The following is a 55864-nucleotide window of genomic DNA, read 5'->3' as shown; positions in this document are numbered from 1 at the left end:
GACGGATACCGGGGACTACTTGTTCCAGTCTCGTGACACCCGGTTGCATGCCCTCTACCCGCCCCTTTGTCGACCCCGTGACAGGAGAACTAAACACGGCCCTGATTCTCTCCGAAGCCGTTCCGCTTGCGAAGCTCATCGGCGTGTTCGTCGCCGGGAGCCTCGTTCCCTACACCATCGTGTTCTTCGGTTCGGAAAGCTCCGTACTGGGTGCGTTGCTAGCCCTCATCGGTGATTTTATCCTCGCAGTCGGAGCCGGAATCGTCCTGCTGTATGTCGTCGCTCGCGGTATCCAGCTGTCGAGCGAGTAGGTCCCGTCGGACCCCTTTTCACCGCGGCGCTCCCAGCCACAGGTATGAGCGACGCCACGGACCCGACAGCCCGAAACCGACTCGACGAGGCGGAGAGTCCGTATCTCCGCCAGCACGCAGACAACCCTGTCAACTGGCAGCCATGGGACGAAACAGCCCTAGAGGCCGCAAAGGAGCGAGACGTCCCCATCTTCCTCTCGATTGGCTACGCGGCGTGTCACTGGTGTCACGTCATGGAGGAGGAGAGCTTCGAGAACGAGGCAATCGCCGAGCAGCTCAACGAGCACTTCGTCCCGATCAAGGTCGACCGCGAGGAGCGCCCGGACCTCGATTCGGTGTACATGAGCATCTGTCAGCAGGTGACCGGCGGCGGTGGCTGGCCGCTGTCGGCCTGGCTCACACCGGATGGCGAGCCGTTCTACGTCGGGACGTACTTCCCGCCCGAAGAGAAGCGCGGCCAGCCGGGCTTTGGCGACCTGCTCCAGCGTCTCGCGGACTCGTGGTCGGACCCCGAGCAGCGCGAAGAGATGGAAAATCGCGCCCAGCAGTGGACCGAGGCCATCGAGAGCGACCTCGAAGCGACGCCGGCCGACCCCGAGGACCCCGCCGAAGACATCATCCAGACCGCCGGAACCATTGCCCACCGCGGCGCGGACCGTCAGGACGGCGGCTGGGGCTCCGGCGGCCCGAAATTCCCCCAGAATGGGCGGTTGCACGCATTGCTTCGGGCTCACGCAGATGGTGGGCAAGAGGACTACCTGAACGTCGTCGAGGAGACGCTGGACGTGATGGCCGACCGGGGGCTGTACGACCACGTCGGCGGCGGCTTCCACCGCTACGCGACGGACCAACAATGGGCCGTCCCGCACTTCGAGAAGATGCTCTACGACAACGCCGAGATTCCCCGTGCCTTCCTCGCCGGCTATCAGGCCATCGGCTCGGAGCGCTACGCGTCGGTCGTCCGGGAGACGTTCGAGTTCGTCCAGCGCGAACTCCAACACCCCGACGGGGGCTTTTTCAGCACGCTGGACGCTGAAAGCGCGCCACATAGCGAGTCGCGGAGCGACTCGGAACAATCGAGCGGGGAAAGCCCGCGAGACGAGCCCGGGGGTGAGACAGAAGAAGGTCTGTTCTACGTCTGGACGCCCGAACAGGTCCACGACGCCGTCGACGACGAAACCGACGCCGAGGTCTTCTGTGACTACTACGGCGTCACCGAGCGGGGCAACTTCGAGGGCGCGACGGTACTCGCCGTCCGAAAGCCAGTAGCAGTACTGGCAGAGGAGTACGAGCAAAGCGAAGACGAGATCACGGCGAGCCTCCAGCGCGCCCTGAATCAGACGTTCGAGGCCAGAAAGGACCGTCCACGTCCAGCCCGCGACGAGAAAGTGCTGGCCGGCTGGAACGGGCTGATGATTCGGACGCTCGCTGAAGGGGCAATCGTCCTCGACGAGCAGTATGCTGACGTTGCCGCCGACGCCCTCTCGTTCGTCCGGGAGCACCTGTGGGACGAAGACGAGCGCCGCCTCAACCGCCGGTACAAGGACGGCGACGTGGCCATCGACGGCTATCTGGAAGACTACGCGTTTCTCGGCCGCGGTGCGCTGACGCTGTTCGAGGCGACCGGCGACGTCGAGCATCTCGCGTTTGCGATGGACCTCGGACAGGCTATCACAGAGGCGTTCTGGGACGACGAGCAGGGGACCCTGTTTTTCACCCCGACCGGCGGCGAATCGCTGGTCGCGCGGCCACAGGAACTGACCGACCAGTCGACGCCGTCCAGCACCGGCGTCGCCGTCGACCTCCTGCTGTCGCTGTCTCATTTCAGCGACAACGACCGCTTCGAAAGCGTAGCCGAGCGGGTCCTCCGGACCCACGCCGACCGCGTCTCCTCGAACCCGCTCCAGCACGCCTCGCTAACGCTGGCGACGGACACTTACGAGCAGGGCGCGCTGGAACTGACGCTGGTCGGCGACCAGTCAGCATATCCGGGCGAGTGGGCGGAAACCCTCGCCGAACACTACATTCCGCGCCGTTTGCTGGCCCACCGACCAGCCGACGACAGCGAGTTCGAGCAGTGGCTCGACGCGCTGGGACTTGACGAGTCGCCGCCGATCTGGGCTGGCCGCGAACAAGTCGACGGCGAACCGACGGTGTACGCCTGCCGGAACTTCGCCTGTTCGCCGCCGAAACACGACCTCGAAACGGCGTTGGACTGGGGCGCAGAAACTGACGACTTGGCGTAAGGGTTACCCCATCGCGGCTTCGATCTTGTCGGCAAGATACACCGCAATAGGGACCGGCTCTTCCTCGACAAAACGGGCGATCTCCTCGCCGTCGTGTTCGACGACGACGGTCGGAATCAGTTCGATGTCGTACGCCTCGACCTGTGGGCCGGTCTTCGAGCCGTCGTCTTCCTTCTCGACTGGGAGGTGGTGGATTTGCTCGGCAGGAACTCCGGCGGCTTTCAGGGCCGCCCCGAAGTCGGGAAGCTGGGCCCGACAGTCCTTACACCAGTCGCCCCCCCAGATCTTATACTCGAACTCGTCGGCGTAGCGTGTGAGAACGTCGACAGTGTCGGCGTAGGCGTCTTCGACCCACACCGGATTCGGCTCCATGGTTTCGAGCGTCTGACTCATAGCTGGCTGTATGTCGTCAGGGGGCTTGAAATCCCCGGCCGTGAATTTACCGTTTCAGACCGCCATCGGCAGGTACATCGGTGTTTCAGCCGAGACAAGGGGACAGACGCGCTATCGGTCGACTGGAACGGTCGTCCGAATGTCCTGCGACGAGCGGCCGATCTCGACGGTGTACGTTCCGGTGTCGACCGTCCACCCGGAGTCGGAGGCGTACCGCGAGAACGCCAGATCGTCCAGCGTCAGTTCCACCGTCTGCCGTTCGCCGGCGGCTAGCTGCACAGCCTCGAACCCAGCGAGTTCGCGCTCCGGGCGGTCGCCTCCTTCGACGGACGGCGGTCGGACGTAGGCCTGAACGACCTCTCTACCCGGCCTGTCGGCGACGTTCTCGACGGGGACTGTGACCGTCTGCTCGGCCGTGGCTTCGGCATCGCCGTACTCGAACGTCGCATACGAATGGCCATGGCCGAACGGGTAGGTCGGGTCCGCGTCTCCGTCGTCGAAGTGCCGATAGCCGACAAAGACGCCCTCGTCGTAGTGGGCTTCGTCGTCGACGCCGGGGTAGCGGCGTTCGTCCCCTGCGGTCGGGTACTCGCTTTCCGGTGCGAACGTCACTGGCAGCCGGCCGCTTGGGTCGCAATCACCGTAGAGGACGGCCGCCGCTGCATCGCCGTCAGCCTGTCCGGGATACCACTGTTCGAGGACCGCGGCTACGTCCTCCCGCCACGGGAGTTCCACGGGGCCGCCAGACCTGACGACGACCACAGTGTTCTCGTTGGCGGCGGCGACGGCCGAGACGAGTTCGTCCTGCTGGCCCGGGAGCGCCAGTGAGTCGCGGTCCCGTGCCTCCGTCGTCGCGTCGCGGACGAACACGACGGCAACGTCGGCGGATTCGGCGGCCGTGACGGCATCGTCGAGTGACGGCTCCCGTTCGGCGGTGTCCGCGGCCGCCTTGTCGGCGTCCTCGTCCTCGCCGACAAACGGCAGCAGGTCAAACAGCGAGACGGACTCGATCTGTGGGACGCCAAACGCCGTCGTGACTGCGCCCTCGGCGCGAGATTCGACCCCTGCAATCGGGGTAACCGAGTGAACCGGCGTCGTCTCGGAGGAGCCCCCACCGCCGAGTTTCGGCTCGTCGATGTTCGGCCCAATAACGGCCACGTCCGCGCCGTCGTCGAGTGGCAGGACACCGTCGTTGTCGAGCAACACGGTCCCGCGGGCCGCCACGTCAGCGGCAATCTCCCGGTGCCGCTGGCTGTCGAGTTCACCCGCCTGACCGTCGCTGTTACCGCCTTCGGCGGCAGTCCGGCCGCCGTCAAGTCGCCCGAAGCGGTCCATCTGTCCGAGAATCCGCCGGGCCATGTCGTCCAGTCGGCCGGCTGGAACATCGCCATTGTCGATGGCCTCTGCGAGCGGATCACCGAACAGGCCCGCGTGCGTCGCGTCCGGGATGCCGTCCGGCCACTCGACGGTGTCGCCATCGGCGGTCTCGTCGGCAGCGGTGTCCTCGGCTCCGGGGGCTGCCACGCCGGGCATCTCCAGGTCCATGCCTGCGTTGGCCGCACCGACGGTACTTTCCAGTCCGTACCAGTCCGAGACGACGTAGCCGTCAAACCCCCACTCACCTTTGAGCACGTCGCCGATGAGGGGCTCGTGGTCGCTCATGTGCGTGCCGTTGACCCGGTTGTACGCCGTCATTACCGACCCGACGCCGGCGTCGACGGCCGCGCGGAACGGCGGGAGATACAGTTCCCGGAGCGTCCGCTCGTCTACTTCAGCGCTGACGGTCGTGCGATGGGTCTCCTGATTGTTGGCGACGAAGTGTTTCACCGTCGCAACAACCTCCTCGGACTGAATGCCGTCGACGAGACTGGCCCCGATGGCCCCGGCGTGGACCGGGTCTTCGGAGAGATATTCGAAGTTGCGACCACAGTGCGGAGCCCGGATGATGTTCACACCGGGCGCGAGCAGCGCGTCCTGTCCGAGCGCTGTCGCTTCACGCCCCATCGCCGCTCCCTGCCGCTGGGCCAGGTCAGTGTCGAACGTCGCCGCCGTCGCAATTGACGCGGGAAAGGCGGTCGCATGGTGACCCTCTGCTCGGATGCCAAGCGGCCCGTCGACGAGACGAAACGGCGGAATCCCGGCCTCGTCGACGCCAGAGATGTATCCCGTTGCTGTGCCCTTCGGGTCAGTTGCGCCACGAACGAGCGCGAGTTTCTGCGTGCGGGACAGTTTTGCGAGTAACGCATCGATGTGGTCGGCGTCGGTCATACCGAAGTTCACGGCCGGGCGGGCCTTAGAGTGTCGACTGGCTACGACGCCATCTCGGACGGTTGGGCTGACTCCGCACTCAGCCCGGAGACGACGAGTTTCGCGCCGCCTGACCGGCTTTCTGTCATCTCGACGTCCCAGCCGTGGGACTCGATGACGTGCTGGACGATGGCCAGTCCGAGGCCGGTCCCTGACTCGGAGCTGGTGACGCCGTGCGTGAATATCTCCTCTCGTTTCTCGGGTGGGACACCGGGACCGTTGTCGCTGATTGTGAACCCCTCGGGAGTGGCGTCGACGCGTATCGTCACTCCTGCGTCATCCCGGCCCACATTGTCGTCGGCCCCGGGCCGACCGCCTGTGGAGCCATGCTCCACGCTGTTCCGAACCACGTTCTCGAACAGTTGCAGGAGCTGGTCGCGGTCGCCGATAATCTCTCTGTCGCCGTCAATCTGCAGCGTCGCCTCGCCGGTGTCGACGTGACCCCAAGCCGCCTTCGCCAGCGCCGAAAGGCGTATCTCGACCCGGTCGGTCGTCTTTTCGTCGCGGGCAAAGGCAAGCACTTCGTCGATGAGGTTGCTCATTCGTTCGTGGGCTTTCTCGACGCGGTCGAACTCCTCGGGGTCGTTACGTTCCCGCGCCAGCGCCAGCCGGCCGGAAGCCACGTTCAGCGGGTTCCGCAGATCATGTGAGAGGACGGCGGCGAACTGGTCAAGCTGCTGGTTCCGGCGTTCGAGTTCTCGCTCCCGCTGCTTTTGCTCGGTGATTTCGTGGACGAGAAAGACGCGCCCGACCAGCGTATCGCGGGAGTCGTACAGCGGCGTGAGCTGGATGTCGAAAAACCGGGCGGTCCGCTCGATGACGGCCTGTGTTTCCTCGGTGTCGTCGTTGAGACCGCGGTACTTTTCGAGCAGGTCAGGCGACGTTTCGAGCGCGGCCGTGACGGACTGGCCGACGAGAGTGTCGTCTCCGAGCAGTTGACGGCCGGTGTCGTTGGCTTCGAGTATCCTGTCGTTCGTGTCGACGACGAATACAGCGCTGTTGAGCGACTCGACGACTTCCCGGTGGGCGACCGGCGAGATGTCCAGCAGTCGTCCCCTGAAAAACGCCCACGAGAGAGTGACCCCGGTTCCCGCCAGCAGCACCGGTGTGAGTTCGATGCTGGTGTCACCGAAGATGCTGAGGACGCTCCCGAACCACGGGAGGGCGATGGCCAGCAGAACGGCGTACACCTGCTTTGCGTAGAGGTCGCCGGAGTCGAGCGCGTAGTGAACGATGAGTGCACTCGAAACGGCGATAAGGGCATACGCGTACACGAGATGGCCCCAGAACACCGGCCCGCCGGCGATTTCCCAGCCGTATATGCCCGTTCCCGTCGGACCTGACACGGTGTATATTAGCCCGTCGGGGCCGGCAAGCAACGCGGTGAAGAACACGATGGGCTCGACGCTCAGAAGTGCGTAGGTCCACCGATTGAGATACCGGTCGCGGTTGGTGTATGCCAGAGAGAACACGAACAGACCGGCTATCGCAGGCATTACACCGACGTACAGGCCATATGCGAAGAGAAGGGCCATGTCGGTCCCGCGTGTCAAGACGCCGACCGCGACACAGAGGTCCCATATCGAGAGCCCAGCCAGCAGCACCGCGAGCGCGGTCCCGCCGGTGTAGTCGCGCCGCCCCCACGCGTACACCGACAGCGTCCCAAGGACAACGGCCACAACGAGCAGAAAAAAGGCGTACGCAACGAGCAGCGTGACCATTACTGAACAATCCGGTTCAGCGAGTAAATGGGTTCCGCCCAGTTCGAGGGATTTACCCACTCGCTCGGCATACCGGCGGGTATGCCTGTCGACAAGCAGGAGTTCGACGAGATACTGTCGTTCGAACTCCACGAACCCGCCGATATTCTCGACGCTGACAAACTGTACACCATCCCGGAAATCGCCCGTCTCCTGCAGGGACTTCCGGCGGATGCCGAACTCAACGAAGCCAACGAGTCGGTGTTCATCGACTGGGCGATCCCGTGGATGATATACAACCAGGACGGCCTCGTGATCGCCGACCCGCAGGACGACGATGTCGTCGGGCTGTACGGTCTTGCCGAGTCATGAAGCTCCTCGTCGCCGGCAGCGACCGCGTCGACGCGGGCAAGACCACGTTCAGCGTCGGCCTGCTTTCCCGGACCAGCGCACAGGGGTTCAAGCCCAGAGCGGGCAACAACTACTGGTTCGACCACGATGACTACGAGCGAGCGACGACTGACGGGCGGCTGTACGGCAAAGACGCCAAGCGCCTCGCGGCCGCGTCACCGGGCGATGTCGCCCCGGAAGAGATCAATCCGATTCACCGCCTGTGGCATCCCTCGCCGGGGGCCAAGACGGGCCTGCTCGGGAAGGAGAACCAGCAGTTCGTCGTCGACCGGGTCGGCCGGCCGAGTGCCGAAACGGGCGTCGAATACGTCGTCAACGGTACCATCGACCTGCTGGAGTCTGTTTCCGACCGGCTCCCGCTTGCTAACGCGCCACGGGTCACCTCGGTGGCCGACTTCAACGACCTGATGCGGGTAATGCACGTCGAGGCGCTGGATTCGCTCGCCACGGATATCGAAGCGACGGACCGGGCGGTCGTCGAGTCCTACGGCGACGTGGCCCGGCCGCTGTCGGGCATCGAACCGGACGCCGTCGCCGTCGTCGAACCGGGCCGAGCGCGCATCTACGACGGCGACCGGTACGCCAAGGCCTGTCAGATTGCCACCGGCGGCCCCGGCGACGGCCAGCTGGAGGAGCGGGTGCCAAACGTCGTCGACCTCATCGAGCAAGTCGCCGCGGTACGCCTGCCCGCGCTCGACAGTGAACAACGGAGCGACCCGGCGGCCGTTGCCGATGCGTACGACCACGCATACGACGCGCTGCTGGCCTGTGCGTTCGACTGAAAACTGTTCGGTTGGCTGTGCCCTCAGAACTTCGCGGCCTGCAGCGCCAGTTCGATATCCTGATACGGTGCGTCGGTGACACTCGGCCCGTGACCGGTATGCATCTCCCGTAAGCCTTCGTCGACAATCGACAGCACCCGCTCGATGCTGTCGACGAGCAGGTCCCGGTCCCCTTCGTCGAGGTCGGTCCGGCCGAAACTCCCGTTGGCGAACACAAGGTCGCCGGCGAACAGGACACCAGCCTCGTCCGAGTAGAAGCAGAGATGGTCGTTCTTGTGGCCGGGCGTGTGCAGCGCCCGGTAGGCGTGGTCGCCGAGCCGTATCGTTTCATCGTCGGCGATAGCGTGCTCGATGCCGTCCTGCTCAGTGTCGTAGCCGTACACCGGCACGTCGAAGGCCTCGACAACGCTGTCGAGGTTCTCGACGTGGTCGTAGTGGGTGTGGGTGACGGCGACAGCGTCGATATCGTCGACGTGTTCTTCGACTGCCGCCACCACGTCGAACTCGTTGCCGACGTCGACCAGAACGGTTCGGTCCCCAGGGACGAGGAACACGTTGCTCGTGAAGGCCTGCTGTCCACGGGCGAGATTTCGAATCATTACCCGCCTATTGACCGTCGTCCCGGATGTGGGTATCGTTCTGTCACCGACCGAGACGCGCTGCACGCCCGCACCCACAGGGCTATGTATATGGATATGCAAACGAGGGATAGTAGAACATTATGTCAGATTCGGACCTACCTGTGGTGCTTATCGTCGAAGACGAACCAGATGTTGCCGAGACGTACAAACTGTGGCTGCAACAGGAGTACGAGGTCCGCATGGCACAGAACGGTGACGAGGGCCTGGAGCAACTGGACGCGGATGTCGACGTGGTGCTGCTCGACCGGATGATGCCGGGGCTGTCCGGCGACGAAGTACTGGAGCGCATCCGTGAGCGTAACCTTGGCTGTCGGGTGGCGATGGTCACCGCCGTCGAGCCGGACTTCGATATTCTGGAGATGGGCTTTGATGCATATCTCTCGAAGCCGATTCGGAGCGAACAGCTCCATGAAACGGTCGACAATCTGCTGGACCGCTCCGAGTACGACTCTCTGCTACAGGAGTACTACGCACTCGTCGAGAAGCAGGCGACGCTGGAAGCGACGAAGTCGAGCGCGGAACTGGCGGAGAGCGACCAGTACGACGAACTGACCCAGAGAGTCACAGAGATGCGAGACGACCTCTCGGACACACTCGGTGGCATCGAAGACGACTCCGATTTCATCGCAACGCTTCGCGGACTGAGCGACGATGAAGACAACTGAGCGACAAACAATGTATGATCTCACATCAGTACTAGAGTTCGATGCGCTCAGTGAGGTCCGGCCGGGGTCCAGCATCCTGATCTCCGGCCCGGCAATGAGCGGGAAAGACCGACTCGCATACGATATTCTGGCCGACGGGCTACGCGAGGGGGACGGCGCGGTGGTCGTGACGACCGGCGACGGCGCGGGCAGCGTCGTCGAGGAGTTCCGGTCGCTCGTGCCCGACCTCGACGACTCCCAGCTCGGTGTCATCGACTGCCGTGGCGAGGGTGGCACGGACGAGGACGCAATCGGGAACGCCCACGTCCATCACGTCTCTTCGCCCGGCGACCTCACCGGCATCGGTATCGGCATCACGAAGGCGCTGGAGGGGCTCCACAACGCCGGCAACGAACAGGGCCGGCTGGCCCTCGTGTCGCTGTCGACGATGCTGACCTACACGGACAAGAAGACCGTGTTCAAGTTCTGTCACGTGCTGTCCTCGCGGCTGGACTCCGCGGGCTACATCGGCGTGTTCACCATCGACTCAGGAGCCCACGACGACCAGACCCTGCAGGTCATCAAGCAGGCCTTCGACGGGATGATCGACGTGCGCGACGCCGAGGGCGGCGGTCGCGAGGCCCGCGTGCTCGGCCTCGCCGGCGAGCCGACAGACTGGCAGGATATCTGAGCGCGCAGCCATCCACAGGTGGTCCAGACGCCTTGCCGGTCCGGGAAGGAAGTATTTTGCCGCTCCGGGCCACCCACCCGATATGGACGTAAAGCTGCTCGAAGCCACAGACGACCCCGAGGATCTTATCTGCAAAGCAGCACGCAACGACTACAGTGACACCTCCGTCGGTAGCCAGTCGTTCGAGGCGACGATGGCCGAGGTCGACGGGGACACCCTCGACGATAAAAAGGAGACGCTCATCGGGCATCTGCTCGACCACGGCCACTTTGGCCCCTTCGAACACGCGCAGGCGACCTTCGCCGTCGAAGGCGTCTCGCGCTCCTGTATGGCCCAGATCACGCGCCACCGACACGTCTCCTTCGACGTCCAGTCGATGCGGTACGTCTCCTTCGACGACGTGAATCCCGAGGCCGTCCGCGAGGGCGAGTTAGTCGTGACACCGCCGTCCGCAACAGACCCGGACTGGATCGGCCGGAATCAGCAGAAGGCCAGCCTCTCAGACGAGGAGTTCGAGAAACGAAGCGAGGTATTCAAAGACACCATCGAGCAGGCGGTCGAATCGTATCAGGAACTGCTCGACCTCGGGATGCCGCCGGAAGACGCCCGGTTCGTGCTGCCAATCGGGACCAAGGTGAACATCGTGATGTCGATGAACGCCCGGATGCTGATGCACGTCGCGGATATGCGAGCGGCGGCGGACGCACAGTGGGAGATCCGAGAGATGACCGAGGAGATGCTTGACCTGGCGGCCGACTGGTGTCCCAAGACCTTCGAGTACTACGAGCAGGAAATGAAGGGACGCAAGAACCGGCTCGCGCCCTGACAGCTCCGGCGCTACTCGAGCGGTTCCGGATGGCTGTCGCCGGCCGTTCGCACCGACGGTTGTTGAATCGACCCTAATACTCACAACGGCAATAGCAAGACACAAATCCTTTTCTTGCGTAACCGGACGGATTCCAGAGTATCAAAAGACGAAACGAGTACGACACATTCATTACCACACATCCTAGATGAACAATCGTGTCTTACGAGGTTGAACGTCCCACCCGTCGGTCGGGAACTGCGTCTGATGTGATGTGTGCTGTCGACGATGTCGACGGCCAGCAGCGGTTCGTCATCGCCGATATTGCTCACGATGACACCTGGATTTCGATGGTAGCGGACGAAACCTGCACACTTACGGCCTGGCGATAACGGACGACCACCGGCTGAAAAGTTTTTGTTGGCTGCTCTGTGACGTTGGAGTATGGAATACGACGATATGCTCAACCGGGCGATGGAAGAAACGCCCGAGATCGACGGCACAAGTGAACGGTTCGAGGTCCCGGACCCGGATGTCCGACAGGAGGGGAACGTCACCGTCTACGAGAACTTCCAGTCGACGTGTTCCCGGCTCGGACGCAAGGACGACCACGTGATGAAGTTCCTCCAGAACGACCTGGGAACGAGCGGCCACATCGACGAGAGCGGCCGGGCGCGGTTGACCGGCGATTTCGACGCCGACCGTATCGAGGCGTCTATCGACGAGTACGTCGACGAGTTCGTGCTCTGCTCGGAGTGTGGGCTGCCGGACACGCAACTGGAACGGGAACAGGGCGCGCTGTTGCTCCGCTGTGAGGCGTGTGGCGCACGCTCGGCGACGAGCGAGTAGTTACTGCAGCCCTTTCAGCGTCTGCAAGTCGTTTTCCGTGCGGGTGAAAACAGCGAGCCGGTGGCTCGCGTGACAGTTCGGGCAGTGGAACGTCGTGTCGTGTCGCGGCAGATCCGTCGGCGTCGACTCCCAGTCTTTCTTACACTCAGGACAGAGCAATCGCACGTACGCTTCCTCCATGTATGTTACTCACACACATACCCAGTGATAAAAAGCCTTGTCGTCTCCCCAGTAGTCTGCCTTCACCCGAGCATCAGGCCGGAAGGTCCTCGGCTTCGAGGAGTTCTTTGTACCGATTTCGGATCGTCACTTCGGAGATGTCGGCCACGTCGCTGACCTGACTCTGTGTGACCTTCTCGTTGGTCAGCAGGGCGGCGGCGTAGACAGCCGCGGCGGCGATGCCGACCGGTGATTTACCGGAAAGCATCCCGGACTGACGGGCGCCTTCGACGAGGTCACGGGCTTGTCGCTGCGTCTCCTCGCTGAGTTCCAGATCGGAGATGAATCGCGGGAGGTAGTGCTCCGGGTCCGCCGGCTGGACTTCGAGGCTGAGTTCCCGGACGATGTACCGGTAGGTCCGTGTGAGCTCCATCTTCTCGACGCGGGAGACGCGGGCCATCTCGTCGAGCGACCGGGGGTTCCCGGCCATGCGAGCGGCCGCGTACAGTGCGGAGGTCGCGACGCCCTCGATGGACCGGCCCGGGAGCAGGTCGTCACCGAGCGCGCGGCGGTAGATGACGCTGGCCGTCTCGCGGACGTTCTGGGGAAGCCCCAGTGCGGAGGCCATCCGGTCGATTTCGCCCAGCGCCTGCTTGAGATTACGCTCCTTGGAATCGCGGGTGCGGAACCGCTCGTTCCAGGTCCGGAGCCGCTGCATCTTCTGGCGCTGCTCACTGGAGAGTGAGCGGCCATAGGCGTCCTTGTTCTGCCAGCCAATGTTCGTTGAGAGGCCCTTGTCGTGCATCATGTTCGTCGTCGGCGCGCCGACGCGGGACTTCCGGTCCTTCTCTGCGGAGTTGAACGCCCGCCATTCCGGCCCCCGGTCAATCTCGTCCTCTTCGACGACCAGTCCACAGTCCTCACAGACTGTTTCGCCGTGTTCGGTGTCCGTAACGACGTTGCCACTACATTCGGGACAGGTCTCTACAGCTTCCTGTTCCGTCGATTCGGTTATTTTTTCCTCTCGTTCTCGTGTGTTTGTCCGCGTTGTTGATTCACTCATGATTGGGAGTCCTGTTCTGCCGGGTGCAGAAATCTTAAGACCGTTTGGGGAATTGTCTTACCCTATAGTTAGTCCGAAAAGTATATAAATCTTTCGCCGACTTTTCGAGGGAATCGGCAGACAGCGCCATGATAGAGAATGGCACGCCTAATTGCTTTCGTATATATGTCTGGCGGTTGTCGCCGCCTGCCGCCCACGGCGCACGCTCGGTGCGGGCCGCGTGTTGTCGTCGATTCTCCGATGGACTGCCGGCCCCCACCGCGGGACTGCTGCCCCGTGAAGCGAGACGACGGACCGGCCCCGGAGTCGTCAAAACAACGGGAGTCGGAGTGTGGTTCCGCACACCGTGGAGGGGTGATGTGGTATAAAAAACGATGTTACCAGTTGACACACTTTGGCTACAGCTACGTACCAGATACAAACACAGCAACGGCGGTACCTTCCGGAGAGCCGTCCCGACGACCCCTCAGTCGAGGGTGATCCACGTCAGAAACACCAGCCCGGCGAGTTCCAGTAGGGCGACGAACGTCATCGCGCGACCGGCAACAGGGGCGGCGCTTCGCAACAACACGGCGACCTGTGGGTCGAGGACGTAGTAGTAGACGGACAGGCAGTTCTCGGCGAGCAACAGGAGCCCGAAGACAGTCAGTCCGAGCGCGTGTTTCGAGTTCACTTCCAAGTAGTTCCGGATCCAGACCGACAGCAACACGAGCAAGACGACGACGTTGAGCGCGGATGCGACGCTCGCGGCGGTCATCCAGACTGCCATCTGTACCCCCCTGTGTCGTGTAGTGAAAGTCCGTATTCAGCCATTGTCACTCTATCTCCGCGATGATTTCCTCGATGGTGTCCCAGTACTGTTCGGTCCGGTCGGTCAGCGTGTAGACGGAGCCGTAGTCGCCGCCGGTGTTGTCGACGACCCCGTTGTCCATCAACACGTCGAGGTGATGACGGACCGTCTTGTAGTCGAGGTCGAGGTCCTCCGCTAACTGGTTAGCGTTCCGAGGCCGCTGCTCAAGGGCTTCGAGGATACGAGCTCTGTTCGGCCCCCCGCGGGTCCCGGAGAGAACGTACCAGAGGACACCCTCCATCACTGTCCCACACTCTCCGTGTGTAGGTATATCCACTGGCCGACCGAACGGACGTTGCCTACGAGCGTAGCCGGGGTGACTAGGCGTCAACGGTCGCCGTCGGGGACCCGGACCGTCCTGCCCCAGTCGGGGACAGTCGTCGCAGGGCGGCAGTTCCGGCCGTCGCGCACGCGCCCAAAATGTATCAGTGATCCTGCCTACGGCAGCAACACACCGTTGATGGCGTGGATGAAGCCGTTCGAGGCCTCGATGTTCGTCGCCTCGGTGATGATGTCCGCCTGGTCACCGTTGAGGTTCGTGCCGTCTACGTCGATTGTCGCCCCGTTGAGTGTCGGGAGCTTTGACGAGGCGGTGACGGAGGCGGCGTTGCGTCGCCCGGGAATCACATGGTACAGCAGTATCTGTGCGAGGTCGTCTCTGGCGAGAAGGTCCTCTTTCGAGATACCGAGGTCGTCCAGTAACTGTTTGAACGCCTCGTTCGTCGGCGCAACTACTGTCAATTGCCTGTTGCCGCCGAGCGCCCCGACGAGCTCTGCCTCGGCCAGCGCGTCGACCAAGATGCTAAATCGGTCGTCATTCGAGGCCACGTCGGCGATCGTCTCGCCCTCACTCGGCGGCTTGGCGCTGGCGGCACCGACGCCACCGACCGCGACTGCTGTTCCGGCACCGATACTCCGCAGGACACTGCGTCTGGTCTCTTTTATGGAAACCCAGCATATTCGGAGGACTGTTGACACTTAACCGATTGCCGAACTGAGACCCAAATTAGGCCATAGTTTCAGACAGTGAACAGGTGGCCCTCAGTCGGCACGTCGAAGAGTCCGATGCGTGCGCCCGCGTCCAGCCACGCGTGCCCGTACGAAAACGACGCCAGCGCGTTCACGAGGTCGTCGTCGTCTCGAAAGTGACGCCCATCTTCAAGATACGACGACGCCATCTCCTCACAGTCCAGAGCGGCGTCGTGCATCGGTGTCCCCTCAGGCGGCGCGACTGATGCCGCATCGAGTGCCTCCGCAAGCAGTCCCTCATACCGGTCGGTCTTCTCTTCGAGATCGGCGGCCATACCCTCAACGAGCGGTGGCAGCGGCCTAAGCATGTCGTCACGGTTCGAGTTCGGCACACGACAACACAAGCTAAATACGGCCCGGTAGTCTAACTTGGCTAATGACAGAATCGGTCGAACACCGACGACTCATCGTCGCTGGCACGGGCGCAGCGGGACTGACAGCGGCCATCTACGCCGCCAGAAGCAACAACGACCCACTCGTTTTAGAAGGCGATGAACCGGGTGGACAGCTCACGCTGACCAGCGAAGTCGAGAACTTCCCCGGCTTCCCGGAGGGCCTCTCCGGACCGGACCTCATCAACAACATGAAAGAGCAGGCCCAGCGCTTCGGCGCTGAACTCGAACACGGTATCGTCGCCGACATCGATGACAGCGAGCGGCCGTTCCGCGTGGAACTGTCGAACGGCGACGTCTACACCTGCGACGCATTTATCGCCGCCTCCGGAGCCAGCGCCCGGACGCTAGGCGTCCCCGGCGAGGACGAACTGATGGGCTATGGTGTCTCGACGTGTGCGACCTGCGACGGCGCGTTCTTCCGCGGCGAGGACATGCTCGTCGTCGGCGGCGGCGACGCGGCCATGGAGGAGGCCCACTTCCTCACGAAGTTCGCCGACACCGTCTACATCGCACACCGCCGCGAGGAGTTCCGCGCCGAGGACTACTGGATTGACCGCGTCCAGCAGAAGGTCGACGAGGGCGAAATCGAGATTATGCGGAACACCGAACTGCTGGAGATGCATGGCTCGCCCGAAGACGGGGTCGACCACGTCACGCTTGCGCGGAACGACGAGGGCTATCCCAGCGAGAAGCTCGACGAAGACGGGACCGAGACCTTCGACTTCGACGTGGGGGCTGTCTTCATAGCTATCGGCCACACGCCCAACACCGACTATCTGGAAGACACCGGTGTTGAACTGGACGACACTGGCTACATCGTCGCGAAGGGCGGCAAAGGCGGCGGGCAGACCGCCACCGATGTCGACGGTATCTTCGGCGCCGGCGACGTTGTCGACTACCACTACCAGCAGGCCGTCACCGCCGCTGGGATGGGCTGTAAAGCCGCTATTGATGCCGACGAGTACCTCGAATCAGCGGCCGAGGCTGCCGCCGAGGCGGAGTCCGAAGCCGCTGCGGAAGCCGACGACTAAGGCACTGCCTTCTCCGTTCCCACATCCACAGACCCTTTAGGATAGCCCCCGGAGTCAATGGCATGGCAACCGACACTGTCACGCTGACTATCGAAGACGGCGAGGAGACCGACGAACTCACAGTCCCGAGCGAACTCGTGGATATCCTTCGGGAGTCACCGGACGAGACGGACCCGCAGGTCGTCGGCGACATCGCGATGTTCGGCATGACCCAGCGGATTCACAGCGCTGTCCACCACGCTCAGGGCGAACCGGACGAGCAGATTGTCGCGCTTGAAGAGGAGACAAGCGAGCTGTTCGAGGAGCGCTTCGGGCAGTCATTCGCAGAGCTGACCGGCCACGACCACTAATTCTGCCGGCCCAGTTCTCAGAACTGCCAGTGGAGGACGACGCCGTCGTCGACCCGGTCGACGCCGGCCAGCTCCGGCTCCGGGAAGTCCTCGATGAAGCCGTCGCCGTCGGCCAGCGTCGGCGCGTCCCGGCCGCCGATGATTTTCGGGCCGACATAGACGAACAGTTCGTCGACCAGCGCCTCCTCTAGCAGGCCAAAGATGAGTTCGCCGCCGCCTTCGACCATGAGCTGGTCGACACCGTCGCCCTCCAACTTTGCGAGCGTCGTCGTGAGGTCGACCTGGTCCTGACCGGCAGCGATGACGTACGCGCCGGCGTCTTCCATTTCCTCGACGAAGTCCGGCGGCGCGGCCTCGCTGACGAGGAGGTAGGTCTGGGCGCGGCCGTCCAACACGGTGGCGTCCGGCGGCGTCCGGATACGGGAGTCGGCGACGACGCGGGCGGGGTTTTCCGGGTCACCGCGGTCGACCCGGGCGGCGCGGCGGTCGGCGTCGTCGACGGTCAGCGAGGGGTCGTCGGCGAGAATCGTGCCGACGCCGACCATCACGGCGTCGCTGTCGGCCCGGAGCTGGTCGACCCGGTCGAAATCGTCCGGTCCGGAGATAGCGATCTGTTCGCGGCGGCGGGAGGAGAGCTTCCCGTCGACACTCATCGCGGCGTTGACGACGACGTGCATACTCGTTCGTGCCGGCGATACGTCAAACGACTTTTGGGTTACGCTCGGGTGGCGGTCGTCTCGGGGCGCTTCGAGAGCTTCCGCACGTCGAGTTTCTTTACCGTGCCGTCGGCGGTTTGCAGCTTCAGCACCGTCTTTTGCAGCACCAGTTCGTCGACATCGAGCGTCGTTTCAGTACTCCAGCCCCGAAGCCGGACCATCCCTTCTTCGTCGATTTCGAGGAACGTGCGAGGCTTGCGCTGAGAGCCCATCGTCCACTCCTCGTCGCCAACGGAGAGTTCCTGCCCGCCGCTTTTCGACCAGCGGAACACGCAAGCGAACTGGTCGCGAGGTTCGTCACCGCGGTCGTGGTCGACACGGGTCCACTGCTCGAAGTCGACCCCGAAATGGGCGGCCCACAGTTCCAGATACTCGAAATCGAACTTCTTCGTGCCGTCGTTGTTCCGACCGCTCCGCCAGATGACGTGGGCCTCCGAGGGCTTCGACCCGAATATACTGCCCATTGTCAGGCCTCCGGATGGCCACGTTCGTTATCATCTCCGATATCTTTCTGCCCGGTTAGTTGAGCATGGCCAAAAATGTAACTAACGGCCGTTTGAAACGCACTAACTCGGTCAGAGGACATATATTGAGAGAGCACAGTATCATAAATAAGAATTTTGGGCGATTTCGAACAGGTGTTGACAGCTGTGTCCGTGACGACTGGCCGAAAACGCTTTTGAGTGCTCCCACCGAATCGTCGGTCGATGTCTCTCGAAGACCATGCCGAGGAGCTCGCCTCCGACCTCGGTGTTGACAAAGAGGAGGTCACACGCGACCTGGAAAACCTCGTGAACTACTCCGTCCCGATGGACGAGGCCAAGCAGAGCCTCAGGCGGAAATACGGCGATGGCAGCTCCGGCAGCGACGGCACGCCGTCGAGCAAGGCCATCAGCGAGGTTTCGACCGACGACTCGAACGTGACAGTCACCGCCGTGGTGCTCACGTCCGGCCGCCGGTCTATCCAGTACAACGGGGAACAGCACGTCATCCGCGAGGGTGAACTCGCCGACGAGACGGGGAAGATATCATACACCGCCTGGGACGGGTTCTCGGGCGACCTCCAGCCCGGCCAGACGGTCCGGCTGGGCAACGCCGGCGTCCGCGAGTGGGACGGCAAGCCGGAGCTCAATCTGGGCGACAGCACCGACCCCGAAGTCGTCGACGAAACGCTCGACATCGACTACGATGTCGGCGGCCGCGCCGCGCTACAGGACCTCGCGCCCGGCGACCGCGGCATCACCGTCGAGGTGCAGGTACTGGAGTGCGAGCAGAAGGTCATCGACGGCCGCGACGGCGAGACGACGATTCTCAGCGGTGTCGTCGGCGACGAGAGCGGCCGGCTCCCTTTCACCGACTGGGAACCCCACGAGGAAATCGAGGAGGGCGCGTCCGTGCGCCTCGAAGAGACGTTCGTCCGGGAGTTCCGCGGCGCACCATCGGTGAACGTCTCCGAGTTCTCAGCGGTGACCGCACTGGACCAGACGGTCGAGGTCGCTGAAGACGCACCACGACTGTCGATCCACGAGGCCGTCGAGAGCGGCGGCCTGTTCGACGTGGAACTGGCCGGCAACGTCATCCAGGTGCGGGACGGCTCCGGGCTCATCGAGCGCTGTCCGGAGTGTGGCCGCGTCATCCAGAACGGCCAATGTCGCTCCCACGGCGCTGTCGAGGGCGAGGACGACCTGCGGACGAAGGCCATCCTCGACGACGGCACCGACACCGTCACCGCGGTGCTCGACGACGAACTGACCGCCCGAGTGTACGGCGGAAACCTCGACGACGCCCGCGAGCACGCCCGCGACGCGATGGACAAAGAAGTGGTCGCCGAGCGCATCAGCGACCGCATCGTCGGCCGCGAGTACGCCGTCCGCGGGTCGCTGTCGGTTGATGAGTACGGCGCGAACCTCACCGCCTCGACCTTCGTCGAGGCCGACGACGACCCGGCGACGCGTGCGCAGGCCCTGCTACAGGAGGCAGACACATGAGCGAATCCGGTGACAGCGGCCCCGGCCGCCGGGAGGTCGCCCATCGACTGTTCGCCGCGGAGTTCGACGACGCCGACTTCTCTTATTCGGAGTCCGACGAGGAGCGAGCGCCGAACTACGTCGTCACGCCGACCGGCGCGCGGGTCAACCGCCTGTTCCTCGTCGGCGTCCTCACTGAACTCGAACAGGTCAACGACGACGTGCTGCGCGCCCGTGTCGTGGACCCGACCGGCCCGTTCGTCATCTACGCCGGCCAGTACCAGCCCGACGAGCTGGCCTTCCTCGAAGCCGCCGACCCGCCGATGTTCGTCGCCGTCACGGGCAAGGCCCGCACCTTCCAGCCCGACGACAGCGACCGGGTGTTCACCTCGGTCCGGCCCGAAAGCATCAGCGAGGTCGATGATGACACGCGGGACCGCTGGGTCGTTCAAGCCGCCGAACAGACCGTCTCGCGTATCGGGCAGATGGCCAGCGCGAAACAGGCCGGCCTGACCGGCGACGAACTCAGACTCGCGCTGGTGGACCGGGGCATCGACGAGAGCGCCGCGGCCGGTATCACGCTCGCGCTGGACCACTACGGCACAACCGGCGACTACCTCGATGCGCTCCGGACGACGGCACTCGACGCCGCCCGCGTCGTCGCCGGCGATACGGACGAGGCGGAAGGGCTGTCGCTGTCACCGGACGACGGGACCGACGACCCGATCCCGCTGCTCGCCTCCCTCGACCTCGACACCGACGTTTCAACGCCGGAGACGACGGCTGACGGGGTCGACGCAGACGCGACGGCCGACGAGCCGGAAATGGAATCGGGAGCCGACGAACCGGAGACTGAGTCCGAAGCCAGCGAGTCGGCCACGGAGACAACGGCTTCCGAGCCGGTGGCTGAGACGACAGAGAGCGACGCGGCCACAGACGAACCGGCGACGGAGACGGCATCTGCGGACGACACAACTGAAACGACCATCGACGAGGAACCGGCAGTCTCGGAAACGCTGTCGGCGACGGAGCCCGAGACCGTCGATACCGAAACTGAAACGTCGACGACGGTTGCGTCCACGAGCGAGCCGGAGCCGTCGTCCGGAACCGACGCTGACGTGAGCAGTGAGGCGGCAGCGGAGAGCGGCTTGGACGCCGACACCACCGAGCCAGAAACGGCCACGTCGACAACTGCAGACAGCGACACGGCGGCGGAGGGAGACGGCGACCTCGGCGAGTTCGATCCGGAATTCGATCTGGACGAGGACGAGCGCGAGGAGATCGAGCAGGAGTACGGTACTGACTTCCAGACGGGGACGGAGGTCGAAGAACCGGGCGAAGCCGGCATCGAGACGCCGGACCCGGAGGCGGTGGCCGACGCGGCAGACGCGGGCACAGAGGTCGACAACGAGCCGGAGACGGAGCCCGCCTCCGCAACCGAGTCAGAGACGGAACCGGAGACAGCGCCAGGAACAGCACCGTCGGCTGAAGAGGACACGGCGTCGCCCGGGGCGGAGACGACCGCAGAACCGGCGGCCGAAAGTGACGAGGATGACGACAGCGGTGCGGAGCCAGCCGAAGACGTGGATCTCGAAGACGCCGCCATGGAAATCATGGACGAACTCGACGACGGCAACGGGGCTGACCGCGAGGAACTGCTGTCGACCGTCGTCGACCGCTACGGGGCCGACGCCGACGCGGTGGCCGACGCCATTCAGGACGCCCTGATGGGCGGTCGGTGTTACGAGCCTGACGACGGAAAGCTCAAGCCAATCTAAACGAACGGCGACTCACAGCCGGTTCCGAGGTCCCTCTGGAACCGAGCCGCGGTGCTTTTCTCGCCCGGTGGCTAACACAGGAGCAATGCGCGTTGAACCGCTTCCCGGCGCTCCAGCGGCCACCATCGATACTGACGGGGAGCGACTGCTGGCGGTGGCCGATTACCACGCCGGCATCGAAGCGGGGCTCAGATACGAGGGCGTCGAGCTCCAGTCGGCCGCCGCGGACCGTCGGGAGCGACTGCTTGAGTGTCTGCACCGCGCCCGTGCCGACCGGCTGGTCGTTGTCGGCGATCTGGGCCATGCTATTGGCGACCCGTTCGATGACGAGCGAAGTGAGCTCGAAACGCTGTTCGCCGCCCTCGACGTACCCGTGACGCTGGTAAAGGGGAACCACGACGGCGGGCTGGAGCCGGTTCTCTCGGAACTCGACGCTGATATCGAGGTGACGCCGGGGCACGGAACTCGTATCGGCGCTGTCGGGTTCGCTCACGGCCACACCTGGCCCGCGCCGGACGTGCTCGAAGCCGATGTCGTCTGTGTCGGCCACGAACACCCCGTCGTCCGACTCGAAGACAGCGTCGGCGGCGCACAGAAAGAGCGCGCCTGGCTCCGCGGCTCACTGTTGACTGCCCCCTTTTCCGAGCAGTTCGACCAGACGGTCGAGGACGCGCCTGATATCGTTGTTTTCCCCGCGTTTAACGACCGCTCAGGCGGGACGTGGGTCAACGTCGACGGGCAGACGTTCCTCGCTCCGTTCCTGCCCGAGGGGCTGGCAGACGCCGAGGCGTTCCTCCTCGATGGCACGCGGTTAGGGGCCTACCAACGGGTCTGAGCCGGGCGTCAGTCCCCACCTATGCTTCCGAGAGCGCCGTTTCGAGCTCGTCAACTAGCTCGGTGTTGCCGAGGAACGTGGGCGTCCGGTCGTGGATGCCGTCCGGTTCGACATCGAGTAACGACTGCGAACCATCGCTGGAAGCGCCACCGGCCGCCTCGACGAGGTATGCGAGCGGGGCCGATTCGAAGTGTACCCGGAGCTTGCCGTCTGGATACCCCGTCGTCGCCGGATACCCGAACAGCCCGCCGTACTCAAGCACCTGCGCCAGGTCGGCGACGGTCGCGCCGCCGTAGCGGAGCTTCAGGTCCCGCTCGAAGGACTGGGCGATGTCGTTGAATGCGTCACTGCGCTCGCCGGTCTTGCCCGCCAGCCCGACCACTGTCGCTTCCGGCGGGAGTTCGAACTGGCCCCAGCGCTCGCTGTGGCCGTCCCGAAGGAGGTGCTCCTGTACGACCTCACGGTCGGACCGTGCGATAGTCAGCGTTGTGTATGGGCCGTACAGCACCATCAGCGACGCGACCATGTCCCGGCCTGCCGCGGGCAGTTCAGCGTCGTAGACTCCGATTATCGTCCCCACGGAGTTGTTCGAGGCGAGGTTCGAGGAGCCATCGAGCGGGTCGATGGCGATGCTGTAGCCCTCACCGCAGTCGACCACGTCGCTACGCTCCTCGCTCGCGTACGCGCCGATACCGTCGATGTACGCGAGGGCGTCGAAAAACAGGTCGTCTGCCCACACGTCACCACCGACCTGTTGCTCCCCGCTTGGGTTCTCGCCGGCCGATCTGTTCGCGTAGTTCGCCAGATTCCCGCTGACATAATGCGCCGTATCCTTCACCGCCCGTTCGATCTCGTCGAGCGTGTTCACAGGCCATCACCGGCCGCAGTTACACAGGCGTCGGTCATGGTTCCATATATTCCGGGGCAGCGACATAAGGCTGTACCCGCTTCCCCACAACGCTCGCAGGCTGGGATTACTGACGGGGTACGAGAAGGGGTAACACAACGTGTTTAACCCGGTGTAGTCGCTAGTACGGGCGATGACTGACGGGGTCGCACGCGGCGATGACGCCTTCACTGCGCTCGGATCAGCCGTCCGCAGTGCGCTCTCCGAGCGTGGCTTCACGACACCGACCGACCCCCAGCGGAAGGCGATTCCGGCTCTAGCCGATGGCCGGGACGCGCTGGTGGTCGCTCCCACCGGCACCGGGAAGACGGAGACGGCGATGTTGCCGGTCTTCGACGCGCTGGCCGAATCTGAGGACCGCTTTGGCATCGGCGCGCTGTACATCACGCCATTGCGCGCGCTCAACCGCGATATGCGCCAGCGCCTCGACTGGTGGGGCGAAACGCTGGGGCTTGAGGTGGACGTGCGTCACGGCGATACGACCGACTACCAGCGCCAGAAGCAGGCCAACGACCCGCCGGACGTGCTCGTAACCACGCCCGAGACACTGCAGGCGATGCTCACCGGGTCGAAGCTCCGGACGGCGCTCGAAGACGTGGAACATATCGTCATCGACGAGGTCCACGAACTCGCCGCTTCTAAGCGGGGTGCACAGCTGACGGTCGGCCTCGAACGGCTCCGGGAACTGTCCGGGCGGTTCCAGCGAATCGGCCTCTCGGCGACTGTCGGTGACCCTCACGAGGTTGGCCGGTTTCTCACCGGTGGCCGGACGTGTGCTATCAGAGAAGTGGACATCGGTAGCCGGCTCGACATCGAGGTGGTCCGGCCACAGGTCACCGACCGCGACGAGGAGCTGTCGAGCGCGCTCGTCACTGACGCCAGCACCGCAAGCCACGTCCGCTACATCGCGGACCTGATAGACGACCACGAGTCGGTCCTGCTGTTTGTCAACACCCGTCAGACTGCCGAGGCGCTCGGTTCGCGATTCAAGGAGCTTGGAACCGACCTCGGCGTCCACCACGGGTCGCTGTCGAAAGAGGCCCGCATCGACGTGGAAGACCGCTTCAAAGCCGGCGATCTCGACGCGCTGCTGTGTACGTCCTCGATGGAACTGGGTATCGACGTGGGCCACGTCGACCACGTCGTCCAGTACGGCAGCCCGCGGCAGGTGTCCCGTCTCGTCCAGCGGGTCGGCCGTGCCGGTCATCGCCGCGACCTCGTATCCTCGGGTACGGTCGTCACCACCGACACCGACGACACGCTGGAGGCGCTGGCGATAGCGAGGCAGGCCGAAGACGGCGATGTCGAGCCGGCGGAAATCCACGACGGGAGCCTCGATACGGTCGCCAACCAGATCGCCGGGCTGGTGATGGACACCGGCGAGATTCGAGCGATGCGGGCCTTCGAGATACTGACCCGTGCGTACCCGTTCCGAGACCTCGACGAGGCCCAGTTCAAGCAAGTGGTCGAGGAACTCGCGGCCAACAACGTCATCTGGCTGGATGAGGGGAAAGACACACTGGAGAAGCGCCGCGGGACCTGGCAGTACTTCTATCAGAACCTCTCGATGATTCCAGACGAGGCCACCTACGACGTGGAAGACGTGGCTTCGGGCCAGCAGGTCGGAACCCTCGATGAGAAGTTCGTCGTCAACTTCGCCACACCCGGCGAGGTGTTCGTCCAGCGCGGGGAGATGTGGCGCATCACGAACATCGACGACGAAGAAGAGGTCGTGACCGTCTCGCCCATCGAGGACCCCGCCGGTGAGGTCCCATCGTGGGTCGGTCAGGAAATTCCAGTCCCGAGAGCCGTCGCGGCGGAGGTCGGCGAACTCCGCCGTGTGGCTGGTCGGCAGTTACAGGACGGTGCGGAGACGAATGCAGTCGCCAGAGATGTCGCGACCCGCTACGCCGCTGGCCCCGAAACCGTCGCCGACGGTCTCTCACAGGTCGAGAAACACGAAGGACCGATTCCCGACGACACGACTATTCTGGTGGAGTTCCACGGCCGGGAAGTCATCGTCAACGCCTGCTACGGCCACAAGATCAACGAGACACTGGGACGTGTCCTTTCGGCACTGCTCGGCCAGCGGGCTGGCTCGTCGGTCGCGATGGACGTCGACCCCTACCGGATTACGCTGGAGGTCCCACGGCGTATCACCGCTGGGGACGTCATCGAAGTCATCGAGGACACCGACCCCGACCACCTCCCGGCGCTGATCGAACTCAGCCTCAAGAACGCCGATGCGCTGAAGTTCAAACTCGCACAGGTCGCGACGAAGTTCGGCTCGCTCAAGCGCTGGCGCGGCCGCGGGTCGACTGACTTCGGCCGCGACCGTCTCCTGGCAGCGCTGGAGGACACGCCGATGTACGACGAGGCGCTGCGCGAGGTGCGCCACGAGGACCTTGCTATCGAGGCCACGACCGACCTCCTCCGAGACATCCAGCGCGGCGACGTCGCGCTCGAAACCGTCGGCGAGCATACACCTATCGGGACCGGCGGCAATTCTTCCGGACGGGAACTTCTCTCCCCGGAGAACGCCGACGCGAGCGTCATCAAAACTGTCAAGGAGCGCATCCAGAGCGACCGCGTCATCCTCATGTGCCTGCACTGCAAGGACTGGGACCGGAAACAACAGGTCAAGCGGGTGCGCGACCAGCCGTCCTGTCCGGACTGTGGCTCGACCCGTATCGCCGCGCTGAATCCCTGGGCCGACGAAGTCGTCTCGGCGGTTCGGACTGACAACAAGGACGACGAACAGGAGAAGATGACCGAGCGGGCCTACCGCTCGGGCTCGCTGGTCCAGAGCCACGGGAAGCAAGCGGTGGTCGCGCTGGCCGCCCGCGGCGTCGGGCCGCACAACGCCGCCCGCATCATCAACCGCCTCCGAGAGGATGAAGACGAATTCTACCGAGATATCCTCCGGCAGGAGCGAGAGTACGCGCGGACGCAGTCGTTCTGGGGCTGAAAGTGTACCAGCGGTTTAGCTCAGTTCCCGAATCGCTTCCGCGAGCCGTGGCTCGATAGCAGCAGAATCGGGTCCGTCTATCGTGAGTTTTGTGTGTCGCTCGTCGGCGTCAGTCATCTCCGAGAGCAGCCCGGCGCTGCGGTCGACCTCCACGTACACCGTGAGCCCGCTGTCGTCAAACACCGGGATTATTTCGACCTCATCGACCTGCCCAGAGAACTCCCCGCGCTGGGGCCGGAACTCGAACTCCTGAACGAAGTTCGCCGAAGTGGTGAACAGACTCCCGGCTGTCGCCTCACAGGCCGAGGCGTGGAGCGAGAGGCCAAGCGAGTCGAGTGCGTCGAACACCGCTTGCAGGCGGTGGGTGGGTTCGACCTCGATGTAATCCTCGTCGCCGGGGTCGACCGCCATGGAGATGTCAAGACCAGTCTCGATTTCGACAGCGGTCGAGCGCGTGGTCACCGGCGTCTCCCGGGGAATGTCAATCGTGGTCTCGAAGCGACGTTCCTCGTCGGCCCCGATGGTGAACGGCTCGGTGAGTTGCCACTGGTCGACGATAGCATCTTTATATCCCTCGTCGGACTTGTACTCGGTTTCCAGCGCGAAGTAGACCGCGTCGATTTCCTGCTCGGTCGATCCGCCCTCGACGTGAATTTCGGCCGGTACAGATTCACCGGCTCTGACCGTCGCTGTCGGCAGCACTGTGTCGACCGTGGCCGACCCGATGCCGATTCTGGAAAGCACATCTTTCATTGGTGTTGTGCAATTGAGCCATCATATGGTATAAAGTTCAGGGCGTATCGGGATGAACTAATTATCCGTTGACGGATACGGGTACTGCTGCGTGTGGCGGCCGGTCAGTACAGTCCAGCGCACAGGGCCGTCGGTACCGACCGGCATCGGCGACAGTTGTTCACTCGATTAAGTATCAAGGGCATCGTGACCGAGTATGACAAGCCCCGCTATGTTGTTATCCAGGTCAGTCAGGGAGTGAACGCGGAACTCGTATGGCCGTCGCTGACCGCTGTCGAGTCGCAGGCTCGCCGTGACAGTCGTTCGGCCGGTACGGAGTGCGTCGTCAATCGCGTCAGTCATCGTCTCCCGCTCGTCGTCGGGGAACAGGTCAGTAATCGACGTTCCGACTGCCGTCTGTTCGGTGTGCCCAGTAACCTCGAGTGCACGGCGGTTACAGTGCTTGAGGCTGCCATGAGTATCGGTAACGAACAGTGGCTCATCGAGCGTATCAAGCGCTTGTTGAATGACGACCCGTTCTTCGCGTAACTTCTGCTCACGGGCATACCGTTCGGTAATGTCGGTAAACGCGACGACGAGTTGCTCGACCTCACCGTCTCTGGTGATCGGCGTGGTATTGACCTCGTGGACGACATCGCCGACTGGATGGGTAAGTGTTACAGTGTATGAAATTGTCTCGCGCATGGCGACGCATTTCCGGTACGCGCCGGCGACCGCTCTGGCATTCTCGTCTCCGAGTGCCTCCCGGGGAGTCTTACCGATGAGTTCCGACTCTGCAAGTCCTGTAAACTCCGAAACCCGTGAGTTGCACCGCCGGAAGCGAAACCCGTCTTGCTCGACATCAACGAGCAGGAGTCCGTTCCGCGCGTTCTCGAATACGGCGGCGTACTCCTCTTTCGTCTCGCGTAGCTGCTTTTCTGAATGATAGCGCGTGACAGCATTGTCAATACGGTTGGCCAGCAGTTCGTACTGATCGGTTCCGGATTGTTTCTGTAGGTAGTCGGTTGCGCCGGCAGAGATTGCATCACTTGCAATCTCTTCGCTTCCTCGGCCAGTAAACAGGATGAACGGGAGTTTGGAGTGTTCCGCTCGGACGGCCTGTAAAAATTCGAGTCCGTCTGTACCGGGCATTTCGAAGTCGGAAACAATGCAGTCAGGGGAGAAATCGTCGAGTAGCTGTAGCCCCTCTGTCGCGCTTGCGGCAGTCTTCACGCTGAACCGGCTGTCCTTGCGTTCAAGGAGGTCGGCGGTCAGACTGGTGAGGCCTTTGTCGTCATCAACATGTAGAATGTCAACTCCCCCCATATGGGCGGGTAGGGCTGTACTAAATTATTTCTTTCTATCATCTGACGCACACTCACGGCCCGGAAAGCCACCGCAACGACTGCGTATTCTTCTGTATTGGTCGTGCTATGCCGTGGCTCAGTATCAGGGCACCTACCGACAAAATCCTACTAATTTGATACTATCCGGGTCACTCAAACCGCTCGGGGCACAAGGGGCGGCATGACCGAGTGGCGTGACGCGTCGGCCCCCGCCTGTCCAGAGTGTGGCGAGTCACTGGAACCCACAGCGATGGCCTGTCCACACTGTGATACGTCGCTGCTCACCGACGAACAAGCCGAAATGCTCGATGAGCGTCTGACTGAGACGCTGGAGTCGATGGATTCCGGTGCGCCGACGTGGGCAGTCACGCTCACCGGCCTCTCGCTTGGCATCGCCATTGCGCCGCTCGTGCTGTATGCCGTCGTCATCCTCGTCGGTGATCTCTCAGTTCCCGTGGCCATCGGCGTCCTGCTTGCTGGCTGGCTCTGCCCGGCCGCGTATCTCTCTCGGCTCCGCAACCCCAGCGAGGTGCTGGCTCGCGGGCTGTACCTCGTCGTCGCCGGCGTTGCCGTCGTCGTGCTTGTAGTGGGCTATGAAGTCCTCCTGTCGGACGGCCCATCAGTCGTCTCCGAGCAGACCGCGCTCGTGTCGCTTGGCCTGGCGATTCCGGCGGCGCTGGGAGCACTCATCGCACGCCGTGCGGCCCGACGGGCTGACCGGCAGGCCCGTGGGGAGCCGGGACCGCTACACGAGCGCTTCGATATCGACGGCGACGAGCCCGATAACTGAAAACGCCTAAGCGGGCCGCCTGCATCCACCCGTCCATGCGACTGGAGGAGTACTGGGGCATCGGCCCGAAGACGTCCGATCTGCTCACCGAGGAGCTGGGCGTCGAGCGGGCCATAGAGGCCATCGAGTCGGCGGACACACGAGCGCTAACCACGGCCGGCCTCTCTCGGGGGCGCGCGACGCGCATCCTCCGGCGGGCGACCGGGGCCGAGTCGATGGACCTGCTCGCCACCAGAGACACCCGCGACGTGTACAAGGAGCTGCTCGACCTCGCCGAGGAGTACGCGGTCACCGAGGACGCGGCCGACAGCATCCGCGTGCTGACGCCGCTGCCGACCCGCGAGGCGATGGACGAGCGGCTGGACGACGTGCTCGAAGCGCGGGACACGTGGGCCGGCCTCAGCGAGAGTGACCAGCGGGCCGTCCTCGATGCGTTCGACGCCTACGACGCCGACGGCGGCGAACTGGCCGCAGTCGACGTGGCGCTCGCACTTCGTGAGACCGGTATCGAGAGCGGCGTGTTCGAGCCGCTGGCAGCCCTCGACGGCGAGTCACTGTCGGCCGGCCGGGCAGCGCTTGCCGGGCTCGCGGGCGACGGCGAATCAGTCGGCGAGGGAGCCGACGAGGAACTCGACCGGCTGCGTGACCAGCTCGGGCAAATCGAAGACCTCGCGGCCGCCTCGATGGAGGTCGTCGAGGCCGTCCAGGAGGGGGCGCGGCGGCCCGACGAGTTTCAGGACGCACTGGTACGCCACGTCACGAGCGAAACGGGGATCGACGCCGCCAGAGTTCGGGACGCGATGCCCCGTGAAGCGACCGACGCCCGTGATTTCGTCGACGTGGCGCTTCGGGAACTCCGAAGCACGCTGCGAAGCGACGTACAGGAGCGGGAACAGGCGGTCGCTGGCCGGCTGGAAGATGACCTCGCCGATGCCCGCGAGGACATCGACGCCGCAATCGAAGCAGTGGACGACATCGCGTTTTCGGTGTCGCTTGCCCGCTTCGCCATCGCGTTCGACCTGACCCGGCCTACCTTCGTCGAGGACCGCAAGACTATCGCAGTGAAACGAGCCCGGAACCTCACCATTGCGGACGTAGAGAGCGTCCAGCCGGTCACCTACGCTATCGGCGACCACACGCTCGATCTCGACCGGGCGAACCAACCACCGAGTGGCGACCGGGTAGCCGTCCTGACCGGCGCGAACTCCGGCGGGAAGACGACCCTGCTGGAGACGCTGTGTCAGGTGCAACTGCTCGCCCAGATGGGGCTGCCGGTCCCCGCAGAGGCCGCCGAGGTGGGCATCGTCGACACCGTCGTGTTCCACCGCCGGCACGCGTCGTTCAACGCCGGCGTCCTCGAATCGACGCTACGTTCGGTCGTTCCACCGCTGACCGAGAGCGACCGGACGCTGATGCTCGTCGACGAGTTCGAGGCCATCACCGAACCCGGCTCCGCCGCCGACCTCCTTCATGGGCTGGTGACGCTGACCGTCGACCGCGACGCCTTGGGCGTGTTCGTCACGCACCTCGCGGACGACCTCGAACCGCTGCCGACGGAGGCCCGCGTCGACGGCATCTTCGCCGAAGGGCTGAATCAGGACCTCGACCTGCAGGTCGACTATCAGCCACGGTTTGGCACTGTCGGGAAGTCCACGCCTGAGTTCATCGTCTCCCGTCTCGTCGCCAACGCGAGCGACCCCGTCGAGCGGAGCGGGTTCGAGACGCTCGCCACGGCCGTCGGCGAGGAAGCGGTCCAGCGGACGCTGTCGGACGCGCTCTGGACCGACGAGTAGCGTTACGCCGTGCCGGCGGTTGCCTGCACTTTGCCCTCGACTGCCTCGGCGACGTTGTACAGAAGCTGTCGGACCTCCCGCCGGTTGTACCACCTGATGAGCGGCGCGAGGAGGAACTCCGGGAGTGGCCCCGGGACCTCGTAGTCGGCCGCGTAGGTGAGTCGCGTGCCGCCACGTTCCGGTTCGAATCGCCAGGCGATCCGCCCCGTCAGATCGCCGCTCATCTCGTACACGATTCGTTCGGGCGGCTCGTACGTCGATGCGCGAACCTCGCCGGTGAGTGTGACTCCGAACATCGCGTACTCGTAGGCGGCGCGGTTCCCGCCGTTTGGCAGGCGCTCGATGCGGTCGGCACGGGTCAGGCTTGGCGTGACAGCCGCCTGGTTTGCCGGCTCGTCCATGAACGCAAACACCGTCTCGACTGGCGCATCGAGCCACTGGTCGTCGGACGTATGAACGGTCATACGTACAGCTTCGCGCCCCAGTGGCTTACAGGCTGGGCCACACAGTGACAAGAGAATGGGTGACAACGGAGAGCTACTACAACCGGGACCGGCGGCTACAGCCGCCGGGTGCGGCCTGACTGTTCTCGGCTCTTCGAGTCGCGTCGCCGTCTGTCGATGACAGTGGCGAGGTGTATTCGGTGCATGGTGTGGACTTTCCGGCTGTGCCGGACAGGTCGCTCACTATTTCGGGAAGGCAGGAGACGGGTTGGTGGGCTTCGCTTACGCGTCACCGGCCACGTCGACGCGGTTGACCGCCATCACGCCGAACCCCTCTTGGAGGAGTTCGCTGCGGCCATCGGCGGTGTTGCGCTCATCGTCGGCCTGCAGCGTGAGCGATACATCAGCGTCGACCCGGATGTCGGTCCAGGTGGGCCGGACACTTGTCACGCGGTCAACGGCCACGTCTTCGACGCCGTCGACGGCCGCGAGGACGTCGGCGACACCGGCTTCGAGGGTCTCGGACCCGCCACGCGGGACGCGCAGTGATACGTCGGCCGATACCTCGGTCGGGGGGGTCGCCTGCAGCGACATAACGCCGACGGCCGGAGTCGAACCGAACCCGGAGGGCACTCACCAATCGAGTCGCGTCGGCTGGGGACTGCGCGGGGTGTGGCGGGCGCGTACGTCCGGCCCAGAACGGCCGGTAGCGGATTCTCACACCGGGATGATGGGGAACCCGAAGGCTGGACAGCGAGATAGCTATGTAGTACAGTACAGGCTCAGGGCCGGGCGATGGCACGCCGACAGGCCACACCGGGCGGTGCAGGCCTCGCAGACGGAACAGCCAAGCGGTGGGTAGAGTTCCACCGCTCGACAGTGAGCCCAGTCGAATCGCCGCCGCAGTGCGGCGTCCGTGAGTGGGACGCCGGTCCCACGGCGGCGAACCAGTCTATGGTGCCACGGGCGGAATTTTCACCGAGCGGGTGTCCGCGGTGGCCCGTTCCCCAATAAGGGGTGCATACCCGACCGTAGCGTTGCAGCTACGTTCGATGGCCGACCGCCCGCTGTATAGCCAGCGAGCGAACGACGTTGGCGCGGGAACGGGAATTGCGTAGGTCATGGGTCACCACGTCGGTGAAAGCGACGTATATACGTCCAGAACCGGTGATATATTAAATCTGTTTCAGACATGATACCAAATAACACTCACCAGCGGATACTGAGACGGACGCAATCGACAGCACGACATCAGTCGGCCGCTTTCGGCTGCTTGGGGGTGGCCGGTTCATCAGGATTCGCCGCGCCGTGGGCGACTGTTCCCGCCAGCGTCCGCGTAGAGTTCCCCACGACAAGCAGGCTGCTGGCCGTCATCGCCAGGGCCGCAAACAGTGGGTTCAGGACACCAAGCAGCGCGAGCGGGAGCGCAACGGCGTTGTAACAGAACGCCCACGCGAGGTTCTGGCGGACCCGCGTGCGGGTCGCGGCCGTCACCGCGAACACGTCCGGGACGGCGCGCAGGTCGTCCGTCGTCACGACCGCGTCGGCCGCATCGGCGGCCAGTGATGTGCCCGATGCCATAGCGATACCCACGTCAGCAGCCGCGAGCGCCGGGGCGTCGTTGCTGCCGTCGCCGACCATCGCGACGGTCCCGCGGGACTGCAGCCGCTCGACGACCTCGGCCTTTGCCTCCGGCGGGACGCCAGCGAACACCTCGTCGACACCCTCATGCCGCTCGAAGGGCGTCGCGGCTTCGGGGCGGTCACCGGTGATGACGACGACCTCGCGGTCACGGGCGAGCGTCGAAACGACCGACTCCCAGTGCGAGCGGAGCCTGTCGCCCGCAACAAGTACGTCTCGCGCTTCGCCGTCCCACCCGACGAGTGCCGGGACGCGCCCGTTCTCGGTGGCACGCTCACACCGGGCCCGGAGGTCGGCGGGCACACCGAACCCGAGGTCGTCGAACAGCGCCCGGGTCCCGACAACGACCCGTTCCCCGTCGACAGTCGCACTGACGCCCTGTCCCGGGTGTTGCTCGAACCCGGAGACGGCCGCGTCCGGGACCCGGACAGCGTCCGTCACCGCTTCGGCGACGGGATGCTCCGCGAACTGCTCGACTGCGGCCGCGCGGGCCATCGCCCCGTCGCCGGCCCGCTCCAGCAGTTCCATCTCGCCGGTCGTCAGTGTGCCCGTTTTGTCGAATGCGACCACGTCCGCGTCGGTCGCCGTCTCGAACACCGCGTCACCGGTGACAACGGTTCCGCCATCCAGCGCCCGACGGATGCCGGCCGCAGTCGCCAGCGGCGTCGCCAGCCCTAGCGCGCAGGGACAGGAGACCACGAGTACCGCCAGTCCGGTCAACATCGCGTCCGTTGGTGTCGCTCCAGCAGCGAGGTGCCCGCCGGTGGCGAGCACGGCAAGCACGACCACCAGCGGGACGAAGACGGCGGCGATGCGGTCGACCAGCCGCTGGACGCCGCCGCGCGTGCTCTGTACCTCCCACAGCAGGTTCGTGAGTCGGTCGACGGTGCTCTCAGCGTCGGGTCCAACGCGGGCGACGATACCGCCCTGTGTCACGAGTGACCCGCCGATGACCGCGTCGCCGTCCGTCTTCCTGACAGCCAGCGATTCGCCGGTGACGAGCGACTCGTCGACAGCCGCAGTCCCCTCGACGACGGTTCCATCGACTGGGATTCGCTCGCCAGACCGGATGACGACATCGTCGCCAGCCGACAGCGCTCCGACGTCGACTTCCTCGTGGCCCCCGTCGGTTCGTCGGCGTGCGCTATCGGCCCGCTGTGTCGTGAACTCCGTGAGCCGGTCCAGCGCGGCCCGCCGGACGCGGTCCTGATAGTAGTCGCCGACCGAGACGGCCATGACGATGACCGTCGCCACGTCGAAGTACACCTCTGTATGTCCCAAGATGACAGCGACGACGCTGTATAAGAAGGCAGTCACGGCAGCCATCGCCACCAGCAGATCCATGTTCGGCCGACCGGCCCGGAGGCTGACGTAGGCCCCGCGAAGCAACGGCCACCCGGTGTAGCCGACCACGACGCCGGTCATCACGGCCATATTCCACAGCAGGTAATCGCCCGCCTGCCCGCTCGGGTCGAACAGCAACAGCGACGGATCGATGTCGAGGTAGGCCGGGTACAGAAAGAGGATGTACCACAGCATGGTCATCATCCCGAAGAAGCCGCCGACGATGAGACGGCCTTCCAGTTCGTACTCGTCGTCGGTCTCCGTAGCCTGCAAACTGGTGTCGTAGCCGGTGCCGGCCACCGCGTCCATGAGGTCCGACTCGGAAAGCGCGTCGGCGTCGTAGGTGAGTTTCATCGTCCCCGTTGGGTAACTGGCGGCCGCGGCAGCGACGCCGTCGTGGTCCGTGGCCCGCGCTTCGAGAAATGTCTCGCAGGTCGCACAGTGCATCCCGTCGACAGAGAGAAACGCGGTCTCGCCATCGGCCTCGTCCGGGTCGGGTCCAGTATCGGCCGCGTCGCGGGTCTCCGTCGCCGGGTCGTCGAGCGTTCTGGCAACTTCCAGACAGCCCCGACAGCAGAACGTCCCTTCGACCGCGTCGTCAGTGACCGGCGTCTCGACCGGTAGATCACAGAGCGTGCAGTGAGTCATGTCCAGGGCATCGGCAGGGGTGGTTTCGGGATGGCGATGCCAAACGCCGCCAGCCCGTTCGACAGCGGGACGAGCGCCAGCGCGATGAAAACGACGCCGAGCGCCCGGTGCAGCGTTGCGCGATGGCCCGGCGACAGCGTCCCGAAGGCGGTCCCGTAGGCGAACACCAGCGGAAACGTCCCGAGGCCGAGCGCGGCCAGCGAGAGGCCGCCGGTGAGCGCGGAGCCAGTCGCGAACGCGTACAGGAACGCCGGATAGAGCAGCGGGCAGGGGAGCAGCCCGTGCATCGCACCCAGCGCGACCATTCCCGGCCCGTCGACCCACTGGTCGACCTTAGCGACGAGCGACGCAGAGAGTCGCTGGAAAAGGTCCCCGACCAACGGTAGCGACCGGGCCACGTCGACGGCCTGCCCACGCGAGAGATACCCGATACCGACGACGATGATAGCGAGGCCGACGAAGACCCCGACAGCACCCCGGACAGCGGTTCCGAGGCGTGCTAACCCGGCGACGTCGTACAGGACGCCACCGAGAGCGCCCAGCACCGTTCCCACGAGCGCATAACTCAGCGTCCGGCCGGCGTTGAACAGCGCGTGCTGCCGTATTTCGTGGCCAGACACCGGCCCGCCGTCGTCGAGTCTGTCGGCGTAGGTGGTGACTAACGGCCCGCACATCCCGAGGCAGTGGACGCTGCCGACGAGGCCCAGCCCGACGAAGGCCGCGAGGCCGGCCGTCTCACCGGAACTCAGTCCCGCCGTCCCAAACTGCATATCAGACGGTGCTCGACTCGGTCGGTTTTGTCATCAAGAACAGGCTGCCGGCGATGATGACGACGCTGGTCAGCGAGAGTGCGACGATGGAGCGTCCGGTTCCCTGCATGTAGTACGCGACCGGCGCGAGCCCGAGCAGCGCCAGCAACGTCATGAGCCGAGGGCTTGAGGCAGACATATCTGGCCGTACGTTAGAGGGATTATAAAAAGAAATGGGTCGTTCCTGCTGTCTGAAAACGACATTAGGGCTTTTTTATGTGATACACAGTCCACCCAGATATGGTACGGCACGAAGCTGGAAGCAGTCAGCGGCCGGATTCGCACGTCGCGGTGGGGGTGCGACGATGGCGCTGAGTCGGCGACAGTTCGTCGGTGCCGCGGCCGGGACAGCGGCGCTGGCCGCGACCGGCACCGCGACAGCACAGGACGAACCGGACTACGGCGGCTGGTTCGACGACGTCTCGAACTACGACGGGACCGTCGACAAGCGAGGCCAAGACACCGTTACGATTACCGTCGGCGCACAGGGGAACAACGGCGCGTTCGCCTTCGACCCGCCGGCAGTGATGGTCAGTCCGGGAACAGAGGTCGTCTGGGAGTGGAACGGCGAAGGCGGCGGCCACAACGTCGTCTCGGACGGCGACGGGCCGCTTGACTCCGGCGACCCGGTCAGCGAGGCCGGAACGACCTACAGCCACACCTTCGAGTCGGAGGGGATGTTCAAATACGTCTGTGTTCCCCACGAAGCACTCGGGATGAAAGGCGCGGTCGTCGTTCGACCCGGTGACGGTGGCGGAAGCTCCGGTGACGGTGGCTCCGGGGGCCAACAGCAGCAAGGCCCGCCGGAAAACCCTGACTACGGCGGCTGGTTCGACGACGTCTCGAACTACGACGGGACGACAGTCGACAGAACCGACGCCGATAGCGTCGAGATAACGGTCGGCGCACAGGGGAACAACGGCGCGTTCGCCTTCGACCCGCCGGCTGTCCGAGTGACGCCCGGGACCGAAGTGACATGGTCCTGGACTGGTGAGGGCGGCGGCCACAACGTCGTTTCAGACGGCGACGGCCCGCTCAACTCGGGTGACCCAGTCAGCGAAGCTGGAACCACCTACAGCCATACCTTCGAAGAGATGGGCGTGTACAAGTACGTCTGTACGCCCCACGCATCGCTCGGCATGAAGGGTGCCGTCGTTGTCGGTGGCCCACTTGATGGCGGCAGTGGCGGCAGTGGCGGCGGAAGCGGACAGGAGGGGAGCGGTATCGAACTCTCCGGTCCGCAGTGGCTCCTCTCGGGCTCTGTCCTGCTGGCGTTCTTCTCGCCGCTGTTGTTCGCAGCCGCGATGCGACGCCGTCAGACCGGGCGGCCGCCACAGACGGGTTCGGGTGGCGAGTTGCGGCGGGCGACCGGCCCGGAACCGGTCGAAGAGGCCGCGGAAACTGAACCGGCTGTCGAGCTGGGTCACGACGAGTACGACCCGAAGGGGACGGCGGCGCTGGTCGCGTTCTACTTCGTGTTGATCGGCCTGTTGTGGGTGTTCATGTACTTCGTCGAGTTCCTCGGCCGCGTCTCAATAATCGGGTGATATCATGCAGGTTCATAGATTCGAAAAAGTCTGGCTCGGTGCAGCGATACTGCTCATCGTCGGGTTCATCGCGACCATCGCCTACGGCTCGGTCGGCGTTGGCGTCGGGATGGTCGGCGATTCGGGCGGACAGATCAGCGCAGAGGCGGTACAGAACAGTAACACTGGCACCCAGTTCGACGACCCCGGTGTCGTCAAAGAGGACGGGCAGTACGTCGTGTACGTCGTCGCCCGGCAGTTCCAGTTCTCCCCCGGAACTGGGGACACACCGATCCGCGTACCCGCGGGTGAGAACGTCACGTTCAGAGTAACCAGTGCCGACGTGGTTCACGGGTTCTCCGTGGTCGAGACCAACATCAACACGATGGTCATTCCCGGGCAGGTCTCCGAAGTCTCGGCCCGGTTCAACGAGCCCGGAACCTACGGGCTAATCTGTCACGAATACTGCGGGGCGGCCCATCACACGATGGGTGGCTCCGTCGAAGTCGTCCCGCCGGAGGAGTACGATATGCAGCAAGAGAATATCGACCAGTCCGCAGATGACGCACAGGCTCAGGAGGGGGCGGATCAGTAATGGTGTTCGTCGACTCCTATCCGAAAACGTCGAAGCTCGTCCGTAGCGAGTTCCTCGTCTCGTTCATCGCGCTCGGAATCGGTGCGCTGTTCGGCGTCATCCAGGCGCTCCATCGGACCGGCGTGTTCCGGGGCTTCGTCAGTTCAGCCGACTACTACACGATTCTGACGGGCCACGGCGTCCTGCTGGCGCTCGTGTTTACCACGTTCTTCATCGCGGGACTGTTCACGTGGGCTGTCGCTAACAGTCTCGAACGCGAGCTGCCACAGCGCATCGCCTGGTCGGCCTTCTGGATAATGCTCACGGGGACGGTGCTCGCAGCCGTGTCCATTATCGGCGGCATCGTCGGTTCGCCGTCGATTCTGGGTCACGACCTCGAAGCGGACGTGTTGTTTACCTTCTACGCCCCGATGAAGGCGCATCCGGCGTTCTACATCGGCGCTGCGCTCATTATCGTCGGTTCGTGGGTCGCCGGCCTTGCCTACTTCAAGTCCCTGTGGGACTGGCGCTCGGAGAACCCCGGTGAGCGCATTCCCCTGCAGACGTTCATGGTCCTGACGACGATGCTGATGTGGTACGTGTCCACCATCGGCGTCGCCGTCGAGGTCGTCGCCTTCCTCATTCCGTGGTCGCTGGGCCTCATCCAGAACGTCGACCCGCTGCTGACGCGGACGCTGTTCTGGTACTTCGGCCACCCGGTGGTGTACTTCTGGCTCATGCCGGCGTACCTCGTCTGGTACACGATTCTGCCGAAGCTGGCCGGTGGGCGGCTGTTCAGTGACCCGCTGGCTCGCGTGGTCTTCGTCGCCTTCCTGCTGCTTTCGACCCCGGTCGGCTTCCACCACCAGTACACCGACCCCGGTATTCCGTCGGGGTACAAGTTCATCGCGATGACGAACACGATGTTCCTCCTGTTGCCCTCGCTGTTGACCGCGTTCACCGTGGTTGCCTCGGTTGAACACGGGGCTCGCCAGCGGGGTGCAAAGGGCTACCTCTCCTGGCTTCGAAATCTGCCGTGGGGCAAACCGGCCTTCGCCGGCTGTATGCTCGCCGGGCTGATGTTCGCCGCCGGTGGCTTCTCCGGCATGATAAACGCCGGGATGAACATCAACTACCTCATCCACAACACCATCTGGGTGCCCGGCCACTTCCACCTCACTGTCGGGACTGCGTTCGCACTGACGGCGATGGCTATCAGCTACTGGCTGGTTCCACAGATCACCGGGAAGAAACTGAAACAGCGGAGCCTCGCTTCAGTTCAGCCGTACGTCTGGTTCGTGGGCATGGCGATAATGTCGAACGCCATGCACCGGGCTGGCCTCGCCGGCATCCCGCGACGGACTGCCGAGCCGACGTACGACGAGTTCGCGTTCGAGGGCGTCGCCGGAACGGTCGGCGAAATGCGAATCCAGATCGCTATCGGCGGCTTCCTGCTGTTTGTCGGTGCGGCGATGTTCCTCATCGTCATGGCCGACACGCTGCTCGCTCGCCGTGGCGGGACGCTGTCGGTCAACAGCAACATCCCGGAGCCACTGTCCGGCGCAGATCACAGCCCACGTATCCTCGACAACTACAAGCTCTGGACGGCGATTGCACTGCTACTCATCGTCATCGCCTACGGGCCGCCACTCGCCAGCATGGTCGCTGACGGCCTGTTCGCGCCCGGTAGCCCACCGATCCCGGTCTAACACCACTTCACCACTCTTTTATCATGTTCGAAGACGTCGACGGTCCGGAGCAGAAAACGCTGCTACGACTCCTCATCATCGCCGGAATCGGCATCCCGATCCTCATCGAAGTCGTTACCTTCGGGAGTATGATGGGGCATCACTTGATGGGAGACACCGGGGATGAGGCGGTCCCTGAAACGCCGACAGCGGCAGAAGCCGGGGCCGGCGTGGGTGACCCGATTCTGGAATCCGCGGCTGTCTCGGCCCGCATCGATGCCGGGTCTGTCGTCACCGCTGACGAGGGGTGGCGGTTCACGCTCACAGTGAACGTGACTAACACCGGGTCAGACCCCGCAGCGGTCCGTCTCGACAGCGTCACGACCCGCAACGGCGAGACGATTGAGGGAGCCGCAACCACCGGACAGCTGTCAGTGGAGGAAACTGACGACGTAACCAAGTCGTGGCTACTGCCCCCCGGCGAACGACCGGACACCGTCTCTGTCACGGTGCTAACGTATCCGGACGGGGGGTCGGTACAATCGACGCAATACACCGTTGCGCTCGGTGATATCCCCGTTTCGAACCGCTGACCGCCTCACCCGTCCACGGAGTCGCCACAGGACGGGCAGGTGTTCGCGTCAGACGAGAGCGATTCGCCGCATTCGCTACAGTACGACTGGTCGGCGTCGCGGCCGCCCGGCGTGAACACGGACGTATCGTCCATCCATGCCTCGTCTGTCGCCGAGTCAGCCTCATCCGTATCGTCCCTTCCGGCTGTCTCCGGGTCCGTGTCTGTACTACTGTCGTCGGCTGCTGTCTCTGGGTCTGTGTCGGCGTCCGACGGCTGGGCGTTACCCTGTACTGATTCGTGAGCCGCCGGTTCCGCCGCCGGAGCTTCGTCAGGCGAAAACACTCGTGTCCCGGTGTGTCCCGGTGGCTCCGCGTCACTGTCAGCGTCTTCGGTTTCGCTTCCGTCCCCACTCGTACCGGAATCCAGTGTGGCGTCGACAGCCCGTTCGGTAGCTGTACTTTCGTCGCCGTTCTGGGCCACCCCGACCGGTGGCATGATCGGGAACCGCTGGTCCGGACGGCGCTGCGGGTTCGAAAGCGGCGCGCGGATTCTGACGGCAGTTCCAGCGAGCAGTTGAACGAAGAGGTACGCGCTCGCCAGCACGCCGGGGACGGCGATGGAGAGTTGTGTGGCTTGAGACAGCCCGACGCCCAACAACTGGAGCGCTGTCTCAGCTAAAGGACTGACGCCGGCCCGGGTCGGCCACGGAGAGAGCGCCGACAAAACGCCGGCTGCAGTGCCCATCTGGAGTACCACCCCAGCACTGAGGGAGACCGCACTCACACACACAAGCAGCGACAGGAACGGGGGGACCGAAAGTGTGTACACACGGTGGCCGTAAGCGACGGTCCGGACGACCAGATGCACTGTTCCGAACAGTGCAACCACCGTGAGCGGGCGTCGCTGACCGAGAATGAGACTCACCAGCAGGCAGCCAAGGAGCACGCTGCCGGGGATAGCGAGCAACAGGCTCGGATGGTCCAGCCGATACGCGTCGGCAAGGTTCCCGTAGCTGTTCCGGAGTCGTCGGTTGACGAGCACGACAGCGGCCAGTGACGGACCGACGAGCCAGAGACCGGCAGCAAGCACAGTTCGTAGCGAGACGGTTTGACCGCCAAGTGTCGCGAGAACAGTTCGTTCGAGCGCCGGGAACTGCGCCAACAGCAGCCCCGTCGCGAGTACCCAGCCACCGTAGACGACCCATGCCAGGGCCACGCCGACAAACAGCCAGGTTTCAGTTCGCAGTAGTGCAGCGGACTCGCGGAGTTCCAACCCCAGTCGACCACGCTCCATCAGCCTGATGTTTCCCGACCGACCGCTTAACTGTGGGTGGTCACGCCGCCCGAATTCTCATCGTGACGACGCCCGAGAGCTCGAGTTCATCGCCCGGGTGGATCGGTTCCCGGTCGCCTTTCTTCAGCTGGGTCTCGTTCAGCCGCGTCGGGTTGTCTCCAAGATCGACCAGATAGTACCCATCCGGTTGGCGGTCGAACCGGACGTGTTCGCGATGGATCCGCACCGCTTCGTCCTCCGGTCGCCCGGCATCCAGTAGCGCCGCCCGAATCTCCCGACCGATGCGGTCCCCGTCTTCGACGGTGATGTCTCGACCCTCGACAGAGAGAACGAGTTTGTCCGGTGCCGTGGTGTCGTCGGTGGACTGTGACGCGAGTGTGTCGACGGCGTTGTCCGTGACTGCCGACTCACGCTCTGTGTCGTCGACAGTCGACGACCCCGCTGTCGAATCAGCCGTCGGCGTGTCGCTCTCACTGCGGTGTGCGTCTAGATCCTCTCCACAGTTGACGCAGAAGCTGGCGTCGTCATCGACAGCGGTGTCACAGGACGGGCACGCGTCAAGCGAACCGTCGTCTCCCGGTGTGATGTCCTGTACGTCGGCACCGCAGGCGACACAGAAATTCGCGTCGGCATCGAGTTCCTGCTCACAGTCCGGGCAGGTAATCGTCGCTGCATCGTCGTCTGTCTCCGGGGTTTCGCTGGCGGTCTCGGTCTCCCCGCTTGAGTCTCTGCTGGACTGGTCGGGAGTGTCATCGGGCTCGGTGGGTTCTCTCTCGGCGTTCTGCGCAGCCCCGTTTTCCGCCGCAGCGTCGGCGTCGGCTTCGGCTTCGGTTTCCGTCGCTGTTTCCGCCGTCCCCACCGTCTCGTCGTCGGCCTCGGCTGCCCCAGTATCCGAAGCCTCATCCACTGATTCCTCGTCGTCGCTATCGTCGTCGCTGTCGTCGCCGGTGTGAGCGTCGGGTGTGTCGGGTTCGTCGCTGGCCTCCGCCGGTCGGCCGTCCGACGGTTCCGCTTGATCTGTCCCCTCCGGTATCAGGTCGGCGTCGTCCGGCACGCCACTGTCGGTGTCAAAATCAGCGGCACTTTCGTCGGTGTGTTGCCACTCGCCACAGTCCGGGTTTGTGCACCACCCGCCCGCGACTGTCGGATCAAAGTCCTCGTCGCATATGGGGCATTTTACCGTGCGGTCGGATTCAGGCATGGGTTTCGTTAGGCTCTACAGAGTGGAGAAATAAAATACTTGTCCCACGAAACTTTCCCTCTACTCGTCTGTCATAATGACGGTATCGCGTTCGGAGATATCGAGGTCAGGATCGATATCTCGAACTGGCATACCACCGCTTTCTGGCGTTTTCGGGAGCGCGCTGTCGGCGAACAGGAGCACGGAGATGTTGTCTTTCCCGCCACGGTCGTTTGCCAGTGACACGAACTCCTGACTCGCCGCGTCGAGGGACGCTGCATCGAGGACCACGTCACGAATCTCGTCGTCGGTGACGGCCGCTTCGCGGATGCGCTCGGCCACTGAATCGGCGTGGTCCGAATCGACGTACTCCTCGTACAGCTCCGGCGCGTCGGTCTGTGCGTCGATGAGTCCGTCGCTGGTCGCCAACACCGTGTCTTCTGCGTACAGTCTGACCGTTCGCGTGTCCACCCCAACAGTCGCCTCGTCGGGGTCCTCGTAGCCGGACCCGCCCAGCGCGCGGGTGATTTCGTTCCCGTTGGGGTGGACGTGCGCCTCCACGGGGTCGATTTCGTCGCTGTCGACCCACTCCTGAACGACGGCGTGGTCTCTGGTCAGCGGCGAAATCGTCTCGCGGGCACTGTTGACGACGTAGGCCCGGCTATCGCCGACCCAGCCATAATGGAGCTTGCCGTCGGCGTAAATCCCCGCGACGACCGTCGTGTATGATTGGGTTCCGGTCTTGTTTGCATACCGGATGATATCGCGGTGAGCCGCGGTAATCGCCTCTGCAACGGCGGTTTCGAGCTCTTGCTCACCGGGCGGGTCTGGCAGAACATCACGGGCCACATCGACATCGAAGCCTCCGGGATAGCTACGGGCCGTCCGGATTGCCACGGGAGCAAGCTGTTCAGCCACGATAGTCGTCGTGATATACGACGCGATGTCGCCGGCGTCGTGTCCCCCGGCGCCGTCGGCAACCACGAACACGCCGGCCGAACGGTTCATCGGCTGTCCGGGACTGTCAGTGTCGGACGCAGCCGTATCGTCAGCCGTGTCCGTGTCGTCATCGGTGTCTGTCGCCCCGGTATCGGATGGTTCGTCTGTCGCCTCCGCTGTCTCGTCGCCGTCCGCTGTGGCCGGCTTCTGTTGCGGTCTGTCCTGCCCGCGGTAGCCGTCCCGGTGGCCCTCCTCGAACACTGTCAGAGAAACGCTGTCCTCGTTGATACCCTGTCCTCGCTTCCTGTCGCCGATGTCGTAGTTCGTGCTGTATCTCATGACTCCTCCGGATGGAACTCGAACGTGACCCCGTAGGTCGGATGGACCAGCGACACCAGATCGCCGTCGGTGAGTGTCACCGATTCGGGGGGAACGTCGCCGTGTCTGTCGGTCGGGTCCTCGCCTTCAGAACGCAGTCGGTTGCGTCCGGGTTCGGAGAGGACCCGCTGCCAGCCGGCCCCTTTCTGGACGAACGTCCCGTTGAGGCTCCGGTCGTGGAGGGCCCACTCGCCGTCCTCGATATCGAACTGTACCTGCACCGAGGAGATGTACTCTCCCTGTGGGTCCTCGATGGTTATCGATGCCGGGGGACCGCTCGCTCCCTGTCGCCCGATAGTGTCACCCGGTTCGACAGTGAACTGCCTGTCCGCCTGAATGTACGTCACTGACGCCGTCGCGGGTGGCGTCGGGTCGCGCCGTTCGAGGACCTCTTTGAGGACCGTCGCGTTCCGGTATCGGTCGCGGTAGTGTGACTGCGTGGCCCGTTCGACGATTTCAGCCAGATACTCGTCACAGTCGGCTCCGAACGCCTGCGGGTTCACGCCGTCTTTCTTCGGGACGCTCCCTTTGAGCAGGAACAGAAGTATCTTCCCGATGGAGTACACGTCTGACCACGGTCCCTGTCGAACGTCTGTTCTGCTGGCCTCGGCTACCTCGCGGGGTTTGAACGGCCCCAGAATCGTCGTCCCGGTGTTCCCGGAGGACGGGTCCTCGGTGGCATCGAATCCCGTCGCCGTGTTGAAATCGATCAGCGTGGGCGTGATATCGGGCGTAAGCATCACGTTCTCCGGTTTCAGGTCCCGGTAGACGATCTCGTTCTCGTGGAGAAAGCCCATCGCATCACAGAGGTCGATGCCGATCTGACGGACCTGCTCACTGTCGTCGATTGGGCCGTGCTGGTCGATGACCTCGTCGAGTTCGATCCCGTCGACGATCAACTGGACGACCAGAAACGGAACGTCACGCTCCGTGACCTGGTCGTAGTAGTCCATCACGTTCTCGTGGCCGCCCGCCCGACGAATTCGCTCCAGCGAGTCGACCTCCTTTTTGAAGTACTCCTCGATGATGTCGGGGTCGTTCTGGGACTCGGTGTAATTGGGGTATTTGACGGCGACCGCCTCACCCGTCTTGGTGTCCCGTGCACGGAACGCTTTGGCGAATCCCCCCTTGCCGAGGAACTCCTCGAGTTCGTACTGGCCGGCGATGACATCACCGCTCTCGGGTTCCCAGTTCATGACTCACCCGTTTCTCCGGCCGGTAGCGTCCCTGCTGACAGCACAGATCAGGGCAGTCACTTCTGGATACCCTCGTCAGTGACGATTTTCGTCGCCTTGTTCTGCTCCTTGCGCCCACCCTCCATCACGATACGCGTCTCCCGCTCTGCTGTCTGGACAGCTTCGGTATCCTCTCCGTGAATGCGCGTCATCCGCTCCAGTTGCGTCTGTGCTTCGGCGACGTTGCCCTTGCCGAGTTCCGTCTTGATGACCGTCTGGCGGTGGTCCACGTCGACCTGTTCGTTGTGTTCGGCCAGCTTCGCCTCGTCGTCGGTGTAATCGACGGTGACTGACTCCCGCGTCGTCTCGCCGCCGGCGTGCAGCGTGACATCGGCCAGCGACACCGAGTTCTGGGGGTCGTTGGCAGGTGCGTGTATCTTCAGCACGACTCGCTGAGTCTCCCGCTCGAGGAGGTCGGGCAGCGGTACGACAGCCGCGTTGTTCTCCCAGTCGGGGCTCACGGACTGGGTCTGTGGGAGTGAGCGGTACACTTCGCTCACCTCGACGCCGTCGGCCACGTCAAGTTCGAGACGGGCGTCGGGAGCGACAACGGTCCCGGCCTCCTCGACCGCGTCGCCGAAGAACGACTCGATGTCACCGGCGGCGTCCAGATGTGTCCACTCACCGCGGGCAACGGTACCGAGCGTCCGAATCGTCTCCTCCCGGTAGTCGCTCCCGATACCGGCTGCCTTGATTCTGATACCTTCAGTGTCGATTTCGCGTGCTAGCGTCCCGAATGCTTCCGGGTCGTGGGAGTTGTCCTTCCCGTCAGAGAGGAGCAGGACCCGCCGAGCAGTGTTGTCGTCGGTCGGTAGGTCCTGCAGGGATGCCTTCGCTTCCAGCAGGCCACTGTACATGTCAGTTCCCCCACCGGCTGAGATGTCAGCGACCGCGTCCACTGCCGTTTCACGCGAAATAGTTCCCCACCGCGTTGGCGCAAGCACCGTCGTGACCTCGTTGTCGAAGGCGATAATCGAGATGTAGTCGTCCTCGTCGAGGAGTCCGAACACCCACTCAGCGCCGGCTCGGGCCTGCTCAATGTCGTCGCCGGCCATCGACCCACTGGCGTCGATACAGAGGGCAATCTGTCGCGTGGGTGGTTCCTCCAACCGTCCGGGCTCGACTTCGATTTCAGCGGTCAGTTTCGCCCCGCCCGTCGGCACGTAGGGTCGGTTGACCTCGCTCACGACAGTAGCGGTCATACTGGTAGATGGGTCGTACGGAGTAATTATATGTTTCCCTCAAATCGAGGGAAAAAAGTTCCACACACTGTCCCGTCTGGTAGCCTGTTGCTACTATCTGTTATTCGGTAGTAGGCACTATCTACAATACCGTCACGGTGTCTCGACCCGACTTCCCACCCAGAGAAGGGTCCCGAACAGCGTCACGACAGTGAGCGGGAGGAGCCACTGGAACAGTGAGAGAAGCCCAGCGCTTGCCTGCACGCCGACCACGAGCAGGATGGTGGGGCCACAGCAGGCAACTCCGGAGAGCAGCCCCGGAAGCCCCGACACAGCCCCTGCACCCGGGCCGAGACGGCAGGCCGCTGGGCCGCGCCACGCGACAACGGAGACAGCGAGGTTGAGTCCGACCAGCGATGCCAGGACTGCCCCGAGAAGCATATTCAGCGGGGCGACGAGCAGTTCGACTTGGCCGACAACCACCAGTGCAATCGGTTCCCATTGGAACGGGCCGACCTGCCGGAACGCATGAATAAGCGGGTTACTGACGACAGACACCTCATAGCCGGCGGGGCCGAAACCAAGATGTCCGAGACCGGCGAGATACAGCAGGTAGTACGCCAGTCCGGACACACCCAGAGACGCCTGTCCGTCACGGCGGCTAAGCGCTCCGCTGACCGCAACCACGGTGTTCCGAACCAAGCGTTGGATGCTGGGGGCCACACCTACCCTGTCGGTCGGACTGTCAGCTGACATACGCGCTCTCCGGATAGAAGCCGGCCCAGGCGAACCACATTGCGTCGAAGGACAGCGCGCGGTCCATCGGGAGCGAGTCGGCATCGTATGCCGTCCCGCCGATCGTGTAGCCATCGTCCGACGCCGTGACTGACAGCGATTCTGGGTTCGCGTACGCGTATCCGGTTTCGAGGTCGGTATCAGCGACAGCGACGTACGGCGTGTCGTCGATACGGCCGGTCAGCACTCGCTGGCGCAGCAGTGCTTCCTTGTCAAATGCGAGCGCCCCGGTTTCCGTTCGGGTTCCAATGACGACAGCTTTCGGATGTGCGCGGCTGTCGCCGTGTAGCGGTTCGAACAGCGTCCGTGTACTCGAATAATAGCCGCGCTTCTCGTTGTACTGGCCGTACGGGTCAACGCCGTAGCGCCGCTGGAAGCCGGTGTCTTCGGTCAGAGCGGTCGTCTCCGGATAGGCGCTAGACCAGCGGTCCCACGTCGTCCAGGTGACCCGGAACTCTCGCAGTGACTCGTCAGTTAGCGGGCCTGTAATCGCTGTTGCCAGCATCTGCGGCCACCAGCTATCGGTGCCCCGGTCGTACATCGTCAGATTTGAGTTTACCAGCCGCCCGGAGACGCCGAACTCCACCGGGCCACGCTCAAACCCCTGCGCGGTGCCCGTCAGCGGGCAGTACGTCACAGCGACGGCGTCGCCAGCGATGGTGTCGTTGACGATTTCGTGGTGGACGAGTATGTACTGGGGGTAGGCTTTCGCCTCCCCGTCCCGGGCCACGCCGAATACCGGGTCGTCCGGAGCCAGTCCCTCTGGTGGCGTGTCGGCAAACGTTGGGTCGTCGATGGCTGGAATCCCATCTTTACGAACACCGCCGCTGACGATGTTCTCTTCGAGCGTCTCGATTTCGTAGTCCAGATGCAGCCGACTATCCGCTGTCGGTGGCTTTGACCCGTCATTCCGGTCGGTTACCGTCGACGCCGTGCTGGACCCAGCAGTAGAGCCGTCATTCCCAACACAGCCTGCGCTGCCGAGTGTCGCACCGGCGCCAACCGTAGCGACAAACCGTCGGCGGGAAAGCCCCATACTATGTGTGAAATCCCCACACACTAAATCTCGCGGTGAGGTGCCGGTAACTCCCCGTTCGGCCGCTTATCCGGGGGCTTCGGTGAACGGGGCGGCTGTCGGACCATCTAATCGACGAGGGTATCGACCAGCGACGAAACGTACGCCAGCTCGTCCTCGTTCACGCCGTGGCCCATCCCCTCGTAGATGCGTTCCTCCACGTCCCCGTTCAGCTGCTCGAAGACCGAGGCTGTGACGTGAACCCGCTCTTCGGGGATGTGCGGGTCGACATTGCTACAGCCCAGAAACACCGGCGTCTCCTCGAGGTCGCCCTCGTACTCGCTTTCATCGATGGACTCGCCGATGAGACCGCCACTGAGGGCCACAAGGCCGCCATAGCGCTGTGGGTTGCGAGCAACGAACTCGCTTGCCAGACAGGCCCCTTGAGAGAAGCCCAGCACGAGCATGTGAGCGGTCGGAATCCCGGCTTCCCCGGCGGTCGCGACAGCGTCGTCGATAGCCTGCAGTCCCGATGTTCGCCCGGGTTCGTTCCGATCAACCGGCGAAAGAAACGAGTTGGGATACCAGGTGTTCCGCGCGGCCTGTGGCGCGAGGAGAGCCAGTCCGTCCTGCTGGAACTCCGCCCCCATCTGGATGATACTTCGAGCCGTTGCACCCCGACCGTGGACCAGCACTGCCGCTGCGTTCGCCTCCGACAGCGCCGTTCCCGCGGTCACGAGCTGCTGCCCCTGATGCGGGCCGCTCATCGCTCTCCCCTCGGTCGTCGACCGCGTCCTGTCACGCCCGCGGAGTCGGTTCTCATTCCCGTTCGCCCGGCCGCCGCAGCCAGCCACCGTATCACGTGCATAGCATAGATAGCGCCCGAGGATACTTGACTTGGCACATCGGTCAGTCGGCCTAAATGTCCCGTATTCAGGTTCGCAGGCGGAGTTCGATGCCGTCGCCGTCGTGTACTGTGAGACCAGTATCGGTCTCGGAGACAGCGTAGTCGGACTGACGCAGGCGCTTCTGTGTCGCATGAAGAGTCGCTTCGTCGGGGAGTCGGATTTCAAACCATGCCAGCCCCTGCCCGCTGTGGGGTGTGGACCGCCGTTGCCAGACGTTGGCCCCGATGTGGTGGTGGTAGTCACCGGCCGCCAGGAACACCGCGCCGTCGTATGTGGCCCTGACGCGGAGTCCGAGTGCATCAGCGTAGAACGCCCGGGCCGTCTCCACTGACGAGACGTCCAGATGTACGTGTCCGATATCGGAGTCAACGGGCATCGACTGTTTGCCAGTCGCAGCAGCCGCGACTGCCTGCGTATCGAGAGGGTCCGTCACCATTTCGACGAGCCCCGACGGTGTCTCCTCCCACGACGCCCGCGGGAAGTCCCGGTAGATCTCGACGCCGTTCCCGGCTGGGTCCGACAGATACAGCGCCTCGCTGACACCGTGGTCCGATGCGCCGTCGAGTGTCCACTCCGAGTTGATACGCTGGAGTGCGTCTCCAAGCGCCGCTCGTGATGGAACGCGAAACGCGACGTGATACAGCCCAGTTGCTGATGCCTCTCTCGATGGTGCGTTTGGACGGTACTTCAGAACCAGAAGCTCCTGTCCATCCAAACCGAGTACCGTCCGGTCGCCGTCCGAGTTTAGCACGTGGAGGCCGACAACATCACGGTAGAAATCGACGGTCGACGATAACTCAGCCACAGTCAGGGCCACCCGACCGATTTCGGTGTCCGGTGGAAGGGTCGCTGGGTCCATGTTGAAAGGAGGCGTAGACAGCCCATAATTCTGGGTGCCGGCCGTCGGCCCCGTAGCACGTTTGCGGTGACTGTGTGCGACCTGATGCGGGCCGTCGTCAAACACATGAATGTTGCTACCATGTGCCATTGTCTTTAGAGAAATGGTAAAATTTAGTGTAAAATTCCTAGAATATACTCTGATCGAAGAATTATACATAGACTATTACGTATTACTGGCAGAGACGTGTGTTAACCCTCATCAGAGTAGTACTATAACCTTCGAGTTGTTACCTTGGGTTGACTATGAAAAAGCAGGAGCTCATCCACCTTCACGGCCTGCTTGCACAGGTACAGAACCACTACGAAGCTGAATCCGGGACAGAAGTGGACCACGACGAATACGAGGAGCTGGGTGTCAAGCCGACATCGATTCACAAGTCGAAAACTGACCACAAAGCCGCTGTCTTTGCGATTGCTGACGGTATTGCCTCCGAGATGGCTGACGAGGCCAAAGAGCCTGTTTCTGCCGCCGCGGACTAACGGTTCTCCCGTAGCTTCTACGCAGTTCTCCCGACGAGCACTGCGGTTAGCGACCGTATAACCGCTGTCGGAGATATATCAGAGTTACAATACGCCAGGCATGTAGCGCGGAAATGCTCCCATCGCTCGGGGGCCGAATTTACTCGTCGATTAATTCCTCGAACTCGGGTAAAACGTCGTCCGATTCGTCTCCGGACTGGTCTGATGGCAGGTCGTCGGCGTCGGTTGCCGGCTCCGAGGACGAAGACTCGTCTTCAGCCGCCTCATCAGATTCTTCCGGAATCTCCTCGATTTCGAGCACGTCGAGCGGGATGTTCTCGAGCCGCTGGCCGATTTCCTTGCGGGCGATTCGGGCGGCGTGTTCGTCCCGTTCGACGTTGAAGACAGTCATCTCCAGTTCGAGTGCGACGAGGCTCTCGTCAGCTGCGAGAAATGCGGGTTCCAGTGTCTCACCACAGTGTGGACAGTGCCGGTCTCCCATGTTGATCTCGACGTAGTTGAGGTCTGGGTTCAGCATCTCGCCCGTTTTCGAGATAGCGATGCGAACTGCCTCATCCGCAGATGCCACGTCGTACACTGGGACTGCGGCCTCGACAACAACTCGGCAATTCATGGTAGTATGTTTGTTTCCCAATATAATGAAGGTTAGCCCTGAACCAGTGTGTACCACACGCCACGGATATCAAGAGTCAGAAAGACCGAACGTACGGTCAAGCAATACACAGACCGGCACCCCAAAACATCACGACGGCGAAACGCAACCACGAATGGGGGGCCCTCAGTTGACAGGTCACTAACGCGTGACAGTACACTGGGAACGGAACTCGTAACGCCATTACCTCCGGGCCCGTATACTCGGACAATGGAACAGGGCGTCATTGATGTCGGGTCGCTGGCCGGCGGTATCGATTTGCAGGCAACTGTCGAGAGCGGGCAGTCCTACCTCTGGAACCGAGACGACGGCGACATGTACCAGCGCGACGGAGCGACCGGCGGCGGCGCGTGGTACTGGACGACGGTCCAGCGAAACGGGTCACCAGCGGTCATCCGTGTCCGGCAGCGAGATGGGGTTCTCGAATGGGAATCGACAGTCGACGCCGAGACGGACCTCAGACGACTCCTTCGGCTTGACGACGATCTCGGCGCAATTCGGGCGACGGCACCGGACGACGACGTAGTTCAGTCGGCATACGATACGTTCTGGGGGATGCGACTGGTACAGGACCCCCCGTTTGGATCCCTCATTTCGTTCATCTGCTCAGCCCAGATGCGCGTGGCCAGGATTCACAGTATGCAGCAGGCGCTCCGCGACGCGTTCGGCGAGGAGATCGAGTGTGGCGGGCGGACGTACAACGCCTATCCGACGCCAGCGGCGCTGGCCGAAACGACTGAAGGGCGACTCAGAGACCTCGGACTGGGCTATCGCGCACCATACGTCCAGCGTACCGCGGAGATGGTTGCAGCGGGAGAGGCCGACCCCGAGGAAGCCGTCGGTCTCGACTACGAAGACGCCAGAGAGTCCCTCACCCGCTTCGTTGGCGTCGGAGACAAGGTCGCTGACTGCGTGTTATTGTTCTCGCTTGACTACCTCGAAGCGGTCCCGCTCGACACCTGGATTCGGACGACCATCGAGGAGTATTACCCGGAGTGTGAGCGGGGGAACTACGCTGACACGTCGCGGGCCATCCGGGCCGCACTGGGTGGGGAGTACGCCGGCTACACGCAGACGTATCTGTTCCATTACCTCCGAACGGGCAGTAACGAGGAGTGAGACGCGGCACGGAAGGCGACAGTATAACGGAGTCCGCCGGCAAACCCTCGGCTATGGCTCGCACGCGAGCACACGTGTTCGTCTCCGGTCGTGTTCAGGGCGTCTACTACAGAGCGACCACGCGGGAGCGCGCACAGGACCAGGGTGTCGACGGCTGGGTCCGCAACCTCGACGGCGGCCGCGTCGAGGCGGTGTTCGAAGGCCCGGAAGCCGACGTGGACGCGATGGTTGATTTCTGCCACGACGGGAGCGAACGGGCGGACGTCACCGACGTGGAAGTCGAGTACGAGGAGCCAGAGGACATCGACGGTTTCGAGGTCCGCTGGTAGGCCGCCGTCCCGTAGAGTTACTTCACTGGCGGGCGAACCCGCGGCTATGCTCACCGGCTCCGAAATGGGAGTGGTCGACGAGAACGCCGCCGCGCTCGGCGTCCCGCGCAAACAGTTGATGGAGTCGTCCGGTCACGCCATCGCACAGGCGGTCCGTACCATCGCTGACCCCGGCGATCAGGTCACCATCGTCGCCGGACGGGGAAACAACGGCGGGGACGCGCTCGTCGCCGCCCGCTTTCTCGACGACTACGACCTCCGCGTCCTCCTGTTGGGCCGTCCGGGTGCTATCTCGACGACGATTGCCCGGGAGAACTGGGACGCTCTCAAGCACGCTGAATATCCGACGGAAACGGTCACAGACTCCACGGCGTTCGACCTCGGGAGTCCCGACGTGGTCATCGACGCGATGCTTGGCACGGGTATCGCCGGCGATCTCCGAGAACCGGAGGCGACGGCCGCCGAGGCGATGAACGAGAGCGACGCGACCGTTCTTTCTGTGGATGTCCCGTCCGGCCTCGACGCTGAAACGGGACGGCTGGCCGACAACGCCGTCGACGCCGACCACGTCGTCACGTTTCACGACAGCAAGCCCGGCCTGCCGGACCTCGATGTGCCGGTCACCGTCGCCGACATCGGCATCCCCGACGCGGCGGAGTTGTTCGTCGAGCGGGGCGACCTCACTCGCCTCGAACGGGACCCCGCGAGCCACAAGGGCGACAACGGCGAGGTGCTGGTCGTCGGCGGCGGCCCGTACACCGGTGCGCCGGCGCTCACGGCTCAGGCCGCGCTCAGAGGCGGGGCCGACCTCGTCCGTGTCGCCTGTCCGGCCGTCGTGGCACGGGAGATCCAGTCCTACAGCGAGAACCTCATCCTCAGACCGTTCGACGGCGACCACCTCGCGCCGCCCCACGTCGGCCGTCTGGCCGAACTGGCGGCGGAACACGACACGCTCGTCCTCGGACCGGGACTGGGCGACGCCGACGCGACCTTGGAGGCGGTCGGGGACCTGCTTGCCGGGTTCGAGGGGACAGCCGTTGTCGACGCTGACGCGTTGTCGGTGGTGCCAAACATCGAAACTGACGCCGAACTCGTCTGCACGCCACATCAGGGCGAACTTCTCGGTATGGGTGGTGAGACATCCGAGGACTGGCGGGAGCGGATGGGCCTCGTAGAATCGTTCGCATCGGAGATCGGCCAGACGCTGCTGGTGAAAGGCCCCTACGACATCGTCTCCGACGGCGAGCGGACCCGCGTCGGCCGGACGGGCAATCCGGGGATGACGGTCGGCGGAACCGGCGACGTGCTCGCGGGCGTGACGGGCGCGCTTGCCAGTGTTCAGGACCCGCTTGACGCGGCCGCAATCGCCGCCTACACCGTCAGCCGCGTCGGCGACCGCGTCGTCGACGAGCGCGGCTACGGACTGGTCGCGACAGACCTGCTAGACGAGATACCGAGCGTCCTGTGGCAGCGAGAGGCAGAACAGTAGCGTCCGTAGTCAGGCTGATGCACCGACCAGGTCCCCAGCTTTCGCCCGGGACTGTTCGATGATGGCCGGCCGCGCCTCGAACTCGATGACCACCTGGTCGCCGTAATCGACCGTCTCGACGCTGGCGTGGTCGTGAATCCACGAGACGAGACTCATCGTCTCGTCGGTCATCGGGAGCACGAGCCGTTCGCGTTCGTAGTCCGGTAGCTCGTGGTCGATGCGGTCCGCCAGGTCGTCGATGTTGAGCCCCTGCTTGGCGCTGACGGCGACAGGGTTCGGTGCCAGCGACGAGAGCGCGTCTCGCTTGCGCCGGACCTCCTCGTCGTCGACCATGTCGGTCTTGTTGAGGACGGTGACGATTGGCGCCTCGTTGCGCTCGTACAGCGTGTCGTGGCTCGTCACCAGCTTCTCCCGGATCTCCTCGACCGACTCGGAGACGTCGACGACGAGCAAGACGAGGTCGGCGTGGTACACCGACCCGAGCGTGGACTTGAACGATTCGACGAGCCAGTGTGGCAGGTCCTGAATAAATCCGACGGTGTCCGTGACCAGCACCTCGCGCTTGCCGACCGCAGCGCGGCGCGTGGTCGTCCCGAGCGTCGTGAACAGACGGTCCTCGCTCTCGGCCGTGGTGTCGAGGTCGGGGTGTAGGTCGTCGTTTTCGTCCACCTCGAGGTCGTCGGCGAGGCGGCGCAGAAGCGTCGACTTCCCGGCGTTGGTGTAGCCGGCCAGCGCGACGAGGTCAAACCCGGACTCCCGGCGCTGTTCCCGGCGGTGTCGCTCGGTCTCCTCGATGGATTCCAGTTCGTCCCGGATGTTGGCAATCTGCTTTTTGATGTCCTCTTCGCGGGACTCGTCGTACTCGCCCAGACCCATGAACCCCGGGCGCTCGTCGCGTTTGGCTAAGCTCGCCTTGGCCTCGGCGCGCGGGAGTTCATAGCGCAGCTCCGCGAGTTCGACCTGTAGCTGAGCCTTCCGTGTCTGGGCCCGTTGGCCGAAGATTTCGAGGATGAGCCGGAAGCGGTCGATGACGCGAACCCGTTCGGGGAGTTGGTTCCCGATGTTGTATGTCTGGTACGGACCGAGCTGATTGTCGAAAATAACGGCGGCGGCCCCTTCACGGGCGACCACGTTGCTCAGCCGTGTTACTTTCCCCTCGCCGAGGTGGTACGCTGGGTCCTCCGTTCTGGTCTGCGTCACCTCACCGACGACATCGTACCCGGCAGCCCGGGCGAGGTCCCGGATCTCTTCGGTGTCGGCGGTGCCACTGTCGACGCGCTTCGCGATGACCGCTCGTTCGGTGGTGTGTGTCGCCGTCACTCGTTACGGAGATACGGTGTCCGATTATTTAACCCCCCGGGCGGTTCACAGCAACGTCCAGTGAACCAGTGGTTCGGCGGCAAAACGGCAGATTCCGCGGGGTAACAGGGGTCGCTTGCTGCGATGGGAGCGCTTGCGATAGTCGGGTACAGCCACCGAGGCGGTGGCGTGCAATCCGGCCTATTCGAGGTCGAAGCGGTCAAGCGTCATGACCTTGCTCCACGTGTCCACGAAGTCATGGACGAGCTTCTCCTCCGCGTCGGCAGAGCCGTAGACCTCAGAAATCGCCCGCAGCCGGTCGTTCGAACCGAAGATGAGGTCGATGCGTGTGGCTTCCCACTTGACCTCGCCGGTGTCGCGGTCGAGACCCTTATAGACGTGTTCGGAGTCAGCTGCCGGCTCCCACTCCGTGCCCATGTCGAGTAGGTTCACGAAGAAGTCGTTTGTCAGCGTCTCCGGCTCGTCGGTGAAGACGCCGAGGTCGGTGTCCTGATAGGTCGCACCGATAGAGCGCATCCCGCCGATCAGGGCCGTCAGTTCTGACGCCGTCAGGTTCAGCAGGTCCGCGTTGTCGACCAGCACTTCCTCGGCCGGTCGCGTGATATCGTCCTGAATGTAGTTTCGCGCCCCGTCGACCTTCGGCTTCAGTGCGTCGAAGGAGGGGGCGTCGGTGTGTTCCGGCCCGGCGTCTACTCGTCCGGGCTCGAACGGAATCTCGACGTCGTAGCCGGCGTTCGCTGCTGCCTGCTCGACGGCCGCGTTGCCGCCCAGCACGATCAGGTCCGCAAGCGAGACCCGCGTCCCGTCGGAGCGCGAGTCGTTGAACGCCGCCTGAATGTTTTCGAGCGTCCCAAGGACGGCCTCTAGCTCTTCGGGCTCGTTGACCTCCCAGCTTTTCTGGGGTTCGAGCCGGAG

The 55864-nt window shown here is 63.8% G+C and carries 57 protein-coding genes (1 of these 57 cut by a window edge); 25 read left to right on the top strand and 32 right to left on the bottom strand.

Annotated elements, in window-relative coordinates; genetic code table 11:
- Nucleotides 1–47 precede the first annotated feature (47 nt).
- Together C437_RS03820 and C437_RS03815 are read left to right on the top strand one after the other, a co-directional pair.
- Nucleotides 48–311 carry a hypothetical protein gene (locus tag C437_RS03820; RefSeq protein WP_004515563.1) on the top strand — a complete coding sequence of 88 codons (264 nt, stop codon included), beginning with the start codon at nt 48–50 and terminating at the stop codon, nt 309–311.
- Nucleotides 312–355: 44 nt separating this feature from the next.
- Nucleotides 356–2557: a thioredoxin domain-containing protein gene (locus tag C437_RS03815; RefSeq protein WP_004515562.1), complete on the top strand. Its 2202-nt coding sequence runs from the start codon at nt 356–358 to the stop codon at nt 2555–2557.
- Nucleotides 2558–2560: 3 nt separating this feature from the next.
- Here C437_RS03815 and C437_RS03810 read toward each other — a convergent pair whose 3' ends face one another.
- The 3 genes from C437_RS03810 to C437_RS03800 form a co-directional block, all read right to left on the bottom strand.
- Nucleotides 2561–2950 carry a thioredoxin family protein gene (locus C437_RS03810; protein WP_004515561.1) on the bottom strand — a complete coding sequence of 130 codons (390 nt, stop codon included), beginning with the start codon at nt 2948–2950 and terminating at the stop codon, nt 2561–2563.
- Between the two features lie 111 nt (nt 2951–3061).
- Nucleotides 3062–5218, bottom strand: a complete 2157-nt coding sequence (locus tag C437_RS03805) for a beta-glucosidase (protein WP_004515560.1) — start codon at nt 5216–5218, stop codon at nt 3062–3064.
- Nucleotides 5219–5259: 41 nt separating this feature from the next.
- The gene (locus tag C437_RS03800; RefSeq protein WP_004515559.1) at nt 5260–6978 is read right to left on the bottom strand and encodes a histidine kinase N-terminal 7TM domain-containing protein; all 1719 of its coding nucleotides are present in this window, start codon (nt 6976–6978) and stop codon (nt 5260–5262) included.
- 27 nt (nt 6979–7005) lie between these two features.
- Between C437_RS03800 and C437_RS03795 the strand changes: the two genes are divergently transcribed.
- Nucleotides 7006–7329, top strand: a complete 324-nt coding sequence (locus C437_RS03795) for a DUF5827 family protein (RefSeq protein ID WP_004515558.1) — start codon at nt 7006–7008, stop codon at nt 7327–7329.
- Nucleotides 7326–8150, top strand: a complete 825-nt coding sequence (locus tag C437_RS03790) for a hypothetical protein (RefSeq protein ID WP_004515557.1) — start codon at nt 7326–7328, stop codon at nt 8148–8150. Before C437_RS03795 ends, C437_RS03790 begins: the two co-directional genes overlap by 4 nt.
- Nucleotides 8151–8173: 23 nt before the next feature.
- Here C437_RS03790 and C437_RS03785 read toward each other — a convergent pair whose 3' ends face one another.
- A complete protein-coding gene (locus C437_RS03785) occupies nt 8174–8749 on the bottom strand; it encodes an MBL fold metallo-hydrolase (protein WP_004515556.1) in 576 nt (191 codons plus the stop codon).
- A 122-nt stretch (nt 8750–8871) separates the two neighbouring features.
- Between C437_RS03785 and C437_RS03780 the strand changes: the two genes are divergently transcribed.
- The 5 genes from C437_RS03780 to C437_RS03765 all read left to right on the top strand — a co-directional run bounded on the left by C437_RS03780 (nt 8872) and on the right by C437_RS03765 (nt 11780).
- Nucleotides 8872–9456, top strand: a complete 585-nt coding sequence (locus C437_RS03780) for a response regulator transcription factor (protein ID WP_049919591.1) — start codon at nt 8872–8874, stop codon at nt 9454–9456.
- Nucleotides 9457–9466: 10 nt separating this feature from the next.
- Nucleotides 9467–10126, top strand: a complete 660-nt coding sequence (locus C437_RS03775; protein ID WP_004515554.1) for an RAD55 family ATPase — start codon at nt 9467–9469, stop codon at nt 10124–10126.
- Nucleotides 10127–10208: 82 nt separating this feature from the next.
- Nucleotides 10209–10952 carry an FAD-dependent thymidylate synthase gene (thyX, locus tag C437_RS03770; RefSeq protein ID WP_004515553.1) on the top strand — a complete coding sequence of 248 codons (744 nt, stop codon included), beginning with the start codon at nt 10209–10211 and terminating at the stop codon, nt 10950–10952.
- A 197-nt stretch (nt 10953–11149) separates the two neighbouring features.
- Nucleotides 11150–11323: a DUF7556 family protein gene (locus tag C437_RS20310; protein WP_154021034.1), complete on the top strand. Its 174-nt coding sequence runs from the start codon at nt 11150–11152 to the stop codon at nt 11321–11323.
- 52 nt (nt 11324–11375) lie between these two features.
- Nucleotides 11376–11780, top strand: a complete 405-nt coding sequence (locus C437_RS03765; RefSeq protein ID WP_004515551.1) for a translation initiation factor IF-2 subunit beta — start codon at nt 11376–11378, stop codon at nt 11778–11780.
- Here the strand turns inward: C437_RS03765 and C437_RS03760 are convergent, their stop codons facing one another.
- The 6 genes from C437_RS03760 to C437_RS03735 form a co-directional block, all read right to left on the bottom strand.
- On the bottom strand, nt 11781–11960 hold the full coding sequence (locus tag C437_RS03760) for a DUF7836 family putative zinc-binding protein (protein WP_004515550.1): 180 nt from the start codon (nt 11958–11960) through the stop codon (nt 11781–11783). It lies immediately after the preceding gene.
- Between the two features lie 73 nt (nt 11961–12033).
- On the bottom strand, nt 12034–13002 hold the full coding sequence (locus tag C437_RS03755; RefSeq protein ID WP_004515549.1) for a transcription initiation factor IIB: 969 nt from the start codon (nt 13000–13002) through the stop codon (nt 12034–12036).
- A 466-nt stretch (nt 13003–13468) separates the two neighbouring features.
- Nucleotides 13469–13771 (bottom strand): hypothetical protein, encoded by a 303-nt coding sequence (locus C437_RS03750; protein WP_049919590.1) that lies wholly within the window; start codon nt 13769–13771, stop codon nt 13469–13471.
- 46 nt (nt 13772–13817) lie between these two features.
- Nucleotides 13818–14093, bottom strand: a complete 276-nt coding sequence (locus C437_RS03745; RefSeq protein ID WP_004515547.1) for a winged helix-turn-helix domain-containing protein — start codon at nt 14091–14093, stop codon at nt 13818–13820.
- A 197-nt stretch (nt 14094–14290) separates the two neighbouring features.
- Nucleotides 14291–14830 carry a fasciclin domain-containing protein gene (locus tag C437_RS03740; protein ID WP_004515546.1) on the bottom strand — a complete coding sequence of 180 codons (540 nt, stop codon included), beginning with the start codon at nt 14828–14830 and terminating at the stop codon, nt 14291–14293.
- 41 nt (nt 14831–14871) lie between these two features.
- Nucleotides 14872–15156: a DUF357 domain-containing protein gene (locus tag C437_RS03735; protein WP_004515545.1), complete on the bottom strand. Its 285-nt coding sequence runs from the start codon at nt 15154–15156 to the stop codon at nt 14872–14874.
- 101 nt (nt 15157–15257) lie between these two features.
- Between C437_RS03735 and C437_RS03730 the strand changes: the two genes are divergently transcribed.
- Together C437_RS03730 and C437_RS03725 are read left to right on the top strand one after the other, a co-directional pair.
- Nucleotides 15258–16307: an NAD(P)/FAD-dependent oxidoreductase gene (locus C437_RS03730; RefSeq protein ID WP_004515544.1), complete on the top strand. Its 1050-nt coding sequence runs from the start codon at nt 15258–15260 to the stop codon at nt 16305–16307.
- A 62-nt stretch (nt 16308–16369) separates the two neighbouring features.
- The gene (locus C437_RS03725) at nt 16370–16657 is read left to right on the top strand and encodes a DUF7545 family protein (protein WP_004515543.1); all 288 of its coding nucleotides are present in this window, start codon (nt 16370–16372) and stop codon (nt 16655–16657) included.
- Nucleotides 16658–16674: 17 nt separating this feature from the next.
- Here C437_RS03725 and C437_RS03720 read toward each other — a convergent pair whose 3' ends face one another.
- Nucleotides 16675–17334, bottom strand: coding sequence for a 2,5-diamino-6-(ribosylamino)-4(3H)-pyrimidinone 5'-phosphate reductase (locus C437_RS03720; RefSeq protein WP_004515542.1), 660 nt, complete (start codon nt 17332–17334; stop codon nt 16675–16677).
- A 38-nt stretch (nt 17335–17372) separates the two neighbouring features.
- Nucleotides 17373–17837, bottom strand: coding sequence for a hypothetical protein (locus C437_RS03715; protein ID WP_004515541.1), 465 nt, complete (start codon nt 17835–17837; stop codon nt 17373–17375).
- A 243-nt stretch (nt 17838–18080) separates the two neighbouring features.
- On the opposite strand from C437_RS03715, the gene C437_RS03710 reads away from it, so the two are divergent.
- The 3 genes from C437_RS03710 to C437_RS03700 all read left to right on the top strand — a co-directional run bounded on the left by C437_RS03710 (nt 18081) and on the right by C437_RS03700 (nt 21953).
- Nucleotides 18081–19361 carry a Single-stranded DNA binding protein gene (locus tag C437_RS03710; RefSeq protein WP_004515540.1) on the top strand — a complete coding sequence of 427 codons (1281 nt, stop codon included), beginning with the start codon at nt 18081–18083 and terminating at the stop codon, nt 19359–19361.
- On the top strand, nt 19358–21118 hold the full coding sequence (locus tag C437_RS03705; RefSeq protein ID WP_004515539.1) for a hypothetical protein: 1761 nt from the start codon (nt 19358–19360) through the stop codon (nt 21116–21118). Before C437_RS03710 ends, C437_RS03705 begins: the two co-directional genes overlap by 4 nt.
- 85 nt (nt 21119–21203) lie before the next feature.
- Complete coding sequence (locus C437_RS03700; protein ID WP_004515538.1) at nt 21204–21953, top strand: metallophosphoesterase; 750 nt, start codon at nt 21204–21206, stop codon at nt 21951–21953.
- Nucleotides 21954–21972: 19 nt separating this feature from the next.
- Here the strand turns inward: C437_RS03700 and C437_RS03695 are convergent, their stop codons facing one another.
- The gene (locus tag C437_RS03695; RefSeq protein WP_004515537.1) at nt 21973–22821 is read right to left on the bottom strand and encodes a class 1 fructose-bisphosphatase; all 849 of its coding nucleotides are present in this window, start codon (nt 22819–22821) and stop codon (nt 21973–21975) included.
- 172 nt (nt 22822–22993) lie between these two features.
- On the opposite strand from C437_RS03695, the gene C437_RS03690 reads away from it, so the two are divergent.
- On the top strand, nt 22994–25828 hold the full coding sequence (locus C437_RS03690; protein ID WP_004515536.1) for a DEAD/DEAH box helicase: 2835 nt from the start codon (nt 22994–22996) through the stop codon (nt 25826–25828).
- Between the two features lie 15 nt (nt 25829–25843).
- Here the strand turns inward: C437_RS03690 and C437_RS03685 are convergent, their stop codons facing one another.
- Complete coding sequence (locus C437_RS03685) at nt 25844–26581, bottom strand: sporulation protein (protein WP_004515535.1); 738 nt, start codon at nt 26579–26581, stop codon at nt 25844–25846.
- A gap of 168 nt (nt 26582–26749) precedes the next feature.
- Nucleotides 26750–27886, bottom strand: a complete 1137-nt coding sequence (locus C437_RS03680; protein WP_004515534.1) for a PAS domain-containing response regulator — start codon at nt 27884–27886, stop codon at nt 26750–26752.
- A gap of 201 nt (nt 27887–28087) precedes the next feature.
- On the opposite strand from C437_RS03680, the gene C437_RS03675 reads away from it, so the two are divergent.
- Both C437_RS03675 and C437_RS03670 read left to right on the top strand, forming a co-directional pair.
- Nucleotides 28088–28696: a zinc ribbon domain-containing protein gene (locus C437_RS03675; RefSeq protein WP_004515533.1), complete on the top strand. Its 609-nt coding sequence runs from the start codon at nt 28088–28090 to the stop codon at nt 28694–28696.
- A 35-nt stretch (nt 28697–28731) separates the two neighbouring features.
- On the top strand, nt 28732–30489 hold the full coding sequence (locus C437_RS03670; protein WP_004515532.1) for a MutS-related protein: 1758 nt from the start codon (nt 28732–28734) through the stop codon (nt 30487–30489).
- A 2-nt stretch (nt 30490–30491) separates the two neighbouring features.
- On the opposite strand, the gene C437_RS03665 is transcribed toward C437_RS03670, so the two are convergent.
- From C437_RS03665 to C437_RS20305, 5 genes are all read right to left on the bottom strand, one after another.
- Nucleotides 30492–30953, bottom strand: coding sequence for an SRPBCC family protein (locus tag C437_RS03665; protein ID WP_004515531.1), 462 nt, complete (start codon nt 30951–30953; stop codon nt 30492–30494).
- Between the two features lie 261 nt (nt 30954–31214).
- Nucleotides 31215–31526 (bottom strand): hypothetical protein, encoded by a 312-nt coding sequence (locus C437_RS03660; RefSeq protein WP_004515530.1) that lies wholly within the window; start codon nt 31524–31526, stop codon nt 31215–31217.
- A 657-nt stretch (nt 31527–32183) separates the two neighbouring features.
- The gene (locus C437_RS03655) at nt 32184–34565 is read right to left on the bottom strand and encodes a heavy metal translocating P-type ATPase (RefSeq protein ID WP_004515529.1); all 2382 of its coding nucleotides are present in this window, start codon (nt 34563–34565) and stop codon (nt 32184–32186) included.
- Complete coding sequence (locus tag C437_RS03650) at nt 34562–35335, bottom strand: sulfite exporter TauE/SafE family protein (RefSeq protein ID WP_004515528.1); 774 nt, start codon at nt 35333–35335, stop codon at nt 34562–34564. Before C437_RS03650 ends, C437_RS03655 begins: the two co-directional genes overlap by 4 nt.
- Before the next feature lies 1 nt (nt 35336).
- Complete coding sequence (locus C437_RS20305) at nt 35337–35513, bottom strand: hypothetical protein (protein ID WP_160163008.1); 177 nt, start codon at nt 35511–35513, stop codon at nt 35337–35339.
- A gap of 166 nt (nt 35514–35679) precedes the next feature.
- On the opposite strand from C437_RS20305, the gene C437_RS03645 reads away from it, so the two are divergent.
- The 4 genes from C437_RS03645 to C437_RS03630 are packed head-to-tail and all read left to right on the top strand — an operon-like array spanning nt 35680 to nt 39755.
- A complete protein-coding gene (locus tag C437_RS03645; RefSeq protein ID WP_004515526.1) occupies nt 35680–36921 on the top strand; it encodes a halocyanin domain-containing protein in 1242 nt (413 codons plus the stop codon).
- A gap of 4 nt (nt 36922–36925) precedes the next feature.
- Nucleotides 36926–37495, top strand: coding sequence for a cytochrome c oxidase subunit II (locus C437_RS03640; RefSeq protein WP_004515525.1), 570 nt, complete (start codon nt 36926–36928; stop codon nt 37493–37495).
- Entirely contained in the window at nt 37495–39183 is a 1689-nt protein-coding gene (locus C437_RS03635; protein WP_004515524.1) for a b(o/a)3-type cytochrome-c oxidase subunit 1, read from the top strand. Before C437_RS03640 ends, C437_RS03635 begins: the two co-directional genes overlap by 1 nt.
- Before the next feature lie 23 nt (nt 39184–39206).
- Nucleotides 39207–39755 (top strand): hypothetical protein, encoded by a 549-nt coding sequence (locus tag C437_RS03630; RefSeq protein ID WP_004515523.1) that lies wholly within the window; start codon nt 39207–39209, stop codon nt 39753–39755.
- A 5-nt stretch (nt 39756–39760) separates the two neighbouring features.
- On the opposite strand, the gene C437_RS03625 is transcribed toward C437_RS03630, so the two are convergent.
- The 9 genes from C437_RS03625 to C437_RS03585 all read right to left on the bottom strand — a co-directional run bounded on the left by C437_RS03625 (nt 39761) and on the right by C437_RS03585 (nt 49519).
- Nucleotides 39761–41029: a zinc-ribbon domain-containing protein gene (locus C437_RS03625; RefSeq protein WP_004515522.1), complete on the bottom strand. Its 1269-nt coding sequence runs from the start codon at nt 41027–41029 to the stop codon at nt 39761–39763.
- A gap of 40 nt (nt 41030–41069) precedes the next feature.
- On the bottom strand, nt 41070–42230 hold the full coding sequence (locus C437_RS03620) for a double zinc ribbon domain-containing protein (RefSeq protein ID WP_004515521.1): 1161 nt from the start codon (nt 42228–42230) through the stop codon (nt 41070–41072).
- Nucleotides 42231–42290: 60 nt separating this feature from the next.
- Entirely contained in the window at nt 42291–43487 is a 1197-nt protein-coding gene (locus tag C437_RS03615) for a PP2C family protein-serine/threonine phosphatase (protein ID WP_004515520.1), read from the bottom strand.
- The gene (locus C437_RS03610) at nt 43484–44722 is read right to left on the bottom strand and encodes a serine/threonine protein kinase (protein WP_004515519.1); all 1239 of its coding nucleotides are present in this window, start codon (nt 44720–44722) and stop codon (nt 43484–43486) included. Before C437_RS03610 ends, C437_RS03615 begins: the two co-directional genes overlap by 4 nt.
- A gap of 56 nt (nt 44723–44778) precedes the next feature.
- Nucleotides 44779–45963 (bottom strand): vWA domain-containing protein, encoded by a 1185-nt coding sequence (locus C437_RS03605; protein ID WP_004515518.1) that lies wholly within the window; start codon nt 45961–45963, stop codon nt 44779–44781.
- 132 nt (nt 45964–46095) lie between these two features.
- Nucleotides 46096–46698, bottom strand: a complete 603-nt coding sequence (locus C437_RS03600; RefSeq protein ID WP_049919589.1) for a hypothetical protein — start codon at nt 46696–46698, stop codon at nt 46096–46098.
- The gene (locus tag C437_RS03595) at nt 46688–47773 is read right to left on the bottom strand and encodes a DUF3179 domain-containing protein (RefSeq protein ID WP_004515516.1); all 1086 of its coding nucleotides are present in this window, start codon (nt 47771–47773) and stop codon (nt 46688–46690) included. The genes C437_RS03600 and C437_RS03595 overlap by 11 nt, the downstream gene beginning before the upstream one ends.
- A gap of 107 nt (nt 47774–47880) precedes the next feature.
- Nucleotides 47881–48519 carry an alpha/beta hydrolase gene (locus C437_RS03590; RefSeq protein WP_004515515.1) on the bottom strand — a complete coding sequence of 213 codons (639 nt, stop codon included), beginning with the start codon at nt 48517–48519 and terminating at the stop codon, nt 47881–47883.
- 166 nt (nt 48520–48685) lie between these two features.
- Complete coding sequence (locus C437_RS03585; protein ID WP_004515514.1) at nt 48686–49519, bottom strand: VOC family protein; 834 nt, start codon at nt 49517–49519, stop codon at nt 48686–48688.
- A gap of 284 nt (nt 49520–49803) precedes the next feature.
- Between C437_RS03585 and C437_RS03580 the strand changes: the two genes are divergently transcribed.
- Complete coding sequence (locus C437_RS03580) at nt 49804–50040, top strand: UPF0058 family protein (RefSeq protein WP_004515513.1); 237 nt, start codon at nt 49804–49806, stop codon at nt 50038–50040.
- A gap of 139 nt (nt 50041–50179) precedes the next feature.
- Here C437_RS03580 and C437_RS03575 read toward each other — a convergent pair whose 3' ends face one another.
- A complete protein-coding gene (locus C437_RS03575; RefSeq protein ID WP_004515512.1) occupies nt 50180–50653 on the bottom strand; it encodes a DUF555 domain-containing protein in 474 nt (157 codons plus the stop codon).
- Nucleotides 50654–50902: 249 nt separating this feature from the next.
- Between C437_RS03575 and C437_RS03570 the strand changes: the two genes are divergently transcribed.
- From C437_RS03570 to C437_RS03560, 3 genes are read left to right on the top strand one after another with little or no spacing between them, the layout of a single operon-like run.
- Nucleotides 50903–51811 (top strand): DNA-3-methyladenine glycosylase family protein, encoded by a 909-nt coding sequence (locus C437_RS03570; RefSeq protein ID WP_004515511.1) that lies wholly within the window; start codon nt 50903–50905, stop codon nt 51809–51811.
- 53 nt (nt 51812–51864) lie between these two features.
- A complete protein-coding gene (locus C437_RS03565) occupies nt 51865–52140 on the top strand; it encodes an acylphosphatase (protein ID WP_049919587.1) in 276 nt (91 codons plus the stop codon).
- 46 nt (nt 52141–52186) lie between these two features.
- Nucleotides 52187–53629: a bifunctional ADP-dependent NAD(P)H-hydrate dehydratase/NAD(P)H-hydrate epimerase gene (locus C437_RS03560; RefSeq protein WP_004515509.1), complete on the top strand. Its 1443-nt coding sequence runs from the start codon at nt 52187–52189 to the stop codon at nt 53627–53629.
- A 9-nt stretch (nt 53630–53638) separates the two neighbouring features.
- On the opposite strand, the gene hflX is transcribed toward C437_RS03560, so the two are convergent.
- Together hflX and katG are read right to left on the bottom strand one after the other, a co-directional pair.
- Nucleotides 53639–54949: a GTPase HflX gene (gene hflX, locus C437_RS03555; RefSeq protein ID WP_004515508.1), complete on the bottom strand. Its 1311-nt coding sequence runs from the start codon at nt 54947–54949 to the stop codon at nt 53639–53641.
- Between the two features lie 180 nt (nt 54950–55129).
- Nucleotides 55130–55864, bottom strand: partial view of a catalase/peroxidase HPI gene (gene katG / locus C437_RS03550; RefSeq protein ID WP_004515507.1) — the final stretch only. The gene runs 1455 nt beyond the window's last position; only the last 735 of its 2190 coding nucleotides appear in the window; its start codon lies beyond the right edge, outside the window; it ends in the stop codon at nt 55130–55132.

Origin of the sequence: Haloarcula vallismortis ATCC 29715 (assembly GCF_000337775.1) — an archaeon.
GTDB classification, from domain to species: domain Archaea; phylum Halobacteriota; class Halobacteria; order Halobacteriales; family Haloarculaceae; genus Haloarcula; species Haloarcula vallismortis.
This window is presented reverse-complemented; position numbering and strand designations above follow the sequence as displayed.

Coding starts and splice junctions, on each gene's coding strand:
- C437_RS03820 (WP_004515563.1), top strand. CDS start 48: ATGCCCTCTACCCGCCCCTTTGTCGACCCCGTGACAGGAGAACTAAAC.
- C437_RS03815 (WP_004515562.1), top strand. CDS start 356: ATGAGCGACGCCACGGACCCGACAGCCCGAAACCGACTCGACGAGGCG.
- C437_RS03810 (WP_004515561.1), bottom strand. CDS start 2,950: ATGAGTCAGACGCTCGAAACCATGGAGCCGAATCCGGTGTGGGTCGAA.
- C437_RS03805 (WP_004515560.1), bottom strand. CDS start 5,218: ATGACCGACGCCGACCACATCGATGCGTTACTCGCAAAACTGTCCCGC.
- C437_RS03800 (WP_004515559.1), bottom strand. CDS start 6,978: ATGGTCACGCTGCTCGTTGCGTACGCCTTTTTTCTGCTCGTTGTGGCC.
- C437_RS03795 (WP_004515558.1), top strand. CDS start 7,006: ATGGGTTCCGCCCAGTTCGAGGGATTTACCCACTCGCTCGGCATACCG.
- C437_RS03790 (WP_004515557.1), top strand. CDS start 7,326: ATGAAGCTCCTCGTCGCCGGCAGCGACCGCGTCGACGCGGGCAAGACC.
- C437_RS03785 (WP_004515556.1), bottom strand. CDS start 8,749: ATGATTCGAAATCTCGCCCGTGGACAGCAGGCCTTCACGAGCAACGTG.
- C437_RS03780 (WP_049919591.1), top strand. CDS start 8,872: ATGTCAGATTCGGACCTACCTGTGGTGCTTATCGTCGAAGACGAACCA.
- C437_RS03775 (WP_004515554.1), top strand. CDS start 9,467: ATGTATGATCTCACATCAGTACTAGAGTTCGATGCGCTCAGTGAGGTC.
- thyX (WP_004515553.1), top strand. CDS start 10,209: ATGGACGTAAAGCTGCTCGAAGCCACAGACGACCCCGAGGATCTTATC.
- C437_RS03765 (WP_004515551.1), top strand. CDS start 11,376: ATGGAATACGACGATATGCTCAACCGGGCGATGGAAGAAACGCCCGAG.
- C437_RS03760 (WP_004515550.1), bottom strand. CDS start 11,960: ATGGAGGAAGCGTACGTGCGATTGCTCTGTCCTGAGTGTAAGAAAGAC.
- C437_RS03755 (WP_004515549.1), bottom strand. CDS start 13,002: ATGAGTGAATCAACAACGCGGACAAACACACGAGAACGAGAGGAAAAA.
- C437_RS03750 (WP_049919590.1), bottom strand. CDS start 13,771: ATGGCAGTCTGGATGACCGCCGCGAGCGTCGCATCCGCGCTCAACGTC.
- C437_RS03745 (WP_004515547.1), bottom strand. CDS start 14,093: ATGGAGGGTGTCCTCTGGTACGTTCTCTCCGGGACCCGCGGGGGGCCG.
- C437_RS03735 (WP_004515545.1), bottom strand. CDS start 15,156: ATGGCCGCCGATCTCGAAGAGAAGACCGACCGGTATGAGGGACTGCTT.
- C437_RS03730 (WP_004515544.1), top strand. CDS start 15,258: ATGACAGAATCGGTCGAACACCGACGACTCATCGTCGCTGGCACGGGC.
- C437_RS03725 (WP_004515543.1), top strand. CDS start 16,370: ATGGCAACCGACACTGTCACGCTGACTATCGAAGACGGCGAGGAGACC.
- C437_RS03720 (WP_004515542.1), bottom strand. CDS start 17,334: ATGCACGTCGTCGTCAACGCCGCGATGAGTGTCGACGGGAAGCTCTCC.
- C437_RS03715 (WP_004515541.1), bottom strand. CDS start 17,837: ATGGGCAGTATATTCGGGTCGAAGCCCTCGGAGGCCCACGTCATCTGG.
- C437_RS03710 (WP_004515540.1), top strand. CDS start 18,081: ATGTCTCTCGAAGACCATGCCGAGGAGCTCGCCTCCGACCTCGGTGTT.
- C437_RS03705 (WP_004515539.1), top strand. CDS start 19,358: ATGAGCGAATCCGGTGACAGCGGCCCCGGCCGCCGGGAGGTCGCCCAT.
- C437_RS03700 (WP_004515538.1), top strand. CDS start 21,204: ATGCGCGTTGAACCGCTTCCCGGCGCTCCAGCGGCCACCATCGATACT.
- C437_RS03690 (WP_004515536.1), top strand. CDS start 22,994: ATGACTGACGGGGTCGCACGCGGCGATGACGCCTTCACTGCGCTCGGA.
- C437_RS03685 (WP_004515535.1), bottom strand. CDS start 26,581: ATGAAAGATGTGCTTTCCAGAATCGGCATCGGGTCGGCCACGGTCGAC.
- C437_RS03680 (WP_004515534.1), bottom strand. CDS start 27,886: ATGGGGGGAGTTGACATTCTACATGTTGATGACGACAAAGGCCTCACC.
- C437_RS03675 (WP_004515533.1), top strand. CDS start 28,088: ATGACCGAGTGGCGTGACGCGTCGGCCCCCGCCTGTCCAGAGTGTGGC.
- C437_RS03670 (WP_004515532.1), top strand. CDS start 28,732: ATGCGACTGGAGGAGTACTGGGGCATCGGCCCGAAGACGTCCGATCTG.
- C437_RS03665 (WP_004515531.1), bottom strand. CDS start 30,953: ATGACCGTTCATACGTCCGACGACCAGTGGCTCGATGCGCCAGTCGAG.
- C437_RS03660 (WP_004515530.1), bottom strand. CDS start 31,526: ATGTCGCTGCAGGCGACCCCCCCGACCGAGGTATCGGCCGACGTATCA.
- C437_RS03655 (WP_004515529.1), bottom strand. CDS start 34,565: ATGACTCACTGCACGCTCTGTGATCTACCGGTCGAGACGCCGGTCACT.
- C437_RS03650 (WP_004515528.1), bottom strand. CDS start 35,335: ATGCAGTTTGGGACGGCGGGACTGAGTTCCGGTGAGACGGCCGGCCTC.
- C437_RS20305 (WP_160163008.1), bottom strand. CDS start 35,513: ATGTCTGCCTCAAGCCCTCGGCTCATGACGTTGCTGGCGCTGCTCGGG.
- C437_RS03645 (WP_004515526.1), top strand. CDS start 35,680: ATGGCGCTGAGTCGGCGACAGTTCGTCGGTGCCGCGGCCGGGACAGCG.
- C437_RS03640 (WP_004515525.1), top strand. CDS start 36,926: ATGCAGGTTCATAGATTCGAAAAAGTCTGGCTCGGTGCAGCGATACTG.
- C437_RS03635 (WP_004515524.1), top strand. CDS start 37,495: ATGGTGTTCGTCGACTCCTATCCGAAAACGTCGAAGCTCGTCCGTAGC.
- C437_RS03630 (WP_004515523.1), top strand. CDS start 39,207: ATGTTCGAAGACGTCGACGGTCCGGAGCAGAAAACGCTGCTACGACTC.
- C437_RS03625 (WP_004515522.1), bottom strand. CDS start 41,029: ATGGAGCGTGGTCGACTGGGGTTGGAACTCCGCGAGTCCGCTGCACTA.
- C437_RS03620 (WP_004515521.1), bottom strand. CDS start 42,230: ATGCCTGAATCCGACCGCACGGTAAAATGCCCCATATGCGACGAGGAC.
- C437_RS03615 (WP_004515520.1), bottom strand. CDS start 43,487: ATGAGATACAGCACGAACTACGACATCGGCGACAGGAAGCGAGGACAG.
- C437_RS03610 (WP_004515519.1), bottom strand. CDS start 44,722: ATGAACTGGGAACCCGAGAGCGGTGATGTCATCGCCGGCCAGTACGAA.
- C437_RS03605 (WP_004515518.1), bottom strand. CDS start 45,963: ATGACCGCTACTGTCGTGAGCGAGGTCAACCGACCCTACGTGCCGACG.
- C437_RS03600 (WP_049919589.1), bottom strand. CDS start 46,698: ATGTCAGCTGACAGTCCGACCGACAGGGTAGGTGTGGCCCCCAGCATC.
- C437_RS03595 (WP_004515516.1), bottom strand. CDS start 47,773: ATGGGGCTTTCCCGCCGACGGTTTGTCGCTACGGTTGGCGCCGGTGCG.
- C437_RS03590 (WP_004515515.1), bottom strand. CDS start 48,519: ATGAGCGGCCCGCATCAGGGGCAGCAGCTCGTGACCGCGGGAACGGCG.
- C437_RS03585 (WP_004515514.1), bottom strand. CDS start 49,519: ATGGACCCAGCGACCCTTCCACCGGACACCGAAATCGGTCGGGTGGCC.
- C437_RS03580 (WP_004515513.1), top strand. CDS start 49,804: ATGAAAAAGCAGGAGCTCATCCACCTTCACGGCCTGCTTGCACAGGTA.
- C437_RS03575 (WP_004515512.1), bottom strand. CDS start 50,653: ATGAATTGCCGAGTTGTTGTCGAGGCCGCAGTCCCAGTGTACGACGTG.
- C437_RS03570 (WP_004515511.1), top strand. CDS start 50,903: ATGGAACAGGGCGTCATTGATGTCGGGTCGCTGGCCGGCGGTATCGAT.
- C437_RS03565 (WP_049919587.1), top strand. CDS start 51,865: ATGGCTCGCACGCGAGCACACGTGTTCGTCTCCGGTCGTGTTCAGGGC.
- C437_RS03560 (WP_004515509.1), top strand. CDS start 52,187: ATGCTCACCGGCTCCGAAATGGGAGTGGTCGACGAGAACGCCGCCGCG.